Below are 57,671 nucleotides of genomic sequence, written 5' to 3'. Positions count from 1 at the left end.
GGAGCAAGCTCCCTCGCCACAAAAGCCCGTTCATCCATGGACGCTTTGGTTACTTCGCAGCCCAGGAGTTGAAACGCTGCTCCAGTTGCTCACCGTTGTCAGCCCAGAAGCTGACATCGATCTGCACCTGGTTGGCGATGTTTTCCGGGGTGGTCGGCATGTCTTTCAGGACATCCTTGGCCAGCAGCGGTACGGCTTGGGTATTGGCCGGGCCGTAGGCGATGTTTTCCGAGTAGGTCTTCTGCTGCTGCGGCGCCACCGAGAAGGCGATGAACTTCTTCGCCGCTTCGGCGCGGGTCTTGTCCAGCCCACGCGGGATGGCCCAGGCGTCGAAGTCGTAGATGCCGCCGTTCCACACCACTTTCAGGTTGCTTTCCTTCTGTACCGCAGCGATCCGGCCGTTGTAGGCCGAGCTCATGACCACGTCACCGGAGGCCAGGTATTGCGGTGGTTGTGCACCGGCTTCCCACCACTGGATGTTCGGCTTGAGTTCGTCGAGCTTCTTGAACGCCCGATCCTGGCCGTCCTTGCCGGCCAGTACCTTGTAGACGTCCTTGGGCGCGACACCGTCGGCCATCAGGGCGAATTCCAGGGTGTACTTGGCGCCCTTGCGCAGGCCGCGCTTGCCTGGGAATTGCTTGGTGTCCCAGAAGTCCGCCCAACTGGTCGGCGCGGTCTTGAGTTTGTCGGCGTTGTAGGCCAGTACCGTCGACCACACGAAGAAACCTACGCCGCAAGGCTGGATCGCGCCCTTGACGTAGTCCTCGGTCTTGCCGAACAGGGCCGGGTCCAGTTGCTCGAACATGTCTTCGTCACAGCCACGGGAAAGCTCCGGGGACTCGACTTCCACCAGGTCCCAGGAAACGCTCTTGGTGTCGACCATGGCCTTGACCTTGGCCATTTCGCCGTTGTACTCGCCTGCCACGATCTTGCCATTGCCGGCCGCTTCCCACGGTGCGTAGAAGGCTTTGACCTGCGCCGCCTTGTTCGCCCCGCCGAAAGACACCACGGTCAGGTCCGGGCCCGCCGCCATTGCGCTTGCCGCACCCATCATGCCCAGGGTCAGGGCTGTGAACTTCAGGGATCTCAACATTTATTGTTCTCTCCACGTGCAGGGTTGGTGTTGGTACAGCAGGGGGCGATCAATTCGCCTCTAGAAGGGGATCGAGCGCACGCACATGCTCGACTTGCCAGCCAAGCGGAACCACGTCCCCAACGGCAAGCTCGGGATCGAGCTCGGCAATCGGCTGTTTCACGAAGAAGTCGTCCTTGCCGCAGACTTCCAGGCGAACCCGGACGTGGTCGCCCAGATAGATGAATTCCGCCACCCTCCCTGAGAAGCGGTTGACACATTGTTCGCTGGCGCCGTTGAGGCTCACCCGCTCCGGACGGATCGACAGGGTCACCGGCTCGCCGGGCCGACCAACGTTGACCGCCAGTGCCTCGACCTTCTCGCCGCGCCCCAACTCCACCAGACAACGGTCACCGGTATGGCTGTGCAGACGGCCGCTGAGGCGATTGTTCTCACCGATGAAGTTGGCAACGAAGGTATTTTTCGGTTCTTCATAGAGCGTACGCGGCGGGGCGATCTGCTGGATTTCGCCCTGGTGGAACACCGCCACGCGGTCGGACATGGTCAAGGCCTCGCCCTGGTCGTGGGTCACGTAGACTACGGTCACGCCGAGACGCTGATGCAGATGCTTGATTTCCATCTGCATGTGCTCACGCAATTGCTTGTCCAGTGCACCCAAGGGTTCGTCCATCAGCACCAGCTGCGGTTCGAACACCAGCGCCCGGGCCAGGGCGACACGTTGCTGCTGGCCACCGGACAGTTGCGCCGGGTAACGCTGGGCGAAGGTGTCGAGCTGAACCATGCTCAGGACGCGCTTGACCCGATCACTCACATCACTCTTGTTCAGGCCACGTACCGTCAACGGGAATGCCAGGTTCTCAGCGACGGTCATGTGCGGGAACAAGGCATAGTTCTGGAACACCATGCCAATGTCGCGCTTGTGCGGCGGCACGTTGTTGATGGCGCGCCCAGCCAGCTGGATCTCACCCGCGGTCGGGGTTTCAAACCCGGCGAGCATCATCAGGCTGGTGGTCTTTCCGGAGCCGGAAGGCCCGAGCAAGGTCAGGAACTCGCCTTTGCGAATGTCCAGGTTGAGGTCCTTGACGATCAGGTTTTCGCCGTCGTAGCTCTTCTGCACACCACGAAAGCTGACCAGCACATCACTGGTCCCCACGCTTGAATCGACCTGGCTCATACCCACACCTTTTGTATTGATGACTGCTTGTGAATCAAGCCTAGTGGAGCCTCGCGCCCGCGCAAATCGGGACGCAAGAGAGAATTGCCTCAGCCGGATGGAAGCGTCGGGGTAGGGATTTCCCTACAGGGATGGCGGGATTGGATAAATGCAGCAGCGAGCGTCGAGTGGCGAGCTGCAAGCACGGGGCATAAGCGGGTTATGGGCGTGTCGCAAATGGGTATGTCGACACATTTACCCCTGTGGGAGCGAGCTTGCTCGCGATAGCGGAGTGTCAGCCAACGTCAATATTGAATGTGCCGCCGCCATCGCGAGCAAGCTCGCTCCCACAAGGGAATTGCGTAAGGGTTAGAGCAACTTGTGCTCCATCGCGTATTTCACCAGTTCCGCCAGTGAGGTGATGTTGAGTTTCTGCATCAGCCGCGCCTTGTGGGTGCTGATGGTCTTGCTGCTCAGGGCCAGTTGCTGGGCGATGTCGTTGACGTTGGCGCCATGGGCCAGGCGCTCGAAGACCGAGAATTCGCGCTCAGACAGCAGCGAGTGCAGCGGCCGGGTGTCGGTCAGGCCGACTTCGAAGACCATGCGGTCGGCCAGGTCCGGGTCGATGTAGCGCCCACCGGCGGCCACCTTGCGAATTGCCATGAGCAACAAGGCCGGGTCGCTGTCCTTGGTCGCGTAACCGGCCGCGCCGACCTTCAACGCACGCGCCGCCATCTGCGCCTCGTCATGCATCGATAACACCAGGATGGCCGGCGGGTTGTTCAGCGCACGGATCCGCGGGATCGCCTCCAATCCGTTGACACCGGGCATGGAAATGTCCAGCAGCACCACTTCGCAGGGCACCTGCCGCAGGGTTTCGAGCAACTGCTCGCCATTGCTCGCCTCCCCCGCCACTACCAGATCCTTGGCCAGGCCAATCAACTGCTTGATGCCTTCGCGCACGATGGTGTGGTCTTCGGCTACCAATACACGGATCACGTTCTTCTCCAGATTCAGGATCTCATCGCGAGCAGGCTCGCCCCCACAGGGTATTGTGCGTGCGTCAAGCAATGTGGGAGCGAGCCTGCTCGCGATAGAGCCAGCCCAGACACCGTAGAACATCAGACCTCATTCAACGGCACCCGCACTTCCAAGCGGGTCCCCTCCCCCTGCTCACTGTCCAGGGTCAGATGCCCACCCATGATCAACACTCGCTCACGCATACCGACCAGGCCAAAGGAGCTCGGCCGAGCGGTATCTGCGGTGAATCCTACACCGTCATCGCTGACCGTCAGACACAATTCATCGCCTTCCCGGACCAGGGTCAACTCCACGGTGTGGGCCTGGGCATGTCGCATCACATTGGTCAGCGCTTCCTGAAGAATCCGGAACAGGCCAATGGCCTTGGCGTCGCTTAACGGCGGCAGGTTGTCCGGGACCTGCACCAGGCATGGGATCTGGGTGCGCGCTTCGAAGCGCCGGGCCTGCCATTCGATGGCCGAGGCAATGCCCGCATCGAGGATCGGTGGGCGCAACGCCGTCGCCACGTCCCGCACCAGTTGGAAGAGCTGGGCGATCAGGCGCTTCATGCTGTTGAGTCGCTCGTGCAGGCCCGAATCCAGTTGCGCGTAGGCCAGTTCGCACATGGACGTCTCAAGCTTCAACACCGTCAGCATCTGCCCCAACTCGTCGTGGACTTCCCGGGCAATGCGCGCCTTTTCTTCTTCTCGCACGCTTTCCAGGTGCGCCGACAATTCCCGCAGTTGCTCCCGGGAGCTGGCCAGTTCCAGTTCGATGCGCTTGCTGTCGGTGATGTCCCAGACGATGCCGTCCCAGACGTAGGCGCCGTCCTCGAGACGCCGGGTGATTGCCTTAATCTCGGCCCAGCGCTCCTGGCCTTCGCGGGTCAGGATGCGGCCCTGCCACGACCAGTCGCTGTCGCTGTCCAGCGCCTGATCCTGGGTGCGGTGGTAGCCGGCCTTGTCTTCGGGATGCACCAGGCTACGCAGTCCGGTGTCGCTGCGCGCCAAGGTCGCAGGGGAATAACCCACCAGGCTTTCACTGCCCTCACTGATATAGGCAAAGTCGATCTGGCCGGTCAACGGCGCCCGCTCGAGGCGAAAGACCAGGCCCGGCACGTTGGCGGCGATGCCCTGCAACCGCGCCTCGCTTTCGCGCAACGCGGCCAGGGCCCGGCGACGTTCGGTCACGTCGTTGAGGTAGACCACCAGGTATTCGGCGTCGCGAAAACGCAGGAAGCTCAAGGACACGTCGGCCGGCAAGATACTGCCATCGGCCCGCACGCATTCGGTTTCGAAGCTTTGCGGACCGTCCTCGCTGGCCCGGGCGCGCTTCCACAGGTTCAGCCAGCGATCCATGTGCAGGCCCGGCTCGAAGTCGATCAACGGCCGGTCGATGATCGCGCCCGAGGGGTAGCCGAGCATGGTTTCGGCGGCACGGTTGGCGTAGCGCACATGGCTGTCCCAGTTGACCCAGAGGATGCCGACCGTGCTCTGGTCAATGGAAAATTGCGTCAGGCGCAGGGCTTCCTCGCTGGCGGCGCGTTGGGCAATGTCTTCTCGCGCGGCACGCAGGCGTCGCTCCAGCCCTCGCTGCTGACGACGCTGCCAGAAGACGATCGCCATGCTGCCGAGCAGCAGCGCCAGCATCAATAGCGTCAGGTTCTGCCAGAACCCCGGGCTTTCGCTCAAGCGCGGGTATTTGGGCTTGATCCACCGGTTGTGCAACTGCTCCAGCGACTTGGCCGGAATCGCCCGCAAACCGCTGTCAATAATCTCCGCCAGCTCCGGCCAGTCGCGGCGGGTGGCGACCCGTAGCAGTTGCGGCAAACCTATGTCGCCTACCACCACCAGCTCGGCGAACTCGGGTTCGACCATCAAACGCCCCAACTGCGCCTCGTCGACCACTGCGTAGCGGGCCTGCTGGCTGAGCAACAGTTGCAGGGCCTGGCGCTCCATGGGTACGCCTTGCACATTCAGCATCGGGTAGTTGCTGCGCAAGTAATCGGCCGTGGGACTGGGCATGCGCACCGCGACCCGGGCCTGGGGGTCGAGTTTTTCCAGCTCCACGCCCTCAGCGCTTTTCTGCTCGCCGACGATCAACTGCGGCACCCGCATGTAGGGGTCGGAAAACTGCCAGATCTTGAGCCCGCTCGGGGACTGGGTGAGGCCCGGGGCGACATCCACCTCGCCGTCGCGCACCGCCGCTTCCAGCTGCGCCACGTCCTGGAAATTGCGCCAGGTCAGTTCGACATTCAACGCCTTGCCCAGCCACTGCATAAGCTCGACGTTGGTCCCGGACAGCCGCTGCAAGCGCCGGTCATATTGCGCATAGGGCGCCTGCAATACCAGGCCGACCCGCAGTTGCGGATGCTGCGCCAGCCACTGGCGCTGCTGTGCATTGAGCTGTGCCCCATGCGTGGACGGCGCGGGCGCGGCCCACGTCATCAAGGGAAGCCATAAACAGCCGATAACCCACAGGCAGCAAAAACGCATCATCTAAGTCTCATGCACTGACAAACACTGACCAACCCATTAGGCTGCCGGAAATACTTTCTGGTCATGGAATATCCGATGCCCTCTGTTTACCGCCTGGCATTGCCAGCATTGTGCCTGTCGCTGATCCTGCCGGGTGCGTTTTCTGTACAGGCCGACGAGCCAACACCCGACGCCACCGAGCAATCCTCCGAACAAAAGCCCGCCCAACGCCAGCCCTTGCTCGAGCGTAGCCAGGAAGAAGCGAGCGCACTGCAAAGAACGGTCCCGGTCCAGGAGCAACAACAATTGCAGACTGGCAGCGACACGTTCCTGGCTCTCTGGAAACCGGCCAACACCAGCGAACCCAAGGGTGCCGTCATCATAGTTCCCGGCGCCGGCGAAACCGCTGACTGGCCACAAGTGGTCGGCCCGTTGCGTAAAAAGTTGCCCGACATTGAATGGAGCAGCCTGAGTATCACCTTGCCGGACCTGCAAAGCGATGTCATCGCACCGCGGGTAGTGCAAGCCCCACCGGAGGTCAAGCCGGCTGACGCGGCCGCCGCGGCGCCGGACGCCACCACCGCCGCACCGATCGAACAGATCGCCGGGGGCGAGGCCGACGCGGTAGACCCGGTGGTTGCGCAAACCGATGAAGAACACGCCGGGGCGGATGCCGAACGTATCTTCGCCCGTATCGATGCCGCACTTGCCTACGCCGAGCAACAGAGTGCCCGCAGCATCGTGCTGTTGGGTCATGGCACCGGCGCCTACTGGGCGGCGCGTTACCTGAATGAAAGGCAGCCCGCGCAAATTGCCCGTTTCGTGATGATCGCCGCCCAGACCCCGGTGACCGCCAAACCCGGGCTGGCAGAACTGACGGCGCCCCTGAAAATGCCGACCTCCGATATTTTCTTTACGGACAAACCGTTGGATCGCAACGCGGCGCTGGAGCGCTTGCAGGCGAGTAAACGCTTGAAAGGCTCGACGTTCAGCCAGGTGTCCCTCAAATCGGTGCCTGATTCAGCGGCGCAACAGGAGCAAGTGTTTCGACGGATCCGGGGTTGGTTGAATCCGCAGAATCCAGGGAATTGAGCCTTGCACCGGCTCTTATGCCGGTGCGCACTCCCGTGGCGAGGGAGCTTGCTCCCGCTGGACTGCAAAGCAGTCCTGACTCCATCCGATACGGTCCAGACCGATTGCGACCGCTGCGCAGTCGAGCGAGAGCAAGCTCCCTCGCCACAGCTGAGCGGCTGACTAGCGAAAATCCCGTCGCTCGCGAATCAGCCGATAGGCGTGATGCAACTCCCGGGTTTTCTCCGTGGCTTCGCGCACCTGCAACGGCGTTGCACCGCTGCCGGCGATCTTGTCCGGATGATGGCGACTGAGCAGACGACGGTAAGCCCGCTTGATCTGCGACGGCTCGCTGGTGGCCGAGACCCCCAACAGGCGCAGCGCCTCCTGATAGGTCACGCCGCTGCTGGGCAGCGACAGTTTCTGCGGCCCGTAATCTGCCGCCAGCGCCTGGACCTGTTGCTGCGTCCAGCCCAGCCACTTACCCCAACGGGCAATCAATTCGCGCTCGCTTGTGCCCGCACGCCCATCCGCGTAAACCATCCGCCAACAGGCTCTTAATACACCTTCGGCCGCATGGGGCTGGGTGGCGAGCCGGCGCAGATAACCGCGCAAGCGATCGTTGCCGGACTTGCCCCGGTTGAACGCGGCGATGGCCCGGCGTTGCGCCGGTTCGCTCAGCCCCAGCGCACGCATTTCCTGACGAGCCTGCTGGATATGGCCATCGACCACCCGACCATCGCTTTTCGCCAGTCGTCCCAGCAACACGAACAACAGCTCATCGTTGCGCAATGCCGGGCGTCCGCCCAGGCCTTCACGTACCTGCGCCCAACTGTGCAGGTTCAGGCGCCGATCCAGCGCCTGCCCTAACAACGCACCGAGCATGGCCCCCGGAATGCTGGCTATGGCAAAGCCCGCACCGGCTCCAATCAGAGTCCCTGGCCACCACATATCAACCGCCCGCTTCTATCAAGGTTTCGACCTGCGCCAAACGTTCATGAGTGCCGACATCGACCCAGTGTCCTTCCAGCCGTTCGCCACTGACGCACCCCTCGGCCATGGCCTTGCGTAGCAGGGGTGCGAGTTTGAATGCGCCATCCGAACAGCCTTCGAACAGCCGCGGGTGAATGACCGAGATGCCGCTGTAGGTCAGTTTGTCGGCAGCTTGCGCGCTATCGTGAACCTTTCCGTCAATCAGGACGAAATCGCCGCCCGGATGATGCTCGGGGTTGTCCACCAGCACCAGGTGCGCCAGCCCGTCGAAGGAACGGTGCAGTGCGCTGAAATCGTAATCGGTCCAGACATCGCCATTGACCACCACAAACGCTTCATCGCCCAACAGCGGCAGGGCCCGGAAGATCCCGCCGCCGGTTTCCAGCGGCTCACCCTCCGGCGAAAACCGGATGTTCACGCCAAAGCGTGAACCGTCCCCGAGGTGATCTTCGATCTGCTGGCCGAGCCAGGCATGGTTGATCACGATCTCGGTGAACCCGGCCCGGGCCAGGGCTCGCAAGTGGTACTCGATCAACGGAACGCCGGCCACGCGGATCAACGGCTTGGGCGTAGCAAGGGTCAGCGGGCGCATGCGTTCGCCCTTGCCGGCCGCCAGGATCATCGCTTTCATGCGGTGGCTCCGCTCGTCTGACGCAGGCTTTGCAGCAGCGCCTCCAGCGGGGCCAGCTCGGGACGCCGGGCAACGACTGCTTCTATATAAGCAAAGAAGCGCGGTACGTCGGCAAGGTAACGCGGCTTGCCATCACGGTGACAAATGCGTGCAAAGATCCCGATGACCTTGAGATGACGTTGCACGCCCATCAAGTCGCTAGCCCGCAGGAAATCCTCGAGATCCGGCTGGACCGGTATGCCCAGCGCACCGGCCTGTTGCCAATAATCCTCGAGCCAGCCACGCACACGCGCCTCGGGCCAACTGAGGAAGGCGTCCTTGAACAGGCAGGTCACGTCGTAGGTGACGGGCCCATAGACCGCATCCTGGAAATCCAGCACACCGGGATTCGGCACGCTGAGCATCAGATTGCGCGGCATGAAGTCGCGATGCACCAGCACTTTCGGCTGGGCCAGGGCACTGTTGATCAACATGTCGGACGCCTGTTGCCAGAGTTGCTGCTGGGCCGGATCGAATTCGATCCCCAACTCGCGCTTGACGTACCACTCGGGGAACAGCTCCAGCTCGCGGCGCAGCAGCGCAACGTCATAGCTGGGCAATGGCGCGACCATCGGCAGTTGCTGGAAAGCGAGCAGCGCTTGCAAGGCATCGCGGAACAAATCGTCGGCATTCTCACCGTCGATGACGTCCAGGTAGGTCTTGTTGCCCAGGTCATTGAGCAAAAGAAACCCGCGATCAAGGTCTTCTGCATAAATTTTCGGTACGTTGATGCCGGATTTCGCCAGCAGAAAAGCGATGTCCACGAAGGGTTTGCAGTTTTCCTGGGGCGGCGGGGCGTCCATGACGATCAGGCTTCGGCCCTCGCCCTCCCAGCGGAAATACCGCCGGAAACTCGCGTCGCTGCTGGCCGCGGTCAATGTGGCCGGGGGTACGGTACCCCATCCTTGCCGAGCGAAAAGGCCCGGCAGTTGTTCATCGAGCCAAACTTTCAGGTGTTGCAGGCGTACATCTTGGTCGGGCATTGCAAGGGTCTCCGACGGCCCTAGCCGTCAAGCGGGTCATGCTTTATTATCCAGCATCTTTTTCAGACCATCGAGAGGCGTGCGGCCCACACCGCGGGCAGATGGCACGCAGGAAGCCCGGACTAATAAGATGGCATTGAAATCCCCCGCGTTTCGTAAAAAATTTCCGTTGTTGGTCACTGGCAGTCTGCTGGCCCTGCAACCCCTGGCCTCTTCATTCGTCGTTGCGGCGCAGCAGTATGACTGCTCTGTCTCCGCTACGGGTGCCTGGGACTGTGCGCCAAAGACGCCCGCCGCAGCCTTGCCGCCGCGCCCGGTGCATGATGGCAGTGCGGTTTCCGCCAGTGGCGAGGCTCCCGCCGAGAGCGGTTCGGGCCAAGAGGCTGGCGAAAAGCCGATGCTCGTCACCGAATCCAAAGGCCGCGGCCTGAAGTCGCGCAGTGCAGACTACAGCCACCTGGATTGGGTTCCGCGCGAGAACCTCACCCCGGCCCAATTGGCTGAAACCGGTCCGTACTGCTCGGGTGCCTACATCGAGCCGACGCGTCCCGGCATGAACGACAAGACCGCGAAAAGCGACGCCCCGACCTTCCTCGGCGCCAAGGCTTCCCGCTACGAGCAGGAGCAACAGGTGGCGACCCTGGCCGGCGATGTGGTCATGCGCCAAGGCAGCATGCAGGTGGAGGCCGACGAGGCCAGCCTGTACCAGGCCGAGAACCGTGGCGAGCTGAGCGGCAACGTGCGGGTTCGCGACAACGGTGCGCTGATCGTTGGCGACCACGCCGATGTGCAGCTGGATACCGGCGAAGCCAAGGTCGACAATGCCGAATACGTGATGCACAAGTCGCGTATCCGCGGTAACGCCCTGTACGCCAAGCGTGCCGAAAACGCGATCATCCGCCTCAAGGACGGCACGTACACCACCTGCGAACCCAACAGCAACGCGTGGACGCTCAAGGGCAACAACATCACCCTGAACCCGGCCACCGGCTTCGGTACCGCGACCAACGTGACATTGCGGGTCAAGGACATTCCAGTCCTGTATACGCCGTACATCTATTTCCCGATCGATGACCGTCGCCAGTCCGGCTTCCTGCCGCCGACCATCGGCAGCGGCAGCGACACCGGCTTCCTGCTCGTCACCCCGTACTACTTCAACCTGGCGCCGAACTACGACGCCACGTTGTATCCGCGCTACATGGCCAAGCGCGGCCTGTTGATGGAAGGCGAATTCCGCTACCTGACCAAGTCCAGCGAAGGTCAGTTCGGCGCTGCGTACCTCAATGACGAGGAAGACGAACGCAGCAAGCAGACCGACTACAGCAAGACCCGCTACATGTACAACTGGCAGCACAGGGGCGGCCTGGATTCGCGCGTGTCGACCGAAGTCGACTACACCAAGATCAGCGACCCCTATTATTTCCAGGATCTGCAGACCGACCAGATCGGCGTCGAATCCAGGGACTTCGTGAACCAGCAGGGCGCGGTCAGCTACCGCGGCGATAACTTCACGGCACGTTTGAACGTTCAGGCCTATCAACTGGCCACCGTGTCCAACATCACCCCGTACGATCGCCTGCCGCAGATCACCTTCAATGGTGCGTTGCCGCAGCATCCGGGTGGGTTGGATATTGCGTACAACACAGAGTTTGTGCGCTTTGATCGGGATTTGAGGACCGGGGATTACACGAACGAGGACGGCACTGCCGATCCATTCCTGGACACAAACGTTCGAGGACTAGCCCGCGCCACCGGCGACCGGATGAACCTGGCTCCCGTCATCAGTCTGCCAATGAACGCAAGCTACGGGTACATCAAGCCATCGCTCAAGTATCAATACACCCAGTATGACCTGGACCTGGATAATCGCGGCAAGGCCGATATCGCGGCTCAAGGCGCCGAAGGCGATCGCCTGAACGGCACCTACAGCCGCAACCAGAGCCGTAGCGTACCAATCGCCAGCATCGACAGTGGCCTGTACTTCGACCGTGATACCCAATGGTTCGGCAAGAATTATCGCCAGACCCTGGAGCCACGCCTGTACTACCTCTATGTGCCGGAGAAAGACCAGAGCGACATCCCGGTCTTCGATACCAGCGAAAGCACCTTCAACTATTCCTCGCTGTTCCGGGACAACCGCTTCACCGGCTCCGACCGTGTCGGCGACGAAAACAAGCTGTCCCTGGGTGTGACCAACCGCTGGATCGAAGAAAACGGTTTCGAACGCCAGCGCATCAGCGTCGGCCAGGCCTTCTACTTCAAGGACCGCGAGGTTCAACTGCCAGGTATCGATTTCAAGACTCGCGAAGATGCGCACTCCAGCGTCTCGCCTTATGCCCTGGAATACGAATACCGCTGGAACCGCGACTGGCGCACCACCGCCGACTACAACTGGGACCCGGACACCCACAGCCCTCGCTCGGGCAGCGCGATGTTCCACTACCAGCCTGAAGACAACCCGAACAAGGTCATCAACGCCGGCTATCGCTATCGCAATGACCTGGTTCGTTACGACCAGACCACCGGACGGTGGCAAGTCGGTGGCGGTGACTACGGCACCCCGGGCACCCCGGGCTACGTGAAGGACTACTACAAGATCAAGCAGCACGACTTCTCGGTCATCTGGCCGATCGTGCCGCAGTGGAACGCCATCAGCCGCTGGCAATATGACTACAACCGCAATCGGACCCTGGAAGCCTTCGGTGGTTTCGAATACGACAATTGCTGCTGGAAACTGCGCCTGATCAACCGTTACTGGGTCGATTACGACGAATTCAGTCAAGACGCTCCGGAAAACGAAAAAGGCGACCACGGCGTCTTCCTCCAAATTGTTCTGAAGGGACTCGGCGGCCTCACTGGCGCCAAAGTAGAGAGCTTCCTCGACAAAGGCATCCAAGGTTATCGTGAACGTGAAGACCAAGCTTTCTGATTGTCTGCGCCCGCTGATGCTGGGCGCGCTGTTCCTGGGGACCGCGGCCAATGCCGCGGTACAGTCCATCGATAAAGTGGTGGCCATCGTCGACAATGACGTGGTCATGCAGAGCCAGCTCGACCAGCGTGTCCATGAAGTGCAGCAAACCATCGCCAAGCGCGGCGGCGGCCTGCCTCCACCGGGCGTGCTGGACCAGCAAGTGCTCGAACGCCTGATCGTCGAGAACCTGCAATTGCAGATCGGCGAGCGCTCCGGCATTCGCATCACTGATGAAGAGCTGAACCAGGCCGTCGGTACCATCGCCCAGCGCAACAACATGACCCTGGACCAATTCCGCGCTGCCCTGGCGCGTGACGGTCTCTCCTACGACGATGCCCGCGACCAGATCCGTCGCGAAATGGTCATCAGCCGTGTGCGCCAGCGTCGTGTGGCCGAGCGCATCCAGGTGTCCGAGCAGGAGGTGAAGAACTTCCTCGCATCCGACCTGGGCAAAATGCAGCTTTCCGAAGAACTGCACTTGGCGAACATCCTGATCCCGACCCCGGAAAGCGCTAACTCCGAGGCGATCCAGAGCGCTTATCGCCAGGCAATGGACGTCTACCAGCAGCTCAAGCAAGGTGCCGATTTCGGTCAACTGGCCGTCGCCCGCTCCGCCAGTGAAAACGCCCTGGAAGGCGGCGACATGGGCTGGCGCAAGCCCGCTCAACTGCCTCCTCCGTTCGACCGCGAACTGAGTGCCATGGCGGTAGGCGATATCACCCAACCAGCGCGTACGCCCGGCGGCTTTATCATCCTCAAGGTCCTGGAAAAACGCGGTGGCGGCACCCAGGTGCGTGACGAAGTGCATGTCCGCCACATTCTGATCAAGCCAAGTGAAATCCGTAGCGAAGCCGAGACCAAGCGCCTGGCGGAAAAACTCTACGACCGCATCGAAGCGGGCGAGGATTTCGCCGAGCTGGCAAAGAGCTTCTCCGAGGATCCGGGTTCGGCCCTCAACGGCGGCGACCTGAACTGGGTCGATCCGAACGCGCTGGTTCCCGAGTTCCGCCAGGTCATGGCCCAGACGCCACAAGGCCAGTTGTCCAAGCCATTCAAGAGCCCTTATGGCTGGCACGTGCTGGAAGTCCTTGGCCGCCGCGCTACCGATAGCACGACCCAGGCGCGTGAACAGCAAGCGATGACCGTATTGCGTAATCGCAAATACGACGAAGAACTGCAAACCTGGCTGCGTCAGATTCGCGACGAAGCCTACGTCGAGATCAAACTTCCTGGTGCAGACCAGGCCGCGCAGTGAAACCCAAGCGCTTTGCGCTGACGCCCGGCGAGCCTGCCGGCATCGGTCCCGACCTGTGCCTGTTGCTCGCCTCGCAACCCCAGCCACATCCCTTGATTGCCATCACCAGCCGCGACCTGCTCATTGAGCGGGCCGCGCAGCTGGGGCTGGTCGTCGATCTGCTGCCGGTGACGCCCGATGCCTGGCCGGATGCTCCGGCGCCCGCCAACAGCCTGTACGTCTGGGATACCCCGCTGGGCGCTCCGGTCGTCACCGGGCAGTTGGACAAGGCTAACGCCGCATTCGTCCTGCAAACCCTGAGCCGTGCCGGCCAGGGCTGTCTGGAGGGTGCGTTCGCCGGCATGATCACCGCGCCGGTACACAAGGGCGTGATCAACGAATCCGGAATCGCCTTTTCCGGGCACACTGAATTCCTCGCGGACCTGACTCACACCGCCCAGGTGGTGATGATGCTCGCCACCCATGGCCTGCGCGTTGCGCTGGTGACCACTCACCTGCCCCTGCGCGACGTCGCCGACGCCATCACCGCAGAGCGCCTGGAGCGGGTCACACGGATCCTGCACGCCGACCTGCAGAACAAGTTCGGCATCCCGCAGCCACGTATCCTGGTATGCGGGCTCAATCCCCATGCCGGTGAAGGCGGACACCTGGGCCGGGAAGAAATCGACATCATAGAACCCACATTGGAGCGCTTGCGCAGCGAGGGCATGGACCTGCGTGGCCCGCTGCCTGCCGACACTCTGTTTACCCCCAAATATCTGGAGCACTGCGATGCGGTGCTGGCGATGTACCACGACCAAGGCCTGCCCGTGCTGAAGTACAAAGGCTTCGGCGCGGCAGTCAACGTGACCCTGGGCCTGCCGATCATTCGCACTTCCGTGGACCATGGCACCGCCCTGGACCTGGCGGGCAGCGGCAAGATCGATACCGGCAGCCTGCAAGTCGCGCTGGAAACCGCCTACCAGATGGCCGAGACCCGTTTATGACTGAGCAATACCAACACCGCGCGCGCAAGCGCTTCGGCCAGAACTTCCTGCATGACGCCGGCGTCATCGACCGCATCCTGCGCTCCATCAATGCCAAATCCGGCGACCGCATGCTGGAAATCGGTCCGGGCCAGGGCGCCTTGACCGAAGGCCTGCTCGACAGCGGCGCGCAACTGGACGTGGTGGAACTGGACAAGGACCTGGTGCCGATCCTCAACCAGCAGTTTGCCGACAGAAGCAATTTCAACCTGCACCAGGGCGACGCGCTGAAATTCGATTTCAACAGCCTGGACGCGGCACCGAACAGCCTGCGGGTGGTAGGTAATCTTCCGTACAACATTTCCACGCCACTGATTTTCCACCTGCTGAGCAATGCCGGGCTGATCCGCGACATGCACTTCATGCTGCAAAAAGAAGTGGTCGAGCGTCTCGCCGCAGGTCCGGGTGGCGGCGATTGGGGCCGCCTGTCGATCATGGTTCAGTACCATTGCCGGGTCGAACACCTGTTCAACGTGGGCCCCGGGGCATTCAACCCGCCGCCCAAGGTCGACTCGGCCATCGTTCGCCTGGTTCCGCATGCCGTCCTCCCGCATCCGGCCAAGGATCATCGCCTGCTGGAGCGCGTGGTGCGCGAAGCCTTCAACCAGCGCCGCAAGACCCTGCGCAATACCTTGAAACTGCTGCTCAGCAGCGCCGAGATCGAAGCCGCCGGCGTCGATGGCGGCCTGCGCCCCGAGCAACTGGACCTGGCGGCCTTCGTACGCCTGGCCGACAAGCTCAGCGAGCAGGCTGCATCGAAAGCCGACGCCAACTGACGAGTACTCGGCAACGGGTAGGACGCCACGCTGGTCTCCTACCCGATACTTGGCCTAGACTGATGCCATTAGCCACGCCTGCGTCCCGCTTCGTTTTTAAGGCCTTTTGCATGTCCGATCCTCGCTACCAGGTCGACGTCAGCGTCACCACCCGTTATCTGACAGAACAATCCCAACCCGAGCACAACCGTTTCGCTTTCGCCTACCACATCACCGTGCGCAATAACGGCTCCTTGCCTGCCAGGCTGCTGTCGCGGCATTGGGTCATCACCGACGGTGACGGGCATGTCGAAGAAGTGCGCGGCGAAGGTGTCGTCGGCCAGCAACCGCTGATCGAGGCCGGCCAAAGCCACAGCTACAGCAGCGGCACCGTGATGACCACCCAGGTCGGCACGATGCAGGGCACCTACCAGATGCTGGCCGAGGACGGCAAACGCTTCGATGCCGTCATCAAGCCCTTTCGCCTGGCGGTGCCCGGGGCGCTGCACTGATGGCCACGTATGCGGTCGGCGACCTGCAGGGCTGTCTCGACCCGCTCAAGTGCCTGCTGGAACGAGTCGCCTTCGACCCGCAGCAGGACACACTGTGGCTGGTGGGGGACCTGGTCAACCGAGGTCCGCAATCGCTCGAGACACTGCGTTTTCTCTACAGCATCCGCCAGTCGCTGGTGTGCGTCCTCGGCAACCATGACCTGCACTTGCTGGCGGCCTGGCGGAACATCGAACGACTGAAAAAATCCGATACGCTGGCTGGAATACTGGCGGCCCCGGATTGCGTCGAGCTGCTGGAATGGCTTCGCCAGCAGAAACTCATGCATTACGACGAGCAGCGCAACCTGGCGATGGTCCACGCCGGCATTCCACCCCAATGGTCATTGCGCAAGGCCCTCAAGTGTGCGGCCGAGGTCGAACAGGCACTACGCGACGACAGCCTGTTCGGGCCCTACCTGGATGGCATGTACGGCAACGAACCGGTCAAGTGGGACAATGACCTCACCGGCGCTGCCCGCCTTCGGGTCATTACCAACTACTTCACCCGCATGCGTTTCTGCACCCGCGACGGCAAGCTCGATCTCAAGGGCAAGGACGGCATCGAGACTGCGCCTCCCGGTTATGCCCCGTGGTTCAGGCACAAGGAGCGCAAGACCCGTAGCCTCAGGATCATTTTCGGCCACTGGGCGGCGCTTGAAGGCCAATCCGATGAACCTGGGGTATTTGCCCTCGACACCGGCTGTGTATGGGGTAGCGCCATGACGCTGATGAACGTCGACAGCGGCGAGCTACTGCGTTGCGATTGCGACGAACAGGGCCACCCCAAACCCCACCATCCCTTGACCACCGCATCATCGTCGGCCGGTACTGCCATCTGACCGGTGTTGGCTACAGGAGTCCCACATGTCCGAATTCAAACGCATTCCCCCCCAGCAGGCCCAGGTCCTGCGTGAGCAAGGCGCAGTCGTCGTCGATGTCCGCGACCCGGCGACTTTCGCTGCGCTGCACATCAGCGGTTCCAAGCACCTGGATAGCCACTCCATCGCCGATTTCATCCGGGCCGCCGACCTCGACGCTCCCGTCGTGGTGGTCTGCTATCACGGCAATTCCAGCCAGAGCGCAGCCGCCTATCTGATCAGCCAGGGCTTCACTGATGTCTACAGCATGGACGGCGGTTTCGAGCTATGGCGCACGACTTACCCGGACGAAACAGCACAAGGTACATCGGAATAATTTTTTCATGTCGTTCAAGCCCGCGTGGACCGTGGGCTAGAGCGGCGGCGGACGAACGGTCTGCCACAACTAATTACGTATTCCACCTTTACCTCTCGGATTCCGAACTATCCTTAGCCTCAGGCCATCCAAAACAGGGGAGAGCCGGTACACCGGCGCGCGGGTCATCGGGAGTCAGCTTTCAGGAACCTGTAATCCTGGGAGTATTCTGGGGGGTAAACGGCAACTGGGTTCCCAGCGGCTGTCCAGCATCGACTGATTGATCCGACACCGGCTCCACGTATCGAGCGAGGTGACGTCATGAGTATTTTTAGCCACTTCCAGCAACGTTTCGAGTCCACGCGGCAGGAGGAATACTCGCTGCAGGAATACCTCGAACTCTGCAAGCAGGACCGCGGTGCCTATGTATCGGCCGCGGAGCGTCTGTTGCTGGCAATCGGAGAACCGGAACTGCTGGATACCTCGACCAACTCGAGGCTCTCGCGGATCTTTTCCAACAAGGTGATTCGCCGCTATCCGGCCTTTGCCGACTTCCATGGGATGGAAGAGTGCATCGAACAGATCGTGTCCTATTTCCGCCATGCCGCCCAAGGCCTGGAAGAGAAGAAGCAGATCCTTTATCTGCTTGGCCCGGTTGGTGGCGGTAAATCATCCCTGGCCGAGAAGCTCAAGCAACTGATCGAGAAAGTGCCCTTCTACGCCATCAAGGGCTCACCGGTTTTCGAATCGCCCCTGGGGTTGTTCAACGCCACTGAAGACGGCGCGATCCTCGAGGAGGATTTCGGCATTCCACGGCGCTATCTCAATACCATCATGTCGCCATGGGCCACCAAGCGCCTGGCCGAGTTCGGCGGAGACATCAGCCAGTTCCGGGTGGTCAAGCTCTACCCATCGATCCTCAACCAGATCGCAGTCGCCAAGACCGAGCCCGGTGACGAAAACAACCAGGATATCTCGGCACTGGTGGGCAAGGTCGATATCCGCAAGCTCGAAGAATTCCCGCAGAACGATGCCGACGCCTACAGCTACTCGGGGGCGCTGTGCCGGGCCAACCAGGGCCTGATGGAATTCGTCGAAATGTTCAAGGCGCCCATCAAGGTATTGCACCCTCTGCTGACGGCCACCCAGGAAGGCAACTACAACAGTACCGAGGGCCTGGGGGCTATCCCTTTCACCGGCATCCTGCTGGCCCACTCCAACGAATCGGAATGGCACACCTTCCGTAACAACAAGAACAACGAAGCGTTCATCGACCGGATCTACATCGTGAAGGTGCCGTACTGCCTGCGGGTCAGCGATGAAGTGAAGATCTACGACAAGCTGCTGTTCAACAGCTCGCTGTCCAAAGCCCATTGCGCGCCAGACACCCTGAAGATGCTCGCCCAGTTCACTGTACTGTCGCGCCTCAAGGAGCCGGAAAACTCCAACATCTATTCGAAAATGCGCGTGTACGACGGGGAAAACCTCAAGGACACCGATCCGAAGGCCAAATCGATTCAGGAATACCGCGATAACGCCGGGGTCGATGAGGGGATGAACGGTCTGTCGACTCGTTTTGCGTTCAAGATCCTGTCCAAGGTCTTCAACTTCGATCCACACGAAATTGCCGCCAACCCGGTCCACCTTTTGTATGTGCTGGAGCAGCAGATCGAGCAGGAACAGTTCCAGGCGGAAACCCGTGAGCGCTACCTGCGCTTCCTCAAGGAATACCTGGCGCCGCGCTATATCGAATTCATCGGTAAAGAGATCCAGACGGCATACCTGGAGTCCTACAGCGAATACGGTCAGAACATTTTCGACCGCTACGTGCTGTACGCGGACTTCTGGATCCAGGACCAGGAATACCGCGACCCGGAAACCGGAGAAATCCTCAACCGCGTCGCCCTCAACGAAGAGCTGGAGAAAATCGAGAAGCCGGCCGGTATCAGCAATCCGAAGGATTTCCGCAACGAGATCGTCAACTTCGTGCTGCGCGCCCGGGCCAACAACAACGGCAAGAACCCCACCTGGCTCAGTTATGAAAAGCTGCGTGTGGTCATCGAGAAGAAAATGTTCTCCAACACCGAAGACCTGTTGCCAGTTATCAGCTTCAACGCCAAGGCCAGCAAGGAGGACCAGCAAAAACACAACGACTTCGTTACACGCATGGTCGAACGTGGCTACACCGACAAACAGGTACGGCTGCTCTCCGAGTGGTACTTGCGGGTCCGCAAATCGCAGTAAAACAGCTGCAAGCCACAAGCTACAAGCTGCAAGGAAAAGCGCGTCAGCCCTGGCAACCGGGTAACCGCTTCTACTTGAAGCTTGTAGCTCATCACTTGAAGCTGCCCGGAGGGCCGCATGAGCTATGTGATCGACCGACGCCTTAATGGCAAGAACAAAAGCACGGTAAACCGCCAGCGCTTTTTGCGGCGTTACCGTGACCACATCAAGAAGGCCGTCGAAGAGGCCGTCAGCCGGCGTTCCATCACCGACATGGAACATGGCGAACAGATCAGCATTCCCGGGCGCGATATCGACGAGCCGGTGCTACACCATGGCCGCGGCGGTAAACAGACCGTCGTACACCCCGGCAACAAGGAGTTCACCAGCGGCGAACATATCCCACGGCCCCAGGGCGGTGGCGGCGGCAAGGGGCCTGGCAAGGCAGGCAATTCCGGCGAAGGCATGGATGAGTTCGTGTTCCAGATCACCCAGGAGGAGTTCCTGGAGTTCATGTTCGAGGACCTGGAGCTGCCGAACCTGGTCAAGCGTAACCTGACCGGCACCGATACCTTCAAGACCGTACGCGCCGGCATCAGCAACGAAGGCAACCCTTCGCGCATCAACATCATTCGGACCCTGCGTTCGGCCCATGCTCGGCGCATCGCGCTGTCAGGCAGCAGCCGGGCCAAACTGCGCGAGGCGAAAGAAGAACTGGCCCGCCTCAAACGCGAAGAACCTGACAATTTCGGCGACATTCAGGACCTGGAAGCGGAAATCGAGAAACTCAGCGCACGCATCCATCGTGTTCCGTTCCTGGATACGTTCGACCTCAAGTACAACCTGCTGGTCAAGCAACCCAACCCCAGCTCCAAGGCCGTGATGTTCTGCCTGATGGACGTTTCCGGCTCCATGACCCAGGCCACCAAGGACATCGCCAAGCGTTTCTTCATCCTTCTGTACCTGTTCCTGAAACGCAACTACGACAAGATCGACGTGGTGTTCATCCGCCATCACACCAGCGCCAGGGAAGTGGATGAAGAAGAGTTCTTCTACTCCAGGGAGACCGGCGGCACCATCGTTTCGAGCGCCTTGAAACTGATGCAGGAAATCATGGCCGAGCGCTATCCGGCCAACGAGTGGAATATCTATGCCGCGCAGGCGTCGGACGGTGACAACTGGAACGACGATTCACCGATTTGCCGCGACATCCTGATCAACCAGATCATGCCGTTCGTTCAGTACTACACCTATGTGGAAATCACTCCACGGGAACACCAGGCCTTGTGGTACGAATATGAGCGGATCGCCGAAGCCTTCAGCGACACTTTCGCTCAGCAGCAATTGGTCTCGGCCGGGGATATCTACCCGGTCTTCCGTGAACTCTTCCAGCGCAGGTTAGTGACATGACCGCCAAAAAAGAGCAGAAGCGCCAGCCCATTTCGACAGGCTCCGAATGGACGTTCGAGCTGATCCAGGCCTACGATCGGGAAATCAGCCGTATCGCGGATCGCTATGCCCTGGACACCTACCCGAACCAGATCGAGGTGATTACCGCCGAGCAGATGATGGACGCCTATGCGTCGGTCGGCATGCCGTTGGGTTACCACCACTGGTCCTACGGCAAGCACTTCCTCAGCACCGAAAAGTCCTACACACGCGGCCAGATGGGGCTGGCCTACGAAATCGTGATCAACTCGGATCCTTGCATCGCCTACCTGATGGAAGAAAACACCATCTGCATGCAGGCGCTGGTAGTGGCGCACGCTTGCTATGGGCACAACAGCTTCTTCAAGGGCAACTACCTGTTCCGCACCTGGACCGACGCCAGCTCGATCATCGATTATCTTGTGTTTGCCAAGCAGTACATCATGCAATGCGAAGAGCGCCACGGCATCGATGCGGTAGAAGATCTGCTGGACTCCTGCCACGCCCTGATGAACTACGGGGTGGACCGTTACAAACGACCGTATCCGATTTCCGCCGAAGAGGAGCGCCGACGCCAGAAGGACCGGGAAGAACACCTGCAGAAGCAGATCAATGATCTGTGGCGCACCATTCCCAAGGGCGCGGACAAGTACAACGAAAAGGACAACGCCCGTTTTCCCGCCGAACCCCAGGAAAACATCCTCTACTTCATAGAGAAACATGCACCGCTGCTGGAACCATGGCAGCGGGAAATCGTGCGTATCGTGCGCAAGATTGCCCAGTATTTTTATCCACAGCGTCAGACCCAGGTCATGAACGAAGGCTGGGCAACGTTCTGGCATTACACATTGATGAACGATCTGTACGACGAAGGCCTGGTCACCGATGGCTTCATGATGGAGTTCCTGACGTCCCACACCAGCGTGGTGTTCCAGCCCGGCTTTGACAGCCCGTACTACAGCGGCATCAACCCATACGCGCTGGGTTTCGCCATGTACCGCGACATCCGTCGCATGTGCGAGGCCCCCACCGAAGAGGATCGCCGCTGGTTTCCGGAAATTGCCGGTTCCGACTGGTTGTCCACGATCAAATTCGCCATGAGCAGCTTCAAGGATGAAAGTTTCATCCTGCAGTACCTCTCACCGAAGGTGATTCGCGATCTGAAACTGTTCAGCATCCTCGACGACGATCAGAAAGATGACTTGGTGGTGCCCGCCATCCATGATGAAAGTGGCTATCGCATCATCCGCGAAACCCTGGCGGCGCAGTACAATCTGGGCAACCGCGAGCCCAATGTGCAGATCTACAGCATCGACCGCCGGGGAGATCGCTCACTGACCCTGCGACACCAGGCACATAACCGCAAACCCTTGGGTGACTCCACCGATGAGGTGCTCAAGCACCTGCATCGCCTCTGGGGGTTCGATATTCATCTGGAAACCCTGCAAGGCGACCAGGTCATGAAAACCCATCACGTACCGCCCAGAAACGAACAAGCCGAGGGGGACTATGGCCGCCTGGACCTGGCAGTGACCCACCTTTGACCGATGTTTGCGCCTCCGAAGGTCCGGCACAAAGGTTATCCTGTCGGACCAACGGAGGTTTTTTATGCAGATCTATAAAGTCGGCGGTGCCGTTCGCGACCGCCTGCTAGGCATTCCCGTCACCGACATCGACCGGGTCGTAGTGGGTGCCACCGCCGAGCAAATGCTTGCCTTGGGCTTTCGTCCCGTCGGGGCTGACTTTCCGGTCTTCCTTGACCCAGACACTGGCGAGGAATACGCCCTCGCCCGTACCGAACGCAAAAGCGGCCGAGGCTATGGCGGGTTCGTGTTCCATGCCAGCCCTGACGTGACCCTAGAGGAAGACCTGATCCGCCGGGACTTGACGATCAACGCCATGGCGGAAGATGACGACGGCAACCTGACCGACCCCTATAACGGCCAGCGCGATCTTGAAGCCCGCATGCTTCGCCACGTTTCCCCGGCTTTTGCCGAAGATCCGCTCCGAGTCCTGCGGGTTGCTCGCTTTGCCGCGCGCTACGCGCCTCTGGGTTTCAAGGTCGCGGGTGAAACTCTGGAACTGATGCGCCAACTCAGTGGCTCCGGCGAGTTGCAAGCGCTGACCGCCGAACGCAGCTGGAAGGAAATCTCCCGCGCCCTGATGGAAAAACAACCGCAGGTATTTATTCAGGTACTGCGTGACTGCACGGCCCTCAAAGTCCTGATGCCCGAAGTCGACGCGCTGTTCGGCGTACCACAACCTGAGGTGCATCACCCGGAAATAGACACCGGCATCCACACCCTGAGCGTGCTGGAGCAGGCCGCCCTGCACTGCCAACCGCTGACGGTTCGCTGGGCGTGCCTGCTTCATGACTTGGGCAAAGGCCTGACACCCGAGGATGAGTGGCCGCGTCATATCGCCCATGAACACAAGGGGTTGAAACCGATCAAGGCGATCAACGAGCGCTTCAAGGTGCCGCGCGACTGCCAGGAGCTGGCACTACTGGTCGGTCAGTACCACACCCATGGCCACAGGGCACTCGAGTTGAAAGCATCCACCCTGCTTGAACTGCTGCAAAGTTTCGACGTGTATCGTCGCCCCCAGCGCTTCGAGGAATTCATCGCGGCCTGCGAGATGGATGCGCGTGGGCGCAAAGGGTTGGAGGAGCGGAGTTATCCACAGGCGGACTATTTGCGTGGCGCGGCAGCAGCGGCGCGTGCGGTAGCGGTGCAGCCGTTGCTGGAGAAAGGTTTCAAGGGGCCGGAACTGGGCGAGGCGATCAAGCGCGAGCGGCTCAGGGCATTGAAGGTGTACAAGGAAGCGGCGGGCTGACAGGGAACGTTGTGTCAGTTGGCATCTTTGGCGGATGTTCCATCTTCATCGCGAGCAGGCTCGCTCCCATAGGGTTTGCGGTGGGCGCCGAACCTGCGTCAATGTGGGAGCGAGCCTGCTCGCGATGGTGTCAGGAAGGACGCAGCAGTTCCAATGGCGTCAACTGCTCGCCCCGCCACTCGAAAGCCACCGGCGCCAGAACCTGATCGATCTGCGACTCATCCCACAAAGCGGCGAAGCTTTTACCCACGCCAGGATGAACCCGATCAGGAGCGATCAAGGATAACGGCCACAGAACGAAAGCATTCCTGAGAATTTCTGCGCGAGGCAACACCAACCCATCGAAGTTTCCGACCTGTTCGCCATACAGCAACACGTCGATGTCCAGCGGCAACCCCTTGCGGTCCGGTGCATAACGACCGTTGTCCGCCTCGATGAACTTGAGGCGACGATCCAGTTCCATCAGCGGCAGATCGGTGAAGGCCGAAACGACAAAGTTGAAGAACGGCCCGCTCTTGATCCCCACCGGCTGGCTCTCGAATACCGCCGAACAGCGCATATCCGAAAGAAAACTCGCCAAGGCTTCAAGCCCGGCGCGCAAATGGGTTTCACGCTCGATATTGCTGCCGAGCCCGAGAAAAACCTGAGTCAGCGACATCCGCGCTCGATCTCCACGCCTACTCCACTGGCGGCCGGAACGGCGCCAGGCTTGGTCAATTTCAGGCGCAGCCAAGTGATCTTGAACTCGTCCATCAGTTCTTGGGCCAGTCGCTCGGCGAAGGTCTCGACCAATTGAAACTGCGCTTGCGCGGCGAACGCCTGGATGCGCGACGATACGCTGGCATAGTCGAGCGCCAGGGTCAGGTCATCACCCGCCGCAGCCGGACGGTTATCCCAGGCAAAACTCAGATCAAGCCGCAGACACTGTCGGATGCCTCGCTCCCAGTCGTAGGCACCAATGACGGTGTCGACTTCCAGGCCTTCGATAAACACTCTGTCCAAGCACTCTTCTCCGCAGCACGACAAGGGCGCAATGCGCCGTTAGAATCAGGGCGTCCTCGCCCGGAATAGTTAGCATGTTTTGGTTACTGGCGATTCTCGCCTACCTGCTCGGCTCGCTGTCCTTCGCCATTTTGCTCAGCCGCCTGACCGGTCGCCCGGATCCGCGAATGAGTGGTTCAGGCAATGCCGGCGCCACCAACATGCTGCGCCTGGCAGGACGCAAACTGGCTGTCCTGACCCTGCTCGGTGACCTCTGCAAAGGCCTTGTGCCCGTATTGATCGCCAGCCTTGCAGGGCTCTCGTTGCAACAGCAGGCCTGGATCGGCGTCTGCGCCGTCATCGGCCACCTGTTTCCGCTGTACTTCCGCTTTCGTGGCGGCAAGGGCGTTGCCACCGCTGCCGGCATGTTGCTGGGTCTGTATCCGCCTGCAGCTCTGCTGGCGGTCTGCGCCTGGCTACTGACGTTCTACCTCACCCGAACCAGCTCGCTGGCCGCGTTGATTGCCACCCCCCTGACCCTGCCACTGCTGGCTTGGCAGGAACCGGCGGCCTTGCTGCCGATGACCGCCTTGGTCGCACTGATCGTCTGGCGTCACCGGGGCAATCTACGCGACCTGTTCGCCGGGCGCGAACGGCATTTCTAGATAAACGTCACAACGGCGATAGCTGCTCCATGGGCCAGCGCGCCTGCACGCTGATCGCCAGGCTTTCGTGCTGCCCGGCTTTCAGGCGCTGACAGCCGGCGAAGGCAATCATCGCACCGTTATCGGTGCAGAACTGCGGCCTGGCGTAGAACACGTCGCCGTCCATGGTGCCAAGCATTTTCTCCAGCGATAGCCGCAGGGCCTTGTTTGCGCTCACGCCACCGGCAATCACCAGACGCTTGAGCCCGGCCTGCTTCAGGGCCCGCTTGCACTTGATGGTCAAAGTCTCCACCACGGCCTGCTGGAACGCCAGCGAGATGTCGCAACGGGCTTGCTCGCTGTCGTCCCCGGCGCTGACGCATTGCTGCCAGGTGTTCAGGGCAAAGGTTTTCAGGCCGCTGAAGCTGAAATCCAGGCCGGGCCGATCACACATCGGACGCGGGAAGACGAAGCGCCCGTCGACGCCTTGAGCCGCCAGCCGGGAAATTTCCGGTCCGCCAGGATAATTGAGGCCCATCATTTTCGCGGTTTTGTCGAAGGCTTCACCGGCAGCATCGTCGAGGGTCTCGCCAAGCAATTCGTACTGGCCGATTCCGTCAACCCGAATGAGCTGCGTATGGCCGCCCGACACCAACAAAGCGACGAACGGAAACTCGGGCGGTTTGGACTCGAGCATCGGTGCCAGCAGGTGACCTTCCATGTGGTGCACGCCGAGGGCTGGAATACCCCAGGCAAACGCCAGCGCCTGGGCGCAGGACGCGCCAACCAGCAGCGCGCCCACCAGCCCGGGCCCGGCGGTGTAGGCGATGGCGTCGATCTCGGTCGGTACACAGCCGCTTTCGGCCAGGACCTGACGGATCAAGGGCAGCATGCGCTTGACGTGATCGCGGGACGCAAGCTCGGGGACCACGCCGCCGTAGGCGCGGTGCAAGTCGATCTGGCTGAACAGCGCATCGGCCAGCAGGCCGCGCTCGCTGTCATAGAGTGCGACACCGGTTTCGTCGCAGGAAGTTTCCAATCCCAGTACTAGCATGGGTCTGCGCCTTGTAGGGGCTGAATTCGAAGGCGCGCATAATAGTCGCCACATGATGCCCCGACCAGCGGTTTTCGATCAGAGGCTTTGCATTCCGAGCGTTGAGGGGTTAACATCCGCAACCCTTAAAAACCGACGTCTTCAAGTGCATCTTTTGCCGCGAGGATGTTGACCCCGGTAATGAATGAAGGTAGCTCTGGATGCCAGCCGTCAAAGTAAAAGAGAACGAACCCTTCGACGTAGCTCTGCGTCGTTTCAAGCGCTCCTGCGAAAAAGCCGGTGTTCTGGCTGAAGTTCGTAGCCGCGAATTCTACGAGAAGCCGACTTCCGAGCGTAAGCGCAAAGCAGCAGCCGCTGTTAAGCGTCACGCCAAGAAAGTTCAGCGCGAACAGCGCCGCGCCGTACGTCTGTACTAATACACAGACGTTCGTAGCAAGCTTCTGCCAAGCCCGGCCCTCAAGCCGGGCTTATGGCATTTGCGGAATAACGCTTGATGCTTCACCGTCAAAGCCGCAGACGCGACCAAGACAACCTGCTTCACCGCGTCAGACCTGGCTTCTTGCCAGCGGTGCACGTCTTTCCTGACGAGCCTTCCAAGGCTACTGACGAGCACACCCTGATTCCTCTAACGACGATCAGCCCAAGGCACCTGTCTGCGTGCCCGCTTCATGAGCTATCCGAGGCCCGACCGGCCGTTACCGGACTCAGCGCAACACATTCGAACAGCCGATTACTGATCGTCATTAACGTCAGTGGATTATCGGCAGATACACTTCCCGACAGCGATACTGAAGACGACCGGTCGAGCCACCGCTCATGCGTGCCTCAAGACCTGGAACCGATGCCCCCTGCTGCTTTCGGGCCTTATTTCGCGCAGTGATGATGAGAACGCCATGGCCGGGCTGATTCCCCAGAGCTTTATTGACGACCTCCTGAACCGCACCGACATCGTCGACGTGGTCAGCTCTCGCCTGCAAATGAAAAAAGCGGGCAAGAACTACACGGCCTGCTGCCCGTTTCACAAAGAGAAAACCCCGTCGTTCAGCGTCAGCCCCGACAAGCAGTTCTACTATTGCTTCGGCTGCGGCGCTGGCGGCAATGCCCTCGGCTTCATCATGGACCACGACAACCTGGACTTTCCCCAGGCTGTCGAAGAACTGGCCAAAGCCGCCGGCATGGAGATCCCACGCGAGGAAAGCGGTCGCCAGCACAAACCGCGTCAACCGACCGATTCGCCGCTTTATCCACTGCTGACAGCGGCTGCCGATTTTTATCGCCAGGCCCTCAAGAGCCATCCGGCACGCAAGGCTGCAGTGGACTACCTCAAGGGCCGTGGCCTGACCGGTGAAATTGCCCGGGACTTTGGCCTGGGCTTCGCCCCGCCCGGCTGGGACAACCTGTACAAGCACCTGAGCAGCGACACGCTGCAACAGCGCGCCATGATCGACGCCGGCCTACTGATCGAAAATGCCGAGACCGGCAAGCGCTACGATCGCTTTCGTGACCGGGTGATGTTTCCGATCCGCGACACACGCGGACGGATCATTGCCTTCGGCGGTCGGGTACTGGGCGACGACAAGCCCAAATACCTGAACTCCCCGGAAACCCCGGTGTTCCATAAGGGCCAGGAGCTCTATGGGCTGTACGAGGCGCGCAAGAACAATCGCAACCTCGATGAAATCATCGTCGTCGAAGGCTACATGGACGTAATTGCCCTGGCCCAGCAAGGCCTGCGCAATGCCGTCGCGACCCTCGGCACGGCCACCAGCGAAGAGCACATGAAGCGCCTGTTTCGGGTGGTGCCCAGCGTGTTGTTCTGCTTTGACGGCGACCAGGCCGGCCGTAACGCCGCCTGGCGTGCGCTGGAAGCGACACTGCCATGCCTGCAGGACGGGCGGCGGGCACGCTTTCTGTTCCTGCCCGAGGGCGAGGACCCGGACACACTGGTGCGCTCCGAAGGCACCGACGCGTTCCGCGCGCGGATCAACCAGCATGCGCAACCGTTGGCCGATTATTTTTTCCAGCAATTGACCGAAGAGGCCGATCCGCGCTCCCTCGAAGGCAAGGCCCACATGGTCACCCTCGCAGCGCCGCTGATCGACAAAGTGCCCGGCGCCAACCTGCGCGCGCTCATGCGCCAGCGCCTGACCGAGATCACCGGGCTCAACAGCGAAGCGGTCAATCAACTGGCCCATAACGCCCCGCCGGAAGCGCCGCCGGCCTACGATCCGGGCATCGACTACGACGCGATGCCGGATTTCGCCGACTATCATCAACCTCAGCAGGACTATGCGCCGCAGCAGCAATGGACGCCGAAGAAACCGGGCAGCGGTGGCAAGAAATGGGAAAAAAAGCCCTGGGACAAGAACGCCAAGCGTGGCGATCACGACCAGCCACGTGCCCCGCGAGTGCCGGCCGCCGTCGAACCCCCAACACTGGCGGCCCTGCGCACGTTACTGCATCACCCGCAACTGGCCGGCAAGGTCGAGGACGCAGGGCATTTCGCCGCCGAGGACCACAGCAACACGCAATTGCTGGTGGCACTCCTGGAAGCGGTGCAGAAAAACCCCAGGCTAAACTCCTTCCAATTGATCGCACGGTGGCATGGCACCGAACAGGGACGCTTGTTGAAGGCCCTGGCGGAGAAGGAATGGCTGATTGAAGGAGATAACCTTGAACAACAGTTTTTCGACACCATTACTAGCTTGTCCGCCCGCCAACGTGAGCGAAATCTGGAACAACTTCTACGAAAAGCTCGCCAAAGCGAGCTGACCAGCGAAGAGAAAAACCAATTGCGCGACTTACTCAGCCGCAATGTCAACGCATCAAACCCGACCTCAACTGGCGCGTGAGGTCACAGCTCAGGTATAATCCTCGGCTTGTTTTTTGCCCGCCAAGACCTTCAGTGGATAGGGTGTTATGTCCGGAAAAGCGCAACAGCAGTCTCGTATCAAAGAGTTGATCCTATTGGGTCGTGAGCAGGGCTACCTGACTTACGCGGAGGTCAACGACCACCTGCCGGAGGATATTTCAGATCCGGAACAGGTGGAAGACATCATCCGCATGATCAACGACATGGGGATCAACGTATTCGAGGTTGCTCCTGATAAGGACGCCCTGATGCTGGCCGACGCCGATACCGACGAGGCGGCCGCTGAAGAAGCGGCCGCAGCGTTGGCGGCGGTGGAGACCGACATCGGTCGTACCACGGACCCCGTGCGCATGTACATGCGTGAAATGGGTACGGTAGAGCTCCTCACGCGTGAAGGCGAAATCGAAATCGCCAAGCGTATCGAGGAAGGCATCCGCGAAGTGATGGGCGCAATCGCGCACTTCCCTGGCACGGTCGAGCATATTCTCTCCGAGTACACCCGCGTCACCACCGAAGGTGGCCGTCTGTCCGACGTCCTGAGCGGCTACATCGACCCGGACGACGGCATCGCGCCGCCGGCCGCCGAAGTGCCGCCGCCGCTTGACTCTAAAGCCGTCAAGGCCGACGACGACAGCGATGACGAAGATGCCGAAGCCAGCGATGACGAAGAAGAAGCCGAAAGCGGTCCGGATCCGGTCATCGCTGCACAGCGTTTCGGCGCTGTGGCCGACCAGATGGAAATCACCCGCAAGGCGCTGAAAAAGCACGGTCGCGATAACAAGCAGGCCATGGCCGAGCTGTTGGCCCTGGCCGAGCTGTTCATGCCGATCAAGCTGGTGCCCAAGCAATTCGAAGGTCTGGTCGAGCGTGTCCGTAGCGCCCTGGATCGCCTGCGTCAGCAAGAGCGTGCGATCATGCAGCTCTGCGTACGTGACGCCCGCATGCCGCGTGCCGACTTCCTGCGTCAGTTCCCCGGCAACGAAGTGGACGAAAGCTGGACCGACGCACTGGCCAAGGGCAAGAGCAAGTACGCCGAAGCCATTGCCCGCCTGCAACCGGACATCATCCGTTGCCAGCAGAAGCTGAGTGCGCTGGAAACCGAGACCGGCCTGAGCATCGCCGAGATCAAGGACATCAACCGTCGCATGTCGATCGGCGAGGCCAAGGCCCGTCGCGCGAAGAAAGAGATGGTCGAAGCCAACTTGCGTCTGGTGATCTCCATCGCCAAGAAGTACACCAACCGCGGCCTGCAATTCCTCGACCTGATCCAGGAAGGCAACATCGGCCTGATGAAGGCGGTGGACAAGTTCGAATACCGTCGCGGCTACAAGTTCTCGACCTATGCCACCTGGTGGATCCGTCAGGCGATCACTCGCTCGATCGCCGACCAGGCCCGCACCATTCGTATTCCGGTGCACATGATCGAGACGATCAACAAGCTCAACCGTATTTCGCGGCAGATGCTGCAGGAAATGGGTCGCGAACCGACACCGGAAGAGCTGGGCGAACGCATGGAAATGCCTGAGGACAAGATCCGCAAGGTATTGAAGATCGCCAAAGAGCCGATCTCCATGGAAACGCCGATCGGTGATGACGAAGACTCCCATCTGGGTGACTTCATCGAAGACTCCACCATGCAGTCGCCGATCGATGTCGCCACCGTTGAGAGCCTCAAGGAAGCGACGCGCGAAGTGCTCTCCGGCCTCACTGCCCGTGAAGCCAAGGTACTGCGCATGCGTTTCGGCATCGACATGAATACCGACCACACCCTCGAGGAAGTCGGTAAGCAATTCGATGTAACCCGCGAGCGGATTCGTCAGATCGAAGCCAAGGCGTTGCGTAAATTGCGCCACCCGACACGAAGCGAGCACCTGCGCTCCTTCCTCGACGAGTAATACCCAGAACCCCCGGCCTTGCCGGGGGTTTTGTCATGTGCAGATAAAATCCCCCGTTACGCCCTCCCTGCCCTATAGCCCGTCTACACTCGAAACATCCTTTCCCAAGCCATGGCGAGACAGTGATGCCCAGACTGACGGCCGCGCTTTTGCTGTCATTGATGACATGGACCGCAACCGCTGGCGCGCTGACGCTCACCGACGAGGAGCTCCGCTGGCTCAAGGACCACCCCGACCTGCGCCTGGGTGTCGATGCCTCTTGGCCGCCATTTGAATTCCGCGACGATCAGGGGCGCTACCAAGGCCTGGCCGCCGATTACGTCGAAATCATCCGCGAGCGCCTGGCTGTCACCCTTACGCCCATCGAACCGGTCAGCTGGACCGCCGTGCTGGAGCAGGTGGCGCAGGGCAAAATCGATCTGCTGCCAGGCATCATGTCCACCCCCGAACGCCAGAACTACCTGGCCTTTACCCGTCCTTACCTGGATTTTCCGATCGTCATCCTGGCCCACCAGGGCGGCGCCCAGCCTCACAACCTGCAAGATCTCTACGGGTTGAAAATTGCCGTGGTGGACAATTACGCGCCCCACGAACTGTTGCGCAATCATCATCCGGACCTGAATCTGGTGGCGCTCCCTAACGTCAGCTCGGCCTTGCAAGCGCTGGCGACCGATGAAGTCGACGCGGTCGTCGGCGACCTGGCCTCCAGCGTCTGGAGCCTGCGCCAACTCAAGCTGGACGGTCTGTATGTCAGCGGGGAAACACCCTATCGCTACCAACTGGCGATGGGCGTGCCCCGGGACAACAAGATTCTTGTAGGCATTCTCGATAAGGTCCTGGCAGACATGACCCCGGCCGAGGTCAGTGAGATCCAGGAAAAATGGGTCGGCAATGTGCGCGACTACCGTCAGTTTTGGTCGGACCTGTTGATTTATGGCCTGCCCACCCTGCTCCTGTTGGTCGGCATCCTCGCCGTGGTCATTCGCATCAACCGCCGGCTGAGCTCCGAAATCGCCCGACGCGTCGACCTGGAACAGGAGCTGCGCAGCAGTGAATACCATTACCGCGGTCTGGTGGAGAGCCTCTCGGCCATTGCCTGGGAAGCGAAAGTCAGCGATTTCACCTACAGCTACGTTTCGCCCCATGCCGAGGAATTGCTCGGCTATCCCCTCGCCCACTGGCTGATCCCGGGGTTCTGGCGCAACATCATCCATCCCGCCGACCTGATCCGCGCCCAGACCTATTGCGACGCCGAGGTGCTGGCCGGTCGCGACCACTGTATCGATTATCGCGTCATCACCGCCGATGGCCGCTGCTTGTGGGTGCGCGACATCGTCAGCCTGATCGAACACGGCCACGAACCGGTGATGCGCGGGTTGATGATCGACATCAGCGAAGCCAAGCGCACCGAAGAAGCGCTGCGCCTGTCGGAGCAGAAGTTTGCCTCGGTGTTTCGCCAGTGCCCGGACATCCTGGTCATTGCGCGCCTGGTAGACGGCTGTCTGCTGGAGGTCAACACCGCCTTTGAAGAACAGATTGGCCTGAGCGCCGACGAAGTCGTGGGCAAGACCGCGACCGAACTGAACATCTGGGGCATCCCTGGCGTCGGCCCGAGCCTGCTGCAACGCTTGCAGGCCGGCAGCATTCGTAATCTGGAAATGCCTTTTCGCCGCAGCAACGGCCAGGCCTTCACCGGTTTGATCTCCGCCGAGCCCTTTGACCTCGATACAACACCGGCCCTGGTCGTGGTGGTACGTGACATCAGCCAGCTCAAGGAAACCCAGCAGCAACTGCAAACCTCCGAAGAGAAGTTCGCCAAGGCGTTTCACGCCTCGCCCGACGGCCTGTTGCTGTCGCGGCAAAGCGACGGCTTGCTGATTGAAGTCAACGAGGGCTTCAGCCGCATTACCGGCTTCAACAGCGCGTTGTCGGTAGATCGGTCGACCTTGGACCTGGGGATCTGGGTCAATCTCAACGAACGCAAACAAATGCTCGACCTGTTGCAGCGCGATGGCTTCGTGAAGGATTTCAGTTGTCATATCCGCCGCAACGACGGGCAGATCCGGCTTTGCGAAGTCTCCAGCCGACCACTGCCCATCGGCAATGAAAACTGCATGCTGACCATCGCCCGGGACATCACCGAACGCCACCTCATGCAGGAAAAGCTGCAACAGGCCGCCACCGTATTCGAAAGCACCGCCGAGGGCGTCCTGATCACCGATACGCAACAGCACATCAGCGCCGTGAATCGTGCCTTCACCGAGATCACGGGCTATAGCGAAACCGAAGCCCTGGGCCATACGCCTCGTCTATTGGCGTCCGGCCTGCATGACAGCGCCTTTTACGCGGCGATGTGGCACCAGTTGACGGCCGAAGGACACTGGCAAGGCGAGATTTCCAACCGGCGCAAAAACGGTGAGCTGTACCCCAGTTGGCTGACCATCAGCGCGGTGCGCAATCGCCACCAGCAGATCACCCATTTCGTCGCGGTCTTTGCCGATATTTCCAGCCTCAAGCACGCCCAGGCCCGACTCGACTACCAGGCGCATCACGATCCGCTTACCGGACTGCCAAATCGCACGCTGTTTGAAAGCCGGTTGCTGGCCGCTCTCAACAGCCAACAGGAAAACGGCGGCCAGGGTGCGGTGCTGTTCCTCGACCTGGACCGCTTCAAACACATCAACGACAGCCTTGGGCACCCGGTCGGCGACCTGCTGCTCAAAGGCATCGCCGTGCGCCTGCGCGAGCAACTGCGTGATATCGACACCGTGGCGCGCCTGGGCGGCGATGAATTCATCATCCTCTTACCGGGTCTGCAACAACCCAGCGACGCCGAGCACATTGCCCAGAAGCTGCTGAACTGCTTCAGCGCGCCATTCCAGGCCGGTGAACACGAGTTCTTCATCAGTGCCAGCATTGGCACGAGCCTGTACCCGCAGGATGGCAATGATGTTGCCACGCTGGTCAAGAATGCGGACGCGGCGATGTACCGCTCCAAGGCCAAAGGGCGCAATCGGGTGGAGAGCTACACCCGTGACCTGACCGCCCAGGCCAGCGAACGCGTGGCCCTGGAGCATGAACTGCGGCGGGCGATCGAGCGCAACGAGCTGTCGCTGTCTTTCCAACCGAAAATCAGCCTCGTCGACAATCGCCTGGTGGGTGCCGAAGCACTGATTCGCTGGTACCACCCGACATTCGGTGACGTACCGCCGGAACACTTCATCCCCCTGGCGGAAGAGAACGGCATGATTCTGCAGATCGGCGACTGGGTACTGGAGCGCGCCTGTCGGCAACTGTGCGAATGGAACCGCACCTACGATAGCCTCGGCCCGCTCTCGGTCAACCTGGCCGGCGCCCAGCTGCGCCAGCCGAACCTGCTCGGGCGGATCGAGCAACTGTTGCGGGAATACCACCTTCAACCCGGCCTATTGCAACTGGAGATTACCGAAAACTTCATCATGAGCCAGGCCGAAGAAGCGCTGATAGTGTTGCATCAGTTGAAAAAACTGGGCGTGCAACTGGCCATCGATGATTTCGGCACCGGCTACTCCTCGCTGAGTTACCTCAAGCGGCTGCCGCTGGACATCCTCAAGATCGACCAGTCCTTCGTCCGCGGCCTGCCCGACGACCCACACGACGCGGCCATCGTACGCGCCATCATTGCCTTGGGCCGCAGCATGCAATTCAGCATCATTGCCGAAGGCGTCGAGACCCTGGCCCAGCAGCAATTCCTCGCCGAAGAAGGTTGCGAACAGATTCAGGGCTACATCGTCAGCCTGCCCCTGTGCGCAGACGAATTCGCCGCAACGTTTCTGCGTGTGACCGTATCGGATTATTCGGATAGCACAGCCGAGAAACCGTCGCTATAATCCGCGACCTACTGAGGGCCTATAGCTCAGTTGGTTAGAGCAGAGGACTCATAATCCTTTGGTCCACGGTTCGAGTCCGTGTGGGCCCACCAACTTGAAAGCCGCGCATTGCGCGGCTTTTGTGTTTACGAGTGGCGAAAATATGTGCGCTAGCCAAAGGTTTTCAAAAATGGCTCGGCGCAGTGCCTTATTGCCGATACCACATGTGGCGCATGCTCACACTGCTCAGTCGAGCGAGCCAACACCTGCTCCATTGCGTTTAACTGCAAACGGATGACCTCTTCTGGCCGGGCAATATCGCATACCGAAGCGAAATCCAGCAGCCCTTGTCGCGAGGCGAAAAATGACTTGTTACCAATAAGGTCAAGCGCCAGTACATCTTTCGGGATGTAAGCTGTTGTATTGACGATGTCGTAGGCAGGCGCCAGCCGCGCATCGCGTTGAGTAGGGTCGGAATACAGTAGCCCGAAGTTCTTCAAGTGGGCGTCGCCGTTCCCGACAATGCAGCTCAGGGTCACGATGGCAAATAGCTGGGCCAGCGAATCCGGCACGTGTTCAGTCGCACAAAACAGACGGATCGCCTTCGCGATGGCTGAATAGCTTTTGCTGTATTTTTGATCCCCTGAACGTCCCTTCAATGCAGCCATGTCTTCGAAACCGAGGGGGTTGAGCTGCTCATCCCTATCAAAGCGACGCATAACGAACAGTTTGCAGGCTGACCGCTGCCTGTGCGTTAGCCTCCTCGTTATAGCGGAACCGATAATCTGCGGAACTACGGAGGATCTTCCCCGCGCTTCCTTCGGGTGTTAGAACCTGCAGCACTGTCGTCATCAGTCGAAGACTCCCTGGATTTCGTCCAGCGTCGGCATCGCAGCGGGCACCACCACCAATTCACAGTCCAAAGCTCCCAGAACCCGTGCATAGGCTGTCATTCCTACTGACAGAGCCCCTTGTTCAATGGCGATAACCTTCTGTCGAGTAATTCCAGCCAAAGCGGCGAGACGTGCCTGCGTCAGGCCACGGTTCAGGCGCCGCTGGCGAATTTGCTCACCCAGACGGGTTGTAATTAATGAATAGTCCATGTCTCGTATACGCAACTATACTGTTGAAATGTAACGTATACCTAACATCAAAATAATCAAGGGCCTTTTCAAGTTTTTCAGCCACGGCCACACCTCTGTTCGATGAATTTATTAAGAACTGGATGAGCAAAGCGTAACGGCACCGGAGGTGGCGCAATATAAAAGACGGTACAGTGACCGTTTTCAGCTATCGCTGATTCAACAACCCATAACGAGACTCCCATCATCGCCAGCCCCAGCCTGCCCCGCCTGTTTCTCGATCTGTTCTGGCAACTCGGCATCCTGCTCGTGCCGGCTTTTCTCGTCACGGTAATGCCGCCCGCGCTGGCGCTGCTGACAGTCCTGTTCCTGGCAGTGCTGATGGGCCTGGCGGCCCGCTTTGGCTTCTTATCCACAGGTCGAGGGTTGGCCCGGCTGATGGTCGGTGCGGTGTTTGGCCTGGGGTTCAGCCTGGGTCGGGCGTTGCCGGATTGGTGGGGTATCATCGCGGCCATCGTCGCCATCTTTGGCGGGCTCGCCTGCGTCAGTGCCTGGGAGCGGCGTCTGGGTCTGGCGCCCCTTTCCGTCAAGGGTGCCAGTGCCTGGGGCGGAAGCGAGCCGCAATTCACCCCGGAAGGCGAGCCGATCCGGGTGTTCAATCACAGCGAGATCGCCATGGGCGGTCCGACTTATTGCGACTACCTGTTTCCTGACGGTGTGCTCCTGCAAGGGCTCGGCTCCTCGGCATTGTTTTCCGAGGATGGTCGTTACTTTGCCGCGACGGTGCCGTCCCGGCAGAGCTGGGGTCTGGTGGTCCTCGATCGTGAGCAGCGTCGGCTGTACCGCTGCATCGATAGCGAATTGTGGGAGTTGGATGCGTTCGATCTCAACGGTTTGAACGGGCGCCACAGTCCATTGGTGGATGACAGTGTCCGCCAGATCCGCCTCGATGAACTGCTGCGATCCGCCAGCGCCGTTGACCTTGTACCTGTCGCCGACCTGTGGCTGGAACCTGATTGGCGTTCCGACCCTGTCCAGCACACCTTTGAACGGCGCTCCGCCGACGGCCAACAGCGCCTGGTGGGCGACATTTCACTGCCCTCGACCTTCAGAGACCTGGCCCAGCCATTGGCTCCGCTGCTGTCGCCGCGCTATACCGTCAGCATCAACGGGCAGCCTTCCGGCCTGTTGATGGCCGCGGATGCGCCGCTGGTGTGGAGTACCGATCAATGTGCGCTGGTGTGCCTGGCCCAAGAGCATGACAGCGACGAAGGCGGCGACCTGTACTGGCTGTGGCAACTCGACAAAGGCTGGCGCATGCTGCCCTCGCCCTGGGTGAAGCGTGACGCGGAACCGTCGTTCTATTGGCATGAACTGTTGCGCTTCGACGCCGGCCATGTGCATTTCGGCGCGTACCTCGACTACCCGCGCCCGAGCAGCGGCCGCTACGGTTACCGGCTGGACAGTATCCACAGTGATACCGAAACCCAGGTCGGGCATGACGCCCAGGGGCGCGTGCAGGTTGGCGAGTTTCAACTGACCCGGATGGCAATCGTGATTCCGCTGGATAGCGAGGGCCTGCGTGGCGACTCGCATATCGAGACGCAACCGCTAATCGGCGGCGTGCCAGCTCACCTATCCTGGCTGACCGACAACGCTGGAGGCGTTGGCGCTTATCGTTGCCAGATCGGGGACTGGCAACTGCCGGGATGCTGGCTGTTGGACCATCGGGTTTCCGATTGCGGGCGATATCTGGCGCTACTGCCTTACGCCGACTCAATGATCGTCGCCTCCCACGCCGTTATCGCCGATGTACAGCAACGGCGCTTGCTGGAAGGGCCAGCGATGTGGGTAGCGCGGATCCTGGATTTTCATGCTGGCCGACTGAGTCTTGCGGTGGTTGCGGGCCGTCTCGATCAGGCACTGGAGAGCACCGCGCTGCAACGCTTCAATGTCGCAGCGCCGACCGCCAGTGATCCTTCATTCTTTGATCCCAGCGAACAATACCGGCTGTTCTATGACACTGTGGAGTTACAGGTCACCGACTCACAACTGCACGTCGTCCCCCCTTGGCGCCTGGTGGATCGCCCGCAAGCGGCCATCGCCGAGGGTGATTTCATCCAGCCTGCGCCGGGCGATCAGGACGCCGCCTGGTTGTTCGGCAGCGAGACGGAATATGCCGACAGCTGGGTGCGGGCGAGCAGCCCACGGCTCGGCGGCTATCTACTGACCGCGTCCGGCTGTGCCTTGAACGACTTGGCGCCGTCGATGATCTGGTCGGCGGATGGCCGTTACCTGGCCCTGACCCGTATGGTGACCGATGCGACGCAACTGTGTGGAAGCTATCGAGGCTGGCAACTGTTGCTGCTCGACGTTCGCGAGCATACGTTGCGAGTCCCTGCGCAATGGCTGGGCAATCGTCCGCAGTATGAGAGCTTCGCCGCCGAACAACTGAGAGTGCGTTGTTTTGAGCGCGATTGGGAGGCTGAGGACGACAATGACAAAGGCTCAGTCCAGTCGTTTTCCCTTGACCTGCTTCTACAGTTACCCGCAGAACAACTCGTCTACCGGGCCGGTCTCTGGTTCGTTCCTGCACAACTGCATCTGGCGCTAGCCTGGCAGGCTCTGACTTTACCTTCCGTTAGCTGTTTCAAGCGCAGGAGCCTGTAACATGGCCGCCACCCAAGCCCACGCCGGAGCCCACCGTGCCTGATCCCCGCCCTCCCGTCCTCGACGAAATCGATCGCCAGTTGATCGCAGCCCTGCAAATCAACGCCCGGGAAAGCGTCGCCATGCTGGCCCGACAACTGGGCATCGCCCGCACCACCGTGACCTCGCGCCTGGCGCGGCTGGAAAAAACCAAGGTCATCACCGGCTACGGCGTGCGCCTGGGGCAACGGGTGATCGATGGCGGCCTGCAAGCCTACGTCGGCATCACCGTCCAACCGCGCTCTGGCAAGGACGTACTGCGCCGCTTGAGTGCCATGGCCCAGGTCCAGCAGCTGTGCGCAGTCAGCGGCGAGTTCGATTACGTGGCCTGGCTGCGCACCGATTCGCCGGAACAACTGGACCAGCTGCTCGATCAGATCGGCAGCGTGGACGGCGTGGAAAAGACCACCACTTCGATCATCCTCAGCAGCAAGATCGATCGGGGGCAACCGGTCTAGAGCCCAAGCGGACCACAACTGTGGGAGTGGGCTTGCTCCCACAGGATCACTACGCTTGGCGGGAGAAGTTCTCGATCCTGACCTGACCCTCTGGAAAAGTGGCAATAATTTCCAACTCTCCGCCCATTGCGCGAATATAGTTGCGCAAAGTGCTGATATACATGTCAGTACGACGCTCCATTTTCGAAACGGCCGCCTGATTGATTTGCAGCGTCTTCGCTAACGCGTCCTGACTCAACTCCTGCGCCTGACGCAACTCGTGCAACGGCATCTCTGCCCGCAGCTTCTTATACACCGCCTGCACGCGGGCCTGGGATTCAGGCGAACGATGCGCCACCAGGTCGGCAAATTTCTTAGCCATTGTCAAAACCCTCTTTCTTCAATATTGCCAGATGCTCGTCATAGAGCCGCTCGGCAAGAGGTACATTGTCCTGATACCAGCGGGCCTGGCCGGTTTTGTCACCACCGATCAGCAGAATGGCGCAACGGCGAGGATCAAACGCATAGAGCACTCGGTAAGGCCGACCTGCGTGCTGCACCCGTAGCTCCCGAAGGTTGCCATGATTCGAGCCCTTGATACCGCTGGAGTGAGGAAACCCGAGATGCGGGCCGAAATCGCCAAGCAGCATCACTGAAACCTGTACGGAATCTTGTTCGAACTCGTCGAGGCGGTTCCACCACATCTCAAATTCATCCGTGTACTCAACGTCCCATTTCATCCAATATGCCACCCAAGATATATAACCTCAAGGGAATAACCTTAGACGCTCCGCTCGTTACTCAGTCCCTTGATCGCGCGGGCATTTGTTAAAGGGGATTTCCGCGAGGGTTCGATGTAATGCAGCCAGAATCAGTTCTGGTCGCCAATGACTGCTATACCGCTATCGCGAGCAGGCTCGCTCCCACAGGGTCCGCTTTTCGTCATTAAGAATTACCAGTACGACAAATCGACTTAAAGCACACCAAAACGACGACATATTGTGTCTTATTAACGTATTCCACACTCCCTAGAATGGCCGACATCTTTCCTATACTCAGACGCGAAACGCCGCGTCGAGACGCTCATCAAGGTCAGCCATGAACAAGCACAATCGCCACCCTGCAGACGGCAAGAAGCCCATCACCATTTTCGGGCCGGACTTTCCATTCGCTTTTGATGACTGGATCGAACATCCAGCCGGGCTGGGCAGCATCCCGGCGCATAACCATGGCGCGGAGGTGGCGATTGTAGGTGCCGGGATCGCCGGCCTGGTGGCCGCTTATGAGTTGATGAAGCTGGGCTTGAAGCCGGTGGTCTACGAAGCGTCGAAAATGGGTGGGCGCTTGCGCTCGCAAGCGTTCAATGGCGCCGATGGGGTGATCGCCGAACTGGGCGGCATGCGTTTTCCAGTGTCGTCCACGGCGTTCTATCACTATGTCGACAAACTGGGCCTGGAGACAAAACCATTTCCCAACCCGCTGACTTCGGCTTCGGGCAGCACCGTCATCGACCTGGAAGGCCAGACCTATTACGCAGAGAAAATGACCGACCTGCCGGCGCTGTTCCAGGAAGTGGCCGAAGCCTGGGCCGATGCGCTGGAGGATCGCTCCAGTTTCAGCGAGATCCAGCAAGCGATCCGCGACCGCGACGTGCCTCGCCTCAAAGCGTTGTGGAATACCCTGGTGCCGCTGTGGGACGACCGCACGTTCTACGACTTCGTCGCCACCTCCAAGGCGTTTGCCAAGCTGTCGTTCCAGCACCGCGAAATATTCGGCCAGGTCGGTTTCGGCACCGGCGGCTGGGATTCGGACTTCCCCAATTCGATGCTGGAAATCTTCCGCGTGGTGATGACCAACTGTGACGATCACCAGCACCTGGTGGTCGGCGGCGTCGAGCAGGTGCCCCACGGCATCTGGCGCCACGTGCCGGAACGCTGCGCGCACTGGCCGGAGGGCACCAGTCTGAATTCGTTGCACCAGGGCGCACCGCGCAGCGGCGTGAAGCGTATCGCACGCGCCACCGATGGCCGGTTCAGCGTGACGGATGTGTGGGACAACACCCGCGATTATGCAGCGGTGCTGGTCACTTGCCAGAGTTGGCTGTTGACCACCCAGATCGAATGCGAAGAGGCGTTGTTCTCACAGAAAATGTGGATGGCCCTGGACCGAACCCGCTACATGCAAGCATCGAAGACCTTCGTGATGGTCGACCGTCCTTTCTGGAAAGACAAGGATCCGGAAACCGGGCGCGACCTGATGAGCATGACCCTCACCGACCGACTGACCCGTGGCACTTACTTGTTCGACAACGGCGATGACAAGCCAGGTGTGATCTGCCTGTCGTACTCCTGGATGAGCGATGCGCTGAAAATGCTACCGCACCCGGTGGAAAAACGCGTGAAGCTGGCCCTCGATGCCCTGAAGAAAATCTATCCGAAAGTGGACATAGCCGCGCGGATCATCGGCGATCCGATCACCGTGTCGTGGGAAGCCGACCCGCATTTCCTCGGGGCCTTCAAGGGCGCCCTGCCTGGCCACTACCGTTACAACCAGCGCATGTACGCCCATTTCATGCAGGACGACATGCCCGCCGAACAGCGCGGGATCTTTATCGCCGGCGATGACGTCTCATGGACACCCGCCTGGGTCGAGGGCGCGGTACAGACCTCACTCAACGCCGTGTGGGGAATCATGAAGCACTTCGGCGGTGAAACTCACGCCGAGAACCCGGGTCCAGGTGATGTATTCCATGAGATCGGTCCGATCGCCTTGCCCGAATAAAAGGAGTTGTCGATGCGCGTAGCCCTTTACCAATGCCCACCGCTGCCACTGGATCCGGCCGCCAACCTGCAACGCCTGCACCGGGTCGCGTTGGAGGCCAGGGGCGCCGATGTGCTGGTGCTGCCGGAGATGTTCCTGACCGGCTACAACATCGGTGTCGATGCGGTGAATGTATTGGCCGAGGTCTACAACGGCGAATGGTCCCAGCAGATCGGCCGCATCGCCAAGGCGGCCGGACTGGCGATCGTCTATGGCTATCCTGAGCGCAGCGAAGACGGGCAGGTCTTCAACTCGCTGCAACTGATCGACGCCCAGGGCGAACGCCTCGCCAATTACCGCAAGAGTCACCTGTTCGGTGACCTCGATCACGCGATGTTCAGCGCTGGCGATTCGGCGCTGCCCATCGTCGAGCTCAACGGCTGGAAGCTCGGTTTTCTGATCTGTTACGACCTGGAGTTCCCGGAAAATGCCCGACGCCTGGCCCTGGCCGGTGCCGAGCTGATCCTGGTACCGACCGCCAACATGCAGCCCTACGAGTTCATTGCCGATGTGACCGTGCGCGCCCGGGCCATCGAGAACCAATGCTTCGTCGCCTATGCCAATTACTGCGGCCATGAAGGTGAACTGTTGTATTGCGGCCAGAGCAGCATCGCCGCACCGGATGGTAGCCGCCCCGCCCTCGCCGGGTTGGATGAGGCGTTGATCGTGGGTGAACTGGACCGCCAGATGCTTGAAAACTCCCGCGCCGCCTACAACTATCTGCACGACCGTCGGCCTGCCCTCTATGGCGACCTGCACAAGCATTGAGTGAATCCGCTAGCATGGGCGCATCTCTGTTCTGGATGTGCTCATGCCGGCTCCCGATTCTCTGCGCCCCCACTCTGAAACCCTGCCCAATGGCCTGCGGATAACACTGCGCCATGCCGCTGGCCTGAAACGCAGCGCTGCGGTACTGCGGGTGGCGGCCGGCAGCCATGACGTGCCCCTGGCCTGGCCCGGGTTGGCGCACTTTCTCGAACACCTTTTCTTCCTAGGCACCGAGCGGTTTCCTGCAGGGGAAAACCTGATGGCCTACGTGCAGCGGCACGGCGGGCAGGTCAACGCCCGCACCAGCGAGCGGACCACGGATTTCTTTTTCGAATTACCACCTGCTGCGTTCGCCGGTGGGCTGGAGCGCTTGCAGGACATGCTCATCCATCCGCGCCTGGACGAAGCCGAGCAGTTGCGCGAGCGGGAAGTGCTGCACGCTGAATTCATTGCCTGGTCCCAGGATGCGGCTGCCCAGCGACAGATCGCCCTGCATGACGGACTGGCGGCAATTCACCCACTGCGCGGTTTTCATGCCGGCAATCGCGACAGCCTCGCCGTCGAACAGCCTGAATTCCAGGCGGCCCTGGGCGATTTCTATCGGCGTTTTTATCAGAGCGGCCAGATGACCCTGAGCCTGGCCGGCCCGCAAAGTGTCGAGACCTTGAAAGCGCTGGCCAAACAGTTCAGCGACCCCCTACCCGTGGGCGAAGCATCGGTTCAGCAATCACCCCCCAGGCTGATGGCGTCGTCCACGGCGAGCTACCAACAAACACGCGAAGGCGGACTGGACCTGCTGTTTGCCTTCGAGCAACTTCCCGCCGCCTCGCCATTGGCGTTGGACTTTCTCTGCGCGCAGCTGAACGCCAGCAAGCCGGGCGGGCTGCTCGCCGCGCTGCGTGAGCGCGGCTTGGCGGGCAGCCTCACCGCCACACCACTGTACGAGTTCGCCGGGCAGGCGCTGCTGCACCTTGGGCTCAGGCTCGACAATCCCCAGGGGGCACAGGAAATCCTGCCGATGCTCCAGGATTGGCTGGGCTTTTTCGCCGCCCAGGACGACTGGACGCTGTTGCGCGAGGAGTTCACCGCAGTGCTGCAACGTCGTCTGGAAACCGGATCGGCATTACAACTGGCTCGCCGGGACAGTGAAGGTCGTGCCTGTGCACTGTCGGCAAACGATCTGGTACGGCTTCGGGAAATCCTCAAGCAGTTGCACCCCGCCGATTCTTTCGGCGAACAATGGCGACTGCCCGCGCCTAATCCGTTCCTGCAAACACCGGATGAACCAACCCGTGCCGGCCTGATACGTGGCCAGACCAGCGCCCACCGCGGCTTGCGCACCTTTGCCCAGGATCGCACCCGGGGCCGACGGGAACGCTCGGCGATGCAGTTCAGCCAGACCTTGGCGAACAATTCCGGGAACAATACCGGGGAAGGCGCGATTTATCTTCGCTGGCAGTGGGCAGCCCAGGCTCCGCTGTATTTCCAGGTCAGGCTCGCGCAACACCTACAGGACCTGTTTGAAGATGCTCGCCAGGCCGGGGTGGACGTCACTTTCGAGCCATCCGGCACCCAGCACCTGCTCAAGCTGGTTGGATTGCAGGCGCCCATGCCGCGGGTGCTGGAGCATATCCTGATGAAGCTGGGCCAGCCGCTGCCAGTGGCTCACCCCGATGACGAGGCGCAGCCAATGCCGATTCGACAGCTGTTGAAGGCATTGCCGAATCTCTGTCAGCGAAACGTGCAACCTTCGGCAACCGTGCTGCCTGACGACATCTGGGCAACGGCCCGGTGGGACGGGCTCGCCCTGGGCCTGTCGGCAGCGACCCAGGCGGCGATGGGCCCGGTACTGGCCCGGGTGCCCGGTATTCCCGGCCAGGAGGCCGAGCCGCCAACAGCATGTGCTCAACGTGTCTGGCATACGCTTGAAACCCAGGGCGATGAACAGGCGGTGTTGCTGTTCTGCCCTACGCCAACTCAGGAACTGTCCGACGAAGCGGCCTGGCGGCTGCTGGCGCAGCTGTGCCAGACGCCGTTCTACCAGCGCCTGCGGGTCGAGTTGCAACTGGGCTATGGCGTGTTCAGCGGGTTGAAGCAGATCAGTGGCCAGACCGGCTTGCTGTTCGGTGTCCAATCCCCTAACGCTTCGGCGACGCGGTTGATCGGCCATATCGAGCAGTTCCTGGCCGAGCTGCCAGAACGGCTGCACATGGACGATTCGAATCTGTTCCACGCCCGACACGCCCTCGCCAGCCAATTTTCAAGCGACACCCTGCCCCTGGCCCAGGCGGCCGAGCTGCTTTGGCACGCCAAACTGGCCGGGCGGCCGGATGACTATCTGCAGCATTTGCCCGGTGCTATCGAACAATTGGATCGCGAACTACTATTAAACGCGGCGCGTGACCTGATTAACGCCCAAGGCGGATGGTGCTGCCTGGCCAGCGAGGCGTGTCCCGGAGCCCCATGGCAAACGCCGAAATGATCGTTGCAGGCTCTGTAACGAGCTTTCTCAGAGATCACGGCCAACGAATTTGTTTAATTTAGTAACATAGCCGTCTGCGCATCTGAACATCTCCGAACGGAGGTGGACTATATGTATAGGTCCCACACGTCCAACCCCAACCAAAGGAGTATTTCCATGTCCTGGTCCAAACCCGCATATATCGACCTGCGTATCGGCTTCGAAGTCACCATGTACTTCGCCAGCCGTTGATGGTTGCAGGCAGTTAAGCACGCAGCACAACGCCTCGGTCAGCCGGGGCGTTTTTATTTCGGTTTGCAGATGGAGCGGCCATGTTCGTCCAGATTCTAGGTTCCGCCGCCGGCGGAGGCTTTCCCCAGTGGAATTGCAACTGCGCCAATTGCGCAGGCTTTCGCAACGGCAGCCTGCGGGCCCAGGCGCGTACCCAATCATCGATTGCGCTTTCCGATGACGGTGTGAACTGGGTGCTGTGCAACGCTTCTCCGGACATCCGCGCCCAACTCCAAGGTTTCGCCCCGATGCAACCCGGCCGGGCCCTGCGGGACACCGGGATTGGCGCCATCATCCTGATGGACAGCCAGATCGACCACACCACCGGCCTGCTCAGCCTGCGCGAAGGTTGCCCGCATCAGGTCTGGTGCACCGACATGGTTCATGAAGACCTGAGCACCGGTTTCCCGCTGTTCAACATGCTGACCCACTGGAACGGCGGCTTGAGCTGGAACCGCATCGAACTCGACCAGAGCTTCGCCATCCCGGCCTGCCCGAACCTGCGCTTCACCCCGTTGCCGTTGCGCAGCGCCGCGCCGCCCTATTCACCGCACCGCTTCGATCCGCACCCGGGTGACAACATCGGGCTGATCGTCGAAGACCTGCGCACCGGTGGCAAGCTGTTCTATGCTCCGGGCCTGGGCAAGGTCGACGGGCCACTGCTAGAGATCATGGCCGCCAGCGATTGCCTGTTGGTGGACGGCACAATGTGGGATGACGACGAGATGCAGCGCCGTGGCGTCGGCACCCGCACCGGTCGGGAAATGGGGCACCTGGCGCAGAACGGCCCCGGCGGGATGCTTGAGGTCCTGGAGCAACTGCCCGAGCCGCGCAAGGTCCTTATTCATATCAACAACACCAACCCGATCCTGGACGAAGACTCGCCCGAGCGGGCGGAACTTGTACGTCGAAAGATTGAAGTGGCCTACGACGGAATGAGTATTGAGTTGTAGGGAGGGCGGGATGATTGTGGGAGTGGATTGCGGGGGTGTCAGTCAGAATTGATGCTGGCAGGGCTGGCCTCATCGCGAGCAGGCTCGCTCCCACAGCGATCCGGGTCGTACCGGATGCTTGTTCCACAGCAGTCCGAGTGGCATTGGATATTTCATGCAGCATCAACCCCATGTGGGAGCGAGCCTGCTCGCGATAGGGCCGCCCCTGACACCACAGAACCCACGGGAATTGCCCGGAGAACCGCAATGACTGACACCCCTCTGTCCCCCGCCGAGTTCGAAGCGGCCTTGCGCGCCAAAGGTGCGTATTACCACATCCATCACCCGTACCACGTGGCGATGTATGAGGGCCGTGCCACTCGCGAGCAGATCCAGGGCTGGGTCGCGAACCGCTTTTACTATCAAGTGAACATCCCGCTCAAGGACGCCGCGATCCTCGCCAATTGCCCGGACCGGGAAATCCGTCGCGAGTGGATCCAGCGCCTGCTGGACCACGACGGCGCGCCCGGCGAAGACGGCGGCATCGAAGCCTGGTTGCGCCTCGGCCAGGCAGTGGGCCTGGACCCCGACCAACTGCGTTCCCAGGAACTGGTACTGCCGGGTGTGCGTTTCGCGGTGGATGCCTACGTCAACTTTGCCCGCCGGGCCAGTTGGCAGGAGGCCGCCAGCAGTTCGCTGACCGAACTCTTCGCGCCGCAGATCCACCAGTCGCGGCTGGACAGTTGGCCGCAGCATTACCCGTGGATCGACCCGGCCGGCTATGAATACTTCCGTACCCGCCTGGGCCAGGCCCGGCGTGATGTCGAGCACGGGCTGGCGATTACCTTGCAGCACTACACCACCCGCCAGGGGCAAGAGCGCATGCTGGAAATCCTCCAGTTCAAGCTGGACATCCTCTGGAGCATGCTCGATGCCATGAGCATGGCCTACGAATTGAACCGCCCGCCCTATCACAGCGTGACCGCAGAACGGGTATGGCACAAAGGAATCAACTTATGAGTTTCGACCGCAGCCAAACCCCTCGCTGGCGTCCCGGCTATCGCTTCCAGTACGAACCGGCCCAAAAGGGCCACGTGCTGCTCTATCCCGAAGGCATGATCAAGCTCAACGACAGCGCTGCACTGATCGGCGGTTTGATCGATGGCGAACGGGATGTCGCGGCCATCATCGGCGAACTGGCCAAGCAGTTTCCCGACGTGCCGGAACTCGGTGACGACATCGAGCAATTCATGGAGGTCGCCCGTGCAGAGCATTGGATCACCCTCGCCTGACAAGCCTGCGGTCGGCCTGCCGCTGTGGTTGTTGGCGGAGCTGACCTATCGCTGTCCGTTACAGTGCCCTTACTGTTCGAACCCGCTGGACTTTGCCGAGCAGGGCAAGGAGCTGAGCACCGAACAGTGGTTCAAGGTGTTTCGCGAGGCCCGGGAAATGGGCGCCGCGCAACTGGGCTTTTCCGGTGGCGAGCCGCTGGTGCGCCAGGATCTCGCCGAACTGATCGGCGAGGCCCGCAGGCTAGGCTTCTACACCAACCTGATCACCTCCGGCATCGGCTTGACCGAACAGAAAATCAGCGACTTCAAGAAAGCCGGACTGGATCATATCCAGATCAGTTTCCAGGCCAGCGACGAGCAGGTGAACAACCTGCTGGCCGGCTCGAAAAAAGCCTTCGCGCAAAAACTCGAAATGGCCCGGGCAGTGAAAGCCCATGGCTACCCCATGGTGCTGAACTTCGTGACCCATCGGCACAACATCGACAGGATCGACCGCATCATCGAGCTGTGCATCGCCCTTGAAGCCGACTTCGTCGAGCTCGCCACTTGCCAGTTCTACGGCTGGGCCCAGCTCAACCGCGTCGGGCTGCTGCCCACCCGCGAACAATTGGTACGCGCCGAGCGGATCACCAACGAATATCGTGCCCGGCTGGAGGCCCAAGGGCATCCGTGCAAGTTGATCTTCGTCACCCCCGACTATTACGAAGAACGCCCCAAGGCCTGCATGAACGGCTGGGGCAGTATTTTTCTGACGGTCACGCCGGACGGCACCGCGCTGCCTTGTCATGGCGCTCGACAGATGCCGGTGAAGTTTCCCAACGTGCGCGACCACAGCATGCAGCACATCTGGTACGACTCGTTCGGCTTCAATCGTTTTCGTGGCTATGACTGGATGCCTGAACCGTGCCGCTCCTGCGATGAAAAGGAAAAGGACTTCGGTGGCTGTCGCTGCCAGGCGTTCATGCTCACCGGCGACGCCAGCAACGCCGACCCGGTGTGCAGCAAATCCGAACATCACGGCGTGATTCTCCAGGCTCGCGAAGACGCCGAGCACGCCACGCAAACCATCGAACAACTGGCCTTCCGCAATGAACGAAACTCACACCTCATCGCCAAAGGCTGATCCGTTCAGCGCCGCCCAGGCCGTTGCCGCCGGCACCGACTTCGCCGAACTGCAGCTTGGGCCCCTGGGCCTGTTCTGGAACGAATACCGGCCCGAAGACGGCGCTTGCCGGATCTGGCACTGGCAAAACCACCAGGCCCGTTGCCTGACACCGGACGGCTTCAGCGCCCGCAGCCGGGTCTATGAATACGGCGGCGGATCGTTCTGCCTGAGCGACGACGGCGTGCTGTTCGTCAATGAGGCCGACCAGCAGCTGTATCACCAATCGCTGGCCGACCCACTACCCGTGGCGCTGACCACTGGCGATTGCCGCTACGGTGACCTCAGTTTCGCCTTCGGGCAGGTGCTGGCGGTAGAGGAGCAGGCCAACCGGCACCGTCTGGTGTCGATCGGGCTGGTGGATCACCAATGGCATGTGCTGGCTGAAGGCGCGGATTTCTACGCCTCGCCTATCCTGAGCCCGGATGGGCAGCGGTTGGCCTGGGTCGAGTGGAGCCGTCCGCATCAACCGTGGACGGCAACGCGCTTGATGCTGGCCGAGCGCAATGCCTCGGGCTGGAGTGAGCCGCGCTGTGTGGCGGGCAAAGGCGATGGCGAATCCATCCAGCAGCCGCGTTTCGATGCGGCCAATCGTCTGTATTGCCTGACGGATCGCGCAGGATACTGGCAGCCTTGGGTGGCGTCGACCAGCGGCCTGGAACCGCTGCCCGCCGCCGAGGCCGATCATGCGCCCGCGCCGTGGCAACTGGGTGGCTGCACCTGGCTGCCGTTGGGCGAGCAATCCTACTTGGCGAGTTGGACCGAAGCGGGTTTTGGACGGTTGGGCCTGTGTCGCAGCGACACCGCTGGCGAGGACTTCACTGGTGCCTACAGCCGTTTTCGCAGCCTGGCGCTGGATGAGCGGTGCATTTATGCAATCGCCGCCTCGCCGACCCACCCGTCGGCCGTCATTGCCATCGAGCGCCAAAGCCATGCAATCACGGTACTGGCCGGTGGCCTCGCACCGCTGCCCATCGAGCAGATCAGCCGTCCTCGAACCCTGCGCTACCCCTCGGCATCCGAAGAGGCCCATGGATTTTTTTATCCGGCCATGAATGCTGATGCGAAACCGCCCCTGGTGGTGTTCATCCACGGCGGTCCGACCTCGGCCTGTTATCCGGTGTTTGATCCACGTATCCAGTACTGGACCCATCGCGGCTTCGCCGTGGCCGACCTCAACTACCGAGGCAGCAGCGGCTATGGCCGGGCGTACCGGCAGGCGTTGCATTTGAATTGGGGTGTGGTGGATGTCGAGGATGCCTGCGCGGTGGTCGCCTACCTCGATGGGCAAGGTTTGATCGATGGCCGCAGTGCGTTCATCCGCGGTGGCAGTGCCGGTGGGTACACGACGCTATGCGCCCTAGCGTTCCACGATGTGTTTCGCGCCGGTGCCAGCCTCTACGGCGTCAGCGACCCTGTGGCCCTGGCCCGCGCGACGCACAAGTTCGAGGGCGATTACCTGGACTGGCTGATCGGTGACCCTCAGCGTGATTCCGAACGCTATCGCGCCCGCACCCCGCTGCTGCACGCCGATCAAATCCGCGTGCCGGTGATTTTCTTCCAGGGAGAGTTGGATGCCGTGGTCGTGCCGCAGCAGACCCGCGACATGGTGAAGGCGTTGGAGGACAACGGCGTTGCGGTGCAGGCGTATTGCTACCCGGACGAACGCCATGGCTTTCGCAAGGCGGCGAACCAGGCGCATGCGCTGGAGCAGGAGTGGTTGTTCTATCGCAGGGTGATGGACAGCCCGCTGTAGGGCAATGAAGAACCTGTGGGAGCGAGCTTGCTCGCGATAGCGTCGGGTCTAAGCAGACTATTTATAGACTGATACTCCGCAATCGCGAGCAAGCTCGCTCCCACAAGGATTTCTACATATTTGCGAATTTTCAGCGCTTGGCGATGATGTACACCGCATGCACGATGCCCGGGATGTAGCCCAGCAGCGTCAATAGAATGTTCAGCCAGAAGGCCCCGCCGAAACCGACCTGCAGAAATACACCCAACGGCGGTAGCAGAATGGCGATGATGATACGAATGAAATCCATGGTGGGCTCCTGATGGGCGATGGCTGCATTGCCATATAGCTCATTGACCCGTGACCGCTCGTCAGGGTTCAACGGCCATCAGTAGAAGAAACAGACCTGGGTTGAAAAAAACGCAGACAAAAGAAAACCCCGCCGAAGCGGGGCTTTGCAGACTGTTTCCCTGACATCCATTTCACTCCGCCTTCCTGGCAGAATCCTACGTGTCCGTGTTGTTGCTTATGCGCATCCTGCGCGACGTCCATGTGCAGTAGATTAGCTGTGGATCCAATCTGTCGGTAGAGGGAAAACGCCAGCACGTCATGTAAGCAAATGCTTACATGACGTCATGTTTCAAAACTGAGCGGCGTCCAGCAGGAACAGCGACTCGCTGCCCGCCTTCACCGAAGCGCTCAAGGAATGGATGCGTGGCAACAGGCGAGCAAAGTAGAAACGTGCGGTTCCCAGCTTGCTTGCGTAGAAGTCATCCTGGCTTTCCTTGCCCAAGGCAGCCTTGGCCATCAGGGCCCACATGTAGGCATAGGCGGTGTAGCCGAACACCTGGAGATATTCCACCGAGGCCGCGCCGATTTCGTTCGGGTTGGTCTTCGCCCGGTCCAACAGCCATTCGGTCAGCTCATCCAGCGTACCGACGGCCTGGTTCAATGGCTGGGTAAATTCCGCCAGGTCGCTGCTCGCGGTGCCGGTGAAATGGCGAATCTCATCGGCGAACAATTTATAGAACGCCCCGCCGCTGCCGACGATCTTGCGCCCCACCAGGTCCAGCGCCTGGATGCCGTTGGTGCCTTCGTAGATCTGGGTGATGCGTACGTCACGCACCAGTTGCTCCTGGCCCCATTCACGGATGTAGCCATGGCCGCCGAAAATCTGCTGGCCATGGACGGTGGTTTCCAGGCCCAGGTCGGTCAGGAACGCCTTCGCCACCGGCGTCAGCAACGCCACCAGATCTTCGGCGCGCTTGCGCGTGGCCGCGTCCTCACTGAACTTGGCGGTGTCCAGTTGCATTGCCACGTAGGTGGAAAATGCCCGACCGCCCTCGTTCGAGGCTTTCATGGTCAGCAGCATCCGGCGCACGTCGGGGTGGACAATGATCGGGTCGGCGACCTTGTCCTTGTTCTGCGCACCGGTCGGCGAACGGCTCTGCAGGCGATCACGGGCGTATTCGATGGCGTTCTGGTAGGAACGCTCGCCGGTGGCCAGGCCCTGGATGCCGACACCCAGACGCTCATAGTTCATCATGGTGAACATGGCCGCCAGGCCCTTGTTCGGCTCACCGACCAGATAACCTACGGCTTCGTCAAAATTCATTACGCAGGTGGCGGACGCCTGGATGCCCATCTTGTGTTCGATCGAGCCGCAGTTGGCCGCGTTACGTGCGCCCAGGCTGCCGTCGGCATTGACCAGGAACTTGGGCACCAGGAACAGTGAGATACCTTTCGGACCGGCTGGCGCATCCGGCAGCTTCGCCAGCACCAGGTGAATGATGTTCTCGGTGAGGTCGTGTTCGCCGCCGGTGATGAAAATCTTGGTACCGCTGACCTTGTAGGAACCGTCGGCCTGGGGTTCGGCCTTGGTGCGAATGATCCCCAGGTCGGTCCCGGCATGCGGTTCGGTCAGGCACATGGAGCCTGCCCAGACACCGGCGTACATGTTCGGCAAGTACGCAGCCTTCAGCTCTTCGCTGGCGTGGGCATTGATCGACAGGCAAGCCCCGGCGGTCAGCATCGGATACAGGCCGAAGGACAGGCTGGCGGAGTTGACCATTTCCTCGACCTGGGCGGAAACAGCCTTGGGCATGCCCATGCCGCCATAGGCTGGGTCGCCGCCGACACCGACCCAACCGCCTTCAGCGTAAGTCTTGTAGGCCTGTGGGAAACCTGCCGGCGTGGTGACGGCGCCGTCGGCCCAGTGGCAACCTTCTTCATCAGCGGCACGGCTGAGGGGCGCGATACTCTTGCTGGTGACCTTGCCGGCTTCTTCAAGGATCGCTTCAACGGTTTCAGCGTCTACGGATTCAGCCAGCGCCGGCAGTTCGGCCCATAGTTTCGCGACCTCGAATACTTCATTGAGGACGAAGCGCATATCGCGCAGGGGCGCTTTGTAGTCAGCCATGGCAAACCTCGCAGGATCTAAACAATTGGTTCGTAGGAAATGGTTCTAGCAATGCCTGAAGTGTACCTCAACAACTTTTACGACACATAGGGTCAGCCCGTGACCTTTTTGTTATTTTTAGTCACACAGAAAGCCCGCACGAACACTGTGGCGAGGGAGCTTGCTACCGTTCGATTGCGCAGCAATCGCAAAACATGGGGCGGCTTCGCCCGAAGCGTCGGACCGTCCCAGCGGGAGCAAGCTTCCTCGCCACAGATTTTGTGCCACAGATTTTGTGTTTCCACCGCTAGTTATAGAGCGAACAACTCCGCCGGCAGCTTCATCAGGCAATCACTCCCCGCCTCGACAGCGGCACGATGGGCGGCAGTACGCGGCAGCAGACGCTTGAAGTAAAACTCACAGGTCGCCAGCTTGCCACGACAGAAATCCTCGTCACCGTTGCCGCCGTCGAGTTGCGCCTGGGCCACCAATGCCATGCGCAGCCACAGGTACGCGAGGATGATGTAACCGCTGTACATCAGGTAATCCACCGAGGCGGCGCCCACTTCGTCCGGGTTCTTCATGGCGGCCATGCCCACCCGGGTGGTCAGTTCGCCCCATTGCTGGTTGAGCTCGTCCAGCTGCGCGAGGTATTCCTTGAGCTGCGGATGCCCGGCGTTGGCGGCGCAGAACTTGTGGACAATCCTGGTGAAGCCACGCAGCAACTTGCCCTGGCTGCCCAGGACTTTGCGCCCCAGCAGATCCAGGGCCTGGATGCCATTGGTCCCTTCATAGATCGGCGCGATGCGACAGTCTCGTACCAACTGCTCCATGCCCCATTCGCGAATGAAACCGTGCCCGCCAAACACCTGCATGCCGTGGTTGGTCACCTCAAGCCCGGTGTCGGTCATGAAGGCTTTGCAAATTGGCGTCAGGAAGGCCAACAGGTCCTCGGCTTCCTGGCGGGCACTCTCATCCGTGCTCAGGTGCGCGGTATCCAGCAACTGCGCGGTGAAATAGGTCAGCGCCCGGTTGCCTTCGTTGAAGGCCTTCATGGTCAGCAACATCCTGCGCACGTCGGGATGGACGATGATCGGGTCGGCGACTTTTTCCGGCGCCTTGGGCCCGGTCAGCGAGCGCATCTGCAAGCGATCGTTGGCGTATCGAATGGCTCCCTGGAAGCTCGCTTCCCCAAGACACAGTCCCTGCATGCCGGTGCCGAGCCGGGCGTGGTTCATCATGGTGAACATGCAGTTGAGGCCTTTGTTCGGCTCGCCGATCAGGAAGCCCTTGGCACCGTCGAAGTTCAGCACGCAGGTAGCCGACGCCTTGATGCCCATCTTGTGTTCGATCGAGCCGCAGCTCACCCCATTGCGCGCTCCAGCTTCACCACGGGTGTCGGGCAGGAACTTGGGCACGATGAACAACGAGATGCCCTTGGTCCCGGCGGGCGCGTCCGGCAGTTTGGCGAGCACCAGATGGATGATGTTCTCGCTCAGGTCGTGCTCACCGGCGGAGATGAAAATCTTGCTGCCGCTGATCGCATAAGTGCCGTCGGCCTGAGGCACAGCGCGGGTCTTGATGATCCCCAGGTCAGTGCCGCAATGGGCTTCGGTCAGGCACATGGTGCCCGTCCATTGACCGGCGGTGAGCTTGCTCAGATAGGTCTGTTTCTGTTCTTCGGTGCCGTGGGCATGAATGGCCGACATTGCGCCGTGGGTCAGGCCAGGGTACATGCCCCATGAGGTGTTGCTGGAGCCGATCATTTCGCTGATGACCAGTCCCAGCGAGCTGGGCAGGCCCTGGCCGCCATACATGGGATCCGCCGCCAGCCCGTGCCAGCCGCCCTCCACGTATTGTGCGAAAGCCTGCTTGAAACCTGTAGGTGTGGTCACCACGCCGTTGTCGAAATGACAGCCCTGTTCGTCACCGGAACGATTGAGCGGCGCCAGCACGTTCTCGCAGAATCGTGCGCCTTCCTCGAGAATCGCGCTGACCATGTCCGGGCTGGCATCGCCGGCGCCCAGCTCGGCATAACGGCCATGGAAATCGAAGACATGATCGATCAGAAAGCGCATGTCGCGCAGCGGGGCTTTGTACTCGGGCATGGTGGTTTTCTCCGGTAGCAGATCGTTGCAACCTACTGCCGGCCCTCGATGCTCACAATCACTGTCGAGTCGCTGAATGCGCCATCATCACTCAACCCGCTGCGGCCTCCATGCGCACCGCGCCGCGTCGGGTCTGTCCAAAGGCAACCACACAGTTGCGCCCTGCGCCCTTGGCGTTATAGAGGGCCTGGTCGGCGGACTTGAGCACTTCTTCGGGGGTGCGTTGCTCCAGGCGTTCGGCCACGCCGATGCTGACTGTCACCGATACGCTGGAGGCACCGGCCCCGGAACGACGCTGGCGGCCTTGTTGATCATCCTGGGGACGACTGTCGGGATTGCGCAACTGAATGGCGTAGGTCTCGATGGACTGTCGGATGACCTCCAGATGAGGCATGCATTCATCAATGGTCTTGCCGGCAAATACCAAGGCAAATTCTTCACCGCCATAGCGATACGCCCTACCGCCACCGCCGATTTTGGACAATTTGCTCGCCACCAGGCGCAGTACCTGGTCGCCCACGTCATGGCCGTGGGTGTCGTTGAATTTCTTGAAATGGTCCACGTCGCTCATCGCCAACACGTAATTGCGCCCCAGGCGCTGCATGCGTTCATTCAGCGCCCGACGTCCCGGCAGGCCAGTGAGTTCATCACGAAATGCCATCTGATAGGCCTCGTGGGCAACCGCCGCGGCGATCATCAGCATCACCTGACTGCACATGATGTTCAGGGTGAACGGAAGGATGAAGGTTTTCGGCAGCATCCAGAACAATCCAAGCAGCCCCACCAGCTGCGCCGCGTGCAAGGGTCGCGGGTTACGCCAGTATTGCCAGGCCAGTAGCAGGAAGGCGGCGGCGAACATCGGGTAGGACAACTGAATCAGGCTCATCCAGGCGCCGTGCAACGCAGGCCAACGGATCTCCGAAAGCCATAACAGCAACGCTTGGGGAAAACTCTGCTCCAGAGCTAGTGCGACACTGCCGAACACCAACAACACCGCGAACCGAGCCACCATGTCCTGGAACAGATGCGTGCGCTCTTGCCATGCGGCAAACAATCCGAACAGCAATGGCAGCAGCAGGCAGACGAGGTGGAACACCACGGCGGCGTCTTCGCGCACCTTGCCGTTATCGCGGTAAAAGTCAGTCTGGGTGTCCAGCAAGAAGTAGGCGATGTAAACCGTGACCATCAGAAACAGCTCACGCTGGCGTCGGTAGACCGCGCAATACGCCCCGCCCAATAGCAATACCAGGGTGGGCAGGACATTGAACAACGAGGTGAAGAAAACGTTGAGATCCTTGACGTAGGCAGCCGCAAGCCCCGACAGCAATAGCAACATCGACGGTAGGAAATGGCTGAAACGTACAGCGGAAGAACGCGGCAAGGGTAAAAGCTCCGACCCGGCTGATCAAAGATGGCATTGTGCCTGCTAACAGTGCAATAAGGCACGGAAGATGTGACAGATGTCACACTGCCATCGTTGTAACGGCAGGGAAGAAGGTTTTCTTAGGGGCTGCCTGGATGAATATTGTTTCAGGATCGCCTCTGATCCTCTGTGGGAGCGAGCTTGCTCGCGATGGCGTTTGTTCAGCCAGCACCTTCATGGGCTGACACGCCGCTATCGCGAGCAAGCTCGCTCCCACAGGGATATTGTGGCGGACATGAAAAAGCCGCTGCATCCCGAGGAAGCAGCGGCTTTGGGGAAGTCCCGCGTAAGGCTTAGTAGCCCAGCGCGAAGTCTTCTTCTTTCATGTCCATCAGGTTGTTGGCACCCGACAGCATGGCCGCCACGTGAGTGCGGGTACGCGGCAGGATCCGCTGGAAGTAGAAGCGCGCGGTCTGCAGCTTGGCAGTGTAGAAAGCCTCTTCGGTGGTGCCGGCTGCGAGTTTTTCCGCTGCCAGACGCGCCATGTCGGCCCAGAAGTAGGCCAGGCAGGCATAACCGGAGTACATCAGGTAGTCCACGGAGGCTGCGCCTACTTCTTCGCGATCCTTCATGGCTGCCATGCCAACTTTCATCGTCAGCTCGCCCCATTCCTTGTTCAGCGCAGCCAAAGGTCCTACGAACTCTTTGACTGCTTCGTTGCCTTCGTTGCCCTGGCAGAACTTGTGGACGATCTTGGTGAAGCCCTTGAGTGCTTCGCCTTGGGTCATCAGCACTTTGCGGCCCAGCAAGTCGAGCGCCTGGATGCCGGTGGTGCCTTCGTACAGCATCGAGATGCGGCTGTCGCGAACGTTCTGCTCCATGCCCCACTCGGCGATGAAGCCATGGCCGCCATAAATCTGCACGCCGTGGTTGGCCGATTCGAAACCGACTTCAGTCATGAACGCCTTGGCAATCGGCGTCATGAACGCCAACAGCGCATCGGCCTTTTTCTTCTCTTCTTCATCCACACCGTACTTGACGATATCGACCTGCTTGGCGGTGAAGTACACCATCGCCCGGTTACCTTCGGCGAAGGCTTTCATGGTCAACAACATGCGACGTACGTCAGGGTGAACGATGATC

Annotated in this window: 46 protein-coding genes, 1 tRNA gene and 1 pseudogene (1 of these 48 cut by a window edge); 29 read left to right on the top strand and 19 right to left on the bottom strand. The window is 60.6% G+C overall.

Features of this window, described 5'->3' with window-relative positions; all coding sequences use genetic code 11:
- Nucleotides 1-49: 49 nt before the first annotated feature.
- The 4 genes from ACLEJQ_RS15630 to ACLEJQ_RS15615 all read right to left on the bottom strand — a co-directional run bounded on the left by ACLEJQ_RS15630 (nucleotide 50) and on the right by ACLEJQ_RS15615 (nucleotide 5,764).
- Nucleotides 50-1,093, bottom strand: coding sequence for an ABC transporter substrate-binding protein (locus ACLEJQ_RS15630; RefSeq protein ID WP_042730717.1), 1,044 nt, complete (start codon nucleotides 1,091-1,093; stop codon nucleotides 50-52).
- A gap of 49 nt (nucleotides 1,094-1,142) precedes the next feature.
- Entirely contained in the window at nucleotides 1,143-2,267 is a 1,125-nt protein-coding gene (locus ACLEJQ_RS15625) for an ABC transporter ATP-binding protein (RefSeq protein ID WP_440796435.1), read from the bottom strand.
- A 348-nt stretch (nucleotides 2,268-2,615) separates the two neighbouring features.
- Nucleotides 2,616-3,245 carry a response regulator gene (locus ACLEJQ_RS15620; protein ID WP_440796433.1) on the bottom strand — a complete coding sequence of 210 codons (630 nt, stop codon included), beginning with the start codon at nucleotides 3,243-3,245 and terminating at the stop codon, nucleotides 2,616-2,618.
- A 122-nt stretch (nucleotides 3,246-3,367) separates the two neighbouring features.
- A complete protein-coding gene (locus ACLEJQ_RS15615) occupies nucleotides 3,368-5,764 on the bottom strand; it encodes a PAS domain-containing sensor histidine kinase (protein WP_440796431.1) in 2,397 nt (798 codons plus the stop codon).
- Between the two features lie 75 nt (nucleotides 5,765-5,839).
- Between ACLEJQ_RS15615 and ACLEJQ_RS15610 the strand changes: the two genes are divergently transcribed.
- Nucleotides 5,840-6,835 (top strand): alpha/beta hydrolase family protein, encoded by a 996-nt coding sequence (locus ACLEJQ_RS15610; RefSeq protein WP_440796429.1) that lies wholly within the window; start codon nucleotides 5,840-5,842, stop codon nucleotides 6,833-6,835.
- A gap of 162 nt (nucleotides 6,836-6,997) precedes the next feature.
- Here the strand turns inward: ACLEJQ_RS15610 and ACLEJQ_RS15605 are convergent, their stop codons facing one another.
- The 3 genes from ACLEJQ_RS15605 to ACLEJQ_RS15595 are packed head-to-tail and all read right to left on the bottom strand — an operon-like array spanning nucleotide 6,998 to nucleotide 9,460.
- Nucleotides 6,998-7,765 (bottom strand): TerB family tellurite resistance protein, encoded by a 768-nt coding sequence (locus ACLEJQ_RS15605; protein WP_440796427.1) that lies wholly within the window; start codon nucleotides 7,763-7,765, stop codon nucleotides 6,998-7,000.
- Between the two features lies 1 nt (nucleotide 7,766).
- Nucleotides 7,767-8,438 carry an N-acetylmuramate alpha-1-phosphate uridylyltransferase MurU gene (gene murU, locus ACLEJQ_RS15600; protein WP_440796425.1) on the bottom strand — a complete coding sequence of 224 codons (672 nt, stop codon included), beginning with the start codon at nucleotides 8,436-8,438 and terminating at the stop codon, nucleotides 7,767-7,769.
- Complete coding sequence (locus tag ACLEJQ_RS15595) at nucleotides 8,435-9,460, bottom strand: aminoglycoside phosphotransferase family protein (protein WP_440796423.1); 1,026 nt, start codon at nucleotides 9,458-9,460, stop codon at nucleotides 8,435-8,437. Before ACLEJQ_RS15595 ends, murU begins: the two co-directional genes overlap by 4 nt.
- 130 nt (nucleotides 9,461-9,590) lie before the next feature.
- On the opposite strand from ACLEJQ_RS15595, the gene ACLEJQ_RS15590 reads away from it, so the two are divergent.
- From ACLEJQ_RS15590 to ACLEJQ_RS15540, 11 genes are all read left to right on the top strand, one after another.
- A complete protein-coding gene (locus tag ACLEJQ_RS15590) occupies nucleotides 9,591-12,389 on the top strand; it encodes an LPS-assembly protein LptD (protein ID WP_440796421.1) in 2,799 nt (932 codons plus the stop codon).
- Nucleotides 12,370-13,686 carry a peptidylprolyl isomerase SurA gene (gene surA, locus ACLEJQ_RS15585; RefSeq protein WP_440796419.1) on the top strand — a complete coding sequence of 439 codons (1,317 nt, stop codon included), beginning with the start codon at nucleotides 12,370-12,372 and terminating at the stop codon, nucleotides 13,684-13,686. Before ACLEJQ_RS15590 ends, surA begins: the two co-directional genes overlap by 20 nt.
- Nucleotides 13,683-14,672, top strand: coding sequence for a 4-hydroxythreonine-4-phosphate dehydrogenase PdxA (gene pdxA, locus ACLEJQ_RS15580; RefSeq protein WP_440796417.1), 990 nt, complete (start codon nucleotides 13,683-13,685; stop codon nucleotides 14,670-14,672). The genes surA and pdxA overlap by 4 nt, the downstream gene beginning before the upstream one ends.
- Nucleotides 14,669-15,487 carry a 16S rRNA (adenine(1518)-N(6)/adenine(1519)-N(6))-dimethyltransferase RsmA gene (rsmA, locus tag ACLEJQ_RS15575; RefSeq protein ID WP_440796415.1) on the top strand — a complete coding sequence of 273 codons (819 nt, stop codon included), beginning with the start codon at nucleotides 14,669-14,671 and terminating at the stop codon, nucleotides 15,485-15,487. The genes pdxA and rsmA overlap by 4 nt, the downstream gene beginning before the upstream one ends.
- 110 nt (nucleotides 15,488-15,597) lie before the next feature.
- The gene (gene apaG, locus ACLEJQ_RS15570) at nucleotides 15,598-15,978 is read left to right on the top strand and encodes a Co2+/Mg2+ efflux protein ApaG (RefSeq protein WP_440796413.1); all 381 of its coding nucleotides are present in this window, start codon (nucleotides 15,598-15,600) and stop codon (nucleotides 15,976-15,978) included.
- Nucleotides 15,978-16,856: a symmetrical bis(5'-nucleosyl)-tetraphosphatase gene (locus ACLEJQ_RS15565; RefSeq protein ID WP_440796411.1), complete on the top strand. Its 879-nt coding sequence runs from the start codon at nucleotides 15,978-15,980 to the stop codon at nucleotides 16,854-16,856. Before apaG ends, ACLEJQ_RS15565 begins: the two co-directional genes overlap by 1 nt.
- 25 nt (nucleotides 16,857-16,881) lie before the next feature.
- Nucleotides 16,882-17,211 (top strand): thiosulfate sulfurtransferase GlpE, encoded by a 330-nt coding sequence (gene glpE / locus ACLEJQ_RS15560; protein ID WP_440796409.1) that lies wholly within the window; start codon nucleotides 16,882-16,884, stop codon nucleotides 17,209-17,211.
- Between the two features lie 300 nt (nucleotides 17,212-17,511).
- Nucleotides 17,512-19,434 (top strand): PrkA family serine protein kinase, encoded by a 1,923-nt coding sequence (locus ACLEJQ_RS15555; RefSeq protein WP_440796407.1) that lies wholly within the window; start codon nucleotides 17,512-17,514, stop codon nucleotides 19,432-19,434.
- A 117-nt stretch (nucleotides 19,435-19,551) separates the two neighbouring features.
- A complete protein-coding gene (locus tag ACLEJQ_RS15550; RefSeq protein WP_003206179.1) occupies nucleotides 19,552-20,823 on the top strand; it encodes a YeaH/YhbH family protein in 1,272 nt (423 codons plus the stop codon).
- Nucleotides 20,820-22,385 carry a SpoVR family protein gene (locus ACLEJQ_RS15545; protein WP_440796404.1) on the top strand — a complete coding sequence of 522 codons (1,566 nt, stop codon included), beginning with the start codon at nucleotides 20,820-20,822 and terminating at the stop codon, nucleotides 22,383-22,385. Before ACLEJQ_RS15550 ends, ACLEJQ_RS15545 begins: the two co-directional genes overlap by 4 nt.
- A gap of 64 nt (nucleotides 22,386-22,449) precedes the next feature.
- The gene (locus ACLEJQ_RS15540; protein WP_440796402.1) at nucleotides 22,450-23,676 is read left to right on the top strand and encodes a multifunctional CCA addition/repair protein; all 1,227 of its coding nucleotides are present in this window, start codon (nucleotides 22,450-22,452) and stop codon (nucleotides 23,674-23,676) included.
- Between the two features lie 130 nt (nucleotides 23,677-23,806).
- On the opposite strand, the gene folK is transcribed toward ACLEJQ_RS15540, so the two are convergent.
- Nucleotides 23,807-24,334: a 2-amino-4-hydroxy-6-hydroxymethyldihydropteridine diphosphokinase gene (folK, locus tag ACLEJQ_RS15535; protein WP_440796400.1), complete on the bottom strand. Its 528-nt coding sequence runs from the start codon at nucleotides 24,332-24,334 to the stop codon at nucleotides 23,807-23,809.
- Nucleotides 24,325-24,678: a dihydroneopterin aldolase gene (gene folB, locus ACLEJQ_RS15530; RefSeq protein ID WP_440796398.1), complete on the bottom strand. Its 354-nt coding sequence runs from the start codon at nucleotides 24,676-24,678 to the stop codon at nucleotides 24,325-24,327. Before folB ends, folK begins: the two co-directional genes overlap by 10 nt.
- A 74-nt stretch (nucleotides 24,679-24,752) precedes the next feature.
- Here folB and plsY point away from each other — a divergent pair, with 74 nt between their 5' ends.
- On the top strand, nucleotides 24,753-25,322 hold the full coding sequence (gene plsY, locus ACLEJQ_RS15525; protein ID WP_003177683.1) for a glycerol-3-phosphate 1-O-acyltransferase PlsY: 570 nt from the start codon (nucleotides 24,753-24,755) through the stop codon (nucleotides 25,320-25,322).
- A 7-nt stretch (nucleotides 25,323-25,329) separates the two neighbouring features.
- On the opposite strand, the gene tsaD is transcribed toward plsY, so the two are convergent.
- Entirely contained in the window at nucleotides 25,330-26,355 is a 1,026-nt protein-coding gene (tsaD, locus tag ACLEJQ_RS15520) for a tRNA (adenosine(37)-N6)-threonylcarbamoyltransferase complex transferase subunit TsaD (RefSeq protein ID WP_440796396.1), read from the bottom strand.
- 200 nt (nucleotides 26,356-26,555) lie between these two features.
- On the opposite strand from tsaD, the gene rpsU reads away from it, so the two are divergent.
- The 5 genes from rpsU (at nucleotide 26,556) to ACLEJQ_RS15495 (ending at nucleotide 35,083) form a co-directional block, all read left to right on the top strand.
- On the top strand, nucleotides 26,556-26,771 hold the full coding sequence (gene rpsU / locus ACLEJQ_RS15515) for a 30S ribosomal protein S21 (RefSeq protein ID WP_002551877.1): 216 nt from the start codon (nucleotides 26,556-26,558) through the stop codon (nucleotides 26,769-26,771).
- Between the two features lie 477 nt (nucleotides 26,772-27,248).
- Nucleotides 27,249-29,207: a DNA primase gene (dnaG, locus tag ACLEJQ_RS15510; protein ID WP_440796394.1), complete on the top strand. Its 1,959-nt coding sequence runs from the start codon at nucleotides 27,249-27,251 to the stop codon at nucleotides 29,205-29,207.
- Nucleotides 29,208-29,274: 67 nt separating this feature from the next.
- Complete coding sequence (gene rpoD, locus ACLEJQ_RS15505) at nucleotides 29,275-31,122, top strand: RNA polymerase sigma factor RpoD (protein ID WP_440796392.1); 1,848 nt, start codon at nucleotides 29,275-29,277, stop codon at nucleotides 31,120-31,122.
- 125 nt (nucleotides 31,123-31,247) lie between these two features.
- Nucleotides 31,248-34,991, top strand: a complete 3,744-nt coding sequence (locus ACLEJQ_RS15500) for a bifunctional diguanylate cyclase/phosphodiesterase (protein ID WP_440796391.1) — start codon at nucleotides 31,248-31,250, stop codon at nucleotides 34,989-34,991.
- A 15-nt stretch (nucleotides 34,992-35,006) separates the two neighbouring features.
- Nucleotides 35,007-35,083 (top strand) — tRNA-Ile (locus ACLEJQ_RS15495).
- A 57-nt stretch (nucleotides 35,084-35,140) separates the two neighbouring features.
- On the opposite strand, the pseudogene ACLEJQ_RS15490 reads toward ACLEJQ_RS15495, so the two are convergent.
- Together ACLEJQ_RS15490 and ACLEJQ_RS15485 are read right to left on the bottom strand one after the other, a co-directional pair.
- Nucleotides 35,141-35,701, bottom strand: a pseudogene (locus ACLEJQ_RS15490) (HipA domain-containing protein); the annotation flags it as partial.
- A 120-nt stretch (nucleotides 35,702-35,821) separates the two neighbouring features.
- Nucleotides 35,822-36,073, bottom strand: a complete 252-nt coding sequence (locus ACLEJQ_RS15485) for a helix-turn-helix transcriptional regulator (RefSeq protein ID WP_440796389.1) — start codon at nucleotides 36,071-36,073, stop codon at nucleotides 35,822-35,824.
- A gap of 288 nt (nucleotides 36,074-36,361) precedes the next feature.
- On the opposite strand from ACLEJQ_RS15485, the gene ACLEJQ_RS15480 reads away from it, so the two are divergent.
- Both ACLEJQ_RS15480 and ACLEJQ_RS15475 read left to right on the top strand, forming a co-directional pair.
- A complete protein-coding gene (locus ACLEJQ_RS15480; protein ID WP_440796387.1) occupies nucleotides 36,362-38,722 on the top strand; it encodes a hypothetical protein in 2,361 nt (786 codons plus the stop codon).
- Between the two features lie 35 nt (nucleotides 38,723-38,757).
- The gene (locus ACLEJQ_RS15475) at nucleotides 38,758-39,219 is read left to right on the top strand and encodes an Lrp/AsnC family transcriptional regulator (protein WP_440796385.1); all 462 of its coding nucleotides are present in this window, start codon (nucleotides 38,758-38,760) and stop codon (nucleotides 39,217-39,219) included.
- Nucleotides 39,220-39,268: 49 nt separating this feature from the next.
- Here the strand turns inward: ACLEJQ_RS15475 and ACLEJQ_RS15470 are convergent, their stop codons facing one another.
- Both ACLEJQ_RS15470 and ACLEJQ_RS15465 read right to left on the bottom strand, forming a co-directional pair.
- Nucleotides 39,269-39,580, bottom strand: a complete 312-nt coding sequence (locus ACLEJQ_RS15470) for an XRE family transcriptional regulator (protein ID WP_440796383.1) — start codon at nucleotides 39,578-39,580, stop codon at nucleotides 39,269-39,271.
- Complete coding sequence (locus tag ACLEJQ_RS15465) at nucleotides 39,573-39,938, bottom strand: type II toxin-antitoxin system RelE/ParE family toxin (RefSeq protein WP_440796381.1); 366 nt, start codon at nucleotides 39,936-39,938, stop codon at nucleotides 39,573-39,575. Before ACLEJQ_RS15465 ends, ACLEJQ_RS15470 begins: the two co-directional genes overlap by 8 nt.
- Nucleotides 39,939-40,296: 358 nt before the next feature.
- On the opposite strand from ACLEJQ_RS15465, the gene ACLEJQ_RS15460 reads away from it, so the two are divergent.
- The 9 genes from ACLEJQ_RS15460 to ACLEJQ_RS15420 all read left to right on the top strand — a co-directional run bounded on the left by ACLEJQ_RS15460 (nucleotide 40,297) and on the right by ACLEJQ_RS15420 (nucleotide 50,680).
- Complete coding sequence (locus ACLEJQ_RS15460; RefSeq protein ID WP_440796379.1) at nucleotides 40,297-41,979, top strand: flavin monoamine oxidase family protein; 1,683 nt, start codon at nucleotides 40,297-40,299, stop codon at nucleotides 41,977-41,979.
- Between the two features lie 12 nt (nucleotides 41,980-41,991).
- The gene (locus ACLEJQ_RS15455) at nucleotides 41,992-42,786 is read left to right on the top strand and encodes a carbon-nitrogen hydrolase family protein (protein ID WP_440796377.1); all 795 of its coding nucleotides are present in this window, start codon (nucleotides 41,992-41,994) and stop codon (nucleotides 42,784-42,786) included.
- Between the two features lie 43 nt (nucleotides 42,787-42,829).
- Complete coding sequence (gene pqqF / locus ACLEJQ_RS15450) at nucleotides 42,830-45,268, top strand: pyrroloquinoline quinone biosynthesis protein PqqF (protein WP_440796375.1); 2,439 nt, start codon at nucleotides 42,830-42,832, stop codon at nucleotides 45,266-45,268.
- Nucleotides 45,269-45,424: 156 nt separating this feature from the next.
- Nucleotides 45,425-45,499, top strand: a complete 75-nt coding sequence (gene pqqA / locus ACLEJQ_RS15445) for a pyrroloquinoline quinone precursor peptide PqqA (protein WP_003177660.1) — start codon at nucleotides 45,425-45,427, stop codon at nucleotides 45,497-45,499.
- Nucleotides 45,500-45,579: 80 nt separating this feature from the next.
- The gene (gene pqqB, locus ACLEJQ_RS15440) at nucleotides 45,580-46,491 is read left to right on the top strand and encodes a pyrroloquinoline quinone biosynthesis protein PqqB (RefSeq protein WP_440796373.1); all 912 of its coding nucleotides are present in this window, start codon (nucleotides 45,580-45,582) and stop codon (nucleotides 46,489-46,491) included.
- A 246-nt stretch (nucleotides 46,492-46,737) separates the two neighbouring features.
- Entirely contained in the window at nucleotides 46,738-47,490 is a 753-nt protein-coding gene (gene pqqC / locus ACLEJQ_RS15435) for a pyrroloquinoline-quinone synthase PqqC (RefSeq protein WP_440796371.1), read from the top strand.
- On the top strand, nucleotides 47,487-47,762 hold the full coding sequence (gene pqqD, locus ACLEJQ_RS15430; protein ID WP_053125968.1) for a pyrroloquinoline quinone biosynthesis peptide chaperone PqqD: 276 nt from the start codon (nucleotides 47,487-47,489) through the stop codon (nucleotides 47,760-47,762). The genes pqqC and pqqD overlap by 4 nt, the downstream gene beginning before the upstream one ends.
- Entirely contained in the window at nucleotides 47,743-48,885 is a 1,143-nt protein-coding gene (pqqE, locus tag ACLEJQ_RS15425) for a pyrroloquinoline quinone biosynthesis protein PqqE (RefSeq protein ID WP_440796472.1), read from the top strand. Before pqqD ends, pqqE begins: the two co-directional genes overlap by 20 nt.
- Entirely contained in the window at nucleotides 48,851-50,680 is a 1,830-nt protein-coding gene (locus ACLEJQ_RS15420; protein ID WP_440796369.1) for an alpha/beta hydrolase family protein, read from the top strand. The genes pqqE and ACLEJQ_RS15420 overlap by 35 nt, the downstream gene beginning before the upstream one ends.
- 130 nt (nucleotides 50,681-50,810) lie before the next feature.
- Here the strand turns inward: ACLEJQ_RS15420 and ACLEJQ_RS15415 are convergent, their stop codons facing one another.
- The 5 genes from ACLEJQ_RS15415 to ACLEJQ_RS15395 form a co-directional block, all read right to left on the bottom strand.
- Nucleotides 50,811-50,969, bottom strand: a complete 159-nt coding sequence (locus ACLEJQ_RS15415; protein ID WP_003177654.1) for a YqaE/Pmp3 family membrane protein — start codon at nucleotides 50,967-50,969, stop codon at nucleotides 50,811-50,813.
- Nucleotides 50,970-51,299: 330 nt separating this feature from the next.
- Nucleotides 51,300-53,078: an acyl-CoA dehydrogenase C-terminal domain-containing protein gene (locus tag ACLEJQ_RS15410; RefSeq protein ID WP_440796367.1), complete on the bottom strand. Its 1,779-nt coding sequence runs from the start codon at nucleotides 53,076-53,078 to the stop codon at nucleotides 51,300-51,302.
- A gap of 290 nt (nucleotides 53,079-53,368) precedes the next feature.
- Nucleotides 53,369-55,165 (bottom strand): acyl-CoA dehydrogenase C-terminal domain-containing protein, encoded by a 1,797-nt coding sequence (locus tag ACLEJQ_RS15405; RefSeq protein ID WP_440796366.1) that lies wholly within the window; start codon nucleotides 55,163-55,165, stop codon nucleotides 53,369-53,371.
- Nucleotides 55,166-55,256: 91 nt separating this feature from the next.
- Nucleotides 55,257-56,546, bottom strand: a complete 1,290-nt coding sequence (locus ACLEJQ_RS15400; RefSeq protein ID WP_440796364.1) for a GGDEF domain-containing protein — start codon at nucleotides 56,544-56,546, stop codon at nucleotides 55,257-55,259.
- A gap of 335 nt (nucleotides 56,547-56,881) precedes the next feature.
- Nucleotides 56,882-57,671, bottom strand: the 3' portion of a protein-coding gene (locus ACLEJQ_RS15395) for a phenylacyl-CoA dehydrogenase (RefSeq protein ID WP_440796362.1). 1,016 nt of this gene lie beyond the right edge of the window; only the last 790 of its 1,806 coding nucleotides appear in the window; its start codon lies beyond the right edge, outside the window; it ends in the stop codon at nucleotides 56,882-56,884.

The organism is Pseudomonas sp. SMV71, assembly GCF_052042015.1.
Classification (GTDB): Bacteria; Pseudomonadota; Gammaproteobacteria; order Pseudomonadales; family Pseudomonadaceae; genus Aquipseudomonas.
The sequence above is the reverse complement of the archived record's forward strand: the minus strand, read 5'-3'. Positions and strand labels throughout refer to the sequence as shown.

What these genes read in the sequence shown, in the direction of transcription:
- tsaD (WP_440796396.1), bottom strand. Translation starts at nt 26,355, where the DNA reads ATGCTAGTACTGGGATTGGAAACTTCCTGCGACGAAACCGGTGTCGCA.
- ACLEJQ_RS15615 (WP_440796431.1), bottom strand. Translation starts at nt 5,764, where the DNA reads ATGATGCGTTTTTGCTGCCTGTGGGTTATCGGCTGTTTATGGCTTCCC.
- ACLEJQ_RS15625 (WP_440796435.1), bottom strand. Translation starts at nt 2,267, where the DNA reads ATGAGCCAGGTCGATTCAAGCGTGGGGACCAGTGATGTGCTGGTCAGC.
- rpoD (WP_440796392.1), top strand. Translation starts at nt 29,275, where the DNA reads ATGTCCGGAAAAGCGCAACAGCAGTCTCGTATCAAAGAGTTGATCCTA.
- ACLEJQ_RS15455 (WP_440796377.1), top strand. Translation starts at nt 41,992, where the DNA reads ATGCGCGTAGCCCTTTACCAATGCCCACCGCTGCCACTGGATCCGGCC.
- murU (WP_440796425.1), bottom strand. Translation starts at nt 8,438, where the DNA reads ATGAAAGCGATGATCCTGGCGGCCGGCAAGGGCGAACGCATGCGCCCG.
- pqqD (WP_053125968.1), top strand. Translation starts at nt 47,487, where the DNA reads ATGAGTTTCGACCGCAGCCAAACCCCTCGCTGGCGTCCCGGCTATCGC.
- ACLEJQ_RS15410 (WP_440796367.1), bottom strand. Translation starts at nt 53,078, where the DNA reads ATGGCTGACTACAAAGCGCCCCTGCGCGATATGCGCTTCGTCCTCAAT.
- ACLEJQ_RS15555 (WP_440796407.1), top strand. Translation starts at nt 17,512, where the DNA reads ATGAGTATTTTTAGCCACTTCCAGCAACGTTTCGAGTCCACGCGGCAG.
- ACLEJQ_RS15540 (WP_440796402.1), top strand. Translation starts at nt 22,450, where the DNA reads ATGCAGATCTATAAAGTCGGCGGTGCCGTTCGCGACCGCCTGCTAGGC.
- ACLEJQ_RS15415 (WP_003177654.1), bottom strand. Translation starts at nt 50,969, where the DNA reads ATGGATTTCATTCGTATCATCATCGCCATTCTGCTACCGCCGTTGGGT.
- ACLEJQ_RS15605 (WP_440796427.1), bottom strand. Translation starts at nt 7,765, where the DNA reads ATGTGGTGGCCAGGGACTCTGATTGGAGCCGGTGCGGGCTTTGCCATA.
- ACLEJQ_RS15550 (WP_003206179.1), top strand. Translation starts at nt 19,552, where the DNA reads ATGAGCTATGTGATCGACCGACGCCTTAATGGCAAGAACAAAAGCACG.
- ACLEJQ_RS15470 (WP_440796383.1), bottom strand. Translation starts at nt 39,580, where the DNA reads ATGGCTAAGAAATTTGCCGACCTGGTGGCGCATCGTTCGCCTGAATCC.
- rsmA (WP_440796415.1), top strand. Translation starts at nt 14,669, where the DNA reads ATGACTGAGCAATACCAACACCGCGCGCGCAAGCGCTTCGGCCAGAAC.
- ACLEJQ_RS15610 (WP_440796429.1), top strand. Translation starts at nt 5,840, where the DNA reads ATGCCCTCTGTTTACCGCCTGGCATTGCCAGCATTGTGCCTGTCGCTG.
- ACLEJQ_RS15590 (WP_440796421.1), top strand. Translation starts at nt 9,591, where the DNA reads ATGGCATTGAAATCCCCCGCGTTTCGTAAAAAATTTCCGTTGTTGGTC.
- pqqC (WP_440796371.1), top strand. Translation starts at nt 46,738, where the DNA reads ATGACTGACACCCCTCTGTCCCCCGCCGAGTTCGAAGCGGCCTTGCGC.
- ACLEJQ_RS15500 (WP_440796391.1), top strand. Translation starts at nt 31,248, where the DNA reads ATGCCCAGACTGACGGCCGCGCTTTTGCTGTCATTGATGACATGGACC.
- glpE (WP_440796409.1), top strand. Translation starts at nt 16,882, where the DNA reads ATGTCCGAATTCAAACGCATTCCCCCCCAGCAGGCCCAGGTCCTGCGT.
- ACLEJQ_RS15485 (WP_440796389.1), bottom strand. Translation starts at nt 36,073, where the DNA reads ATGGACTATTCATTAATTACAACCCGTCTGGGTGAGCAAATTCGCCAG.
- ACLEJQ_RS15460 (WP_440796379.1), top strand. Translation starts at nt 40,297, where the DNA reads ATGAACAAGCACAATCGCCACCCTGCAGACGGCAAGAAGCCCATCACC.
- dnaG (WP_440796394.1), top strand. Translation starts at nt 27,249, where the DNA reads ATGGCCGGGCTGATTCCCCAGAGCTTTATTGACGACCTCCTGAACCGC.
- pqqB (WP_440796373.1), top strand. Translation starts at nt 45,580, where the DNA reads ATGTTCGTCCAGATTCTAGGTTCCGCCGCCGGCGGAGGCTTTCCCCAG.
- folK (WP_440796400.1), bottom strand. Translation starts at nt 24,334, where the DNA reads ATGTCGCTGACTCAGGTTTTTCTCGGGCTCGGCAGCAATATCGAGCGT.
- ACLEJQ_RS15595 (WP_440796423.1), bottom strand. Translation starts at nt 9,460, where the DNA reads ATGCCCGACCAAGATGTACGCCTGCAACACCTGAAAGTTTGGCTCGAT.
- ACLEJQ_RS15405 (WP_440796366.1), bottom strand. Translation starts at nt 55,165, where the DNA reads ATGCCCGAGTACAAAGCCCCGCTGCGCGACATGCGCTTTCTGATCGAT.
- plsY (WP_003177683.1), top strand. Translation starts at nt 24,753, where the DNA reads ATGTTTTGGTTACTGGCGATTCTCGCCTACCTGCTCGGCTCGCTGTCC.
- ACLEJQ_RS15630 (WP_042730717.1), bottom strand. Translation starts at nt 1,093, where the DNA reads ATGTTGAGATCCCTGAAGTTCACAGCCCTGACCCTGGGCATGATGGGT.
- ACLEJQ_RS15565 (WP_440796411.1), top strand. Translation starts at nt 15,978, where the DNA reads ATGGCCACGTATGCGGTCGGCGACCTGCAGGGCTGTCTCGACCCGCTC.
- rpsU (WP_002551877.1), top strand. Translation starts at nt 26,556, where the DNA reads ATGCCAGCCGTCAAAGTAAAAGAGAACGAACCCTTCGACGTAGCTCTG.
- ACLEJQ_RS15545 (WP_440796404.1), top strand. Translation starts at nt 20,820, where the DNA reads ATGACCGCCAAAAAAGAGCAGAAGCGCCAGCCCATTTCGACAGGCTCC.
- pqqF (WP_440796375.1), top strand. Translation starts at nt 42,830, where the DNA reads ATGCCGGCTCCCGATTCTCTGCGCCCCCACTCTGAAACCCTGCCCAAT.
- apaG (WP_440796413.1), top strand. Translation starts at nt 15,598, where the DNA reads ATGTCCGATCCTCGCTACCAGGTCGACGTCAGCGTCACCACCCGTTAT.
- ACLEJQ_RS15465 (WP_440796381.1), bottom strand. Translation starts at nt 39,938, where the DNA reads ATGAAATGGGACGTTGAGTACACGGATGAATTTGAGATGTGGTGGAAC.
- ACLEJQ_RS15420 (WP_440796369.1), top strand. Translation starts at nt 48,851, where the DNA reads ATGAACGAAACTCACACCTCATCGCCAAAGGCTGATCCGTTCAGCGCC.